This window comes from Rhodoferax sp. GW821-FHT07F03 (assembly GCF_059418745.1).
Map to the genome: position 1 here is coordinate 222478 of NZ_JBWKQM010000010.1, position 57158 is coordinate 279635.

The window sequence follows — 57158 nt, forward strand, 5'->3', positions numbered from 1 at the left end:
CGGCCTGGGCTTATTGCCCCGTGATGGCGCTGAGCATGGTTTTGGCCTGCCCGTTGATAAAGCGCAGCGTGGCTTCATAGCGGACCGAGTTGTCCACAAAGTTGGCCCGTTCGCGGTCCAAGTCCACCGTGTTGTTGTCCAGATTGGGTTGGCTTTGCACGCTATAGCCCAGTTTCTGGCCGCCTCCAATGGTGCTGTCGCTCAATTCCGGCATGTCCATATGCCTGGCGTTGGTCTTGTTGCCAGTAACCAGGCTGGAGCTGGATGTGGCTGCCTCCATGGCGTCTTTGAACTTGAAGTCGCGCGCTACATAGCCAGGGGTATCTACGTTGGCGATATTGCTGGCGATGGCGCGCTGGCGCTCAGCGCGCAGCACCAATGCCTTGCTCTGGAAATCAAGCCCACCCACCATTTTGTCCAACATGCGACACCTCGCGTTTTCGCTAAAGCGAGACATCCGGTGCCATCCCGGCTCTCGCGTTGGGCAAATTATGAGAAAACTTGAGTCTTTTGAGCCCTGGAAGAAGCGGGTGATTTCTGGCCAGTTCCCGGCTTTGTCTTTGAGTGTGTTTGCCTATAGTTCCGCAAGTTGCGGACCGAATCGGCGTGGTGTTCCGCGTGAAGCCAGTCGGGGCATGGAGGTGTTATGCAGTTTCTTTCTTCTCTGGTGGGCGTGCGCCGTGGCGTTGGCGCCGCTGTGGCGGCCTTGTTGTGGTCTGCAGGGGCCTACGCCCAGGTGGAGTCGGAGGTCCTGAGCGTGGGGCAGCGCTGGGCCGAGTCTGCCGTGGCCCAGGTGCCAAGCGATGTGTCCGGGAGCGGTACGTCGTTGCGCATGGAAGTGGTCGTGGGGGCGCTGGATACGCGCTTGCGTTTGGCTCCGTGCGCCAAGGTGGAACCTTACCTCCCAGCCGGTACCCGTCTATGGGGTAAAAGCCGCATAGGCTTGCGCTGTCTGGACGGGGTGACCCGTTGGAATGTTTTTTTGCCGGTGGCAGTGAAGGCTTTTGGCCCGGCCTGGATCGCAAAATCGAATGTCAATGCGGGTGCCGTGCTGACGATGGCCGACGCCATGGCTGCAGAGGTGGATTGGGCGGACGATGTTTCGCCGGTTGCGGCCCTGCCTGAGCAGTGGGTGGGTCAGATCGCAACGCGCTCTTGGGGTGCAGGGCAGGTAATACGCCAATCCATGCTGAAGCCGGCCCAGGTGTTCCAGGCAGGTACACAAATCCGGGTTTTGGCCCAAGGCGCGGGCTTTCAGGTGACTTCGGATGGCCAGGCCATGACAGCCGGTGTGGTGGGTCAGGTGGCCCGCGTGCGGATGGATAGTGGGCGGGTGATGTCTGGAATGGTGCTGGACGCCCGTACCGTCCGGATTGAAATGTAACAAGATCAGCTTTTTTACGCCGACTACTGTTTTTAGGGCTAAAGATAATGCGGATTCTGCCGAAACCATTGCTACGATGCTTCACGTTTGAGGCGGTTGGAGAGTGTGATGAAAATTGGAACAGGACAAGAGCTACCGGGAGCGGTTGGTTCTGCCAGCCTCAAAAAGGCCGAGCAGGACAAAAGCGCTGCGCCCGCCAGCATTGCGCAGCAGAGCGCCCAGACGGCGCCCTCGACAGGCGCATCCGTGTCCGTTTCCACCTTGGCTCGCACCCTGGAAACAGCCGACCGCGGCGTGAGTTCCGACTTCGACAGCAAGAAGGTGGCCGAATTGCGGGCTGCCATCAAGAACGGGACTTTCAAGGTCGATCCGGAGGCGATTGCAGACAAATTGCTCTCCAATGCCCAGGAAATGCTGAGCGTCACCTCCAAGTAAGCGCTTATTCGCTGTCTTTTCATCTGGGGCAATAACCATGTTTGCATCCCGTCTGGAAAACAGTTTGTCCCAGGTTGAACAATTGCTGGAAGATGTTTCGGCTGCCTTGCTGTCTGGCGAGCCTCTGGTTTTGGAGTCCACCAGTTCTGCATTGAGGCAGGCGGTGGTGGGGCTGTCAGGTTTGTTGCAAGGCCCTGCAGCTTCAGCCCGTCTGGATCAGGTGCTGCGTCAGCGGTTGGCGCGGGTTTCGCTCACGTTGTCCCAGCAGCGCACTAATTTATTGCGCCGGGCCGTGGTGGTGGACCGAGCTTTGGCTGCGGTGTTACCCCAGGCAGCACAAGCGCAGACCTATGGCAACGGCGCAAAGGCATCAACTTACCGAGGTGGTGCGGCCCGTATATATGCCGCCATGGCAACCTGAGTGCTCTTGCGCCCATTAAAAAAGCCGCCCCATCAGGAGCGGCTTTTTTAATGGGCCTAGATAGTCAAATCAGCGTTAGTGGCTGCGCATTTTTGCCCGTAGGCGGGCAATTGACTGGCTATGCAGTTGGCAGACGCGAGACTCCGTGATCTCCAGCACTGCGGCGATTTCCTTCAAATTCAGATCGCTTTCGTAATACATGCTCATGATGTATTGCTCGCGTTCGGGTAGGGTCTTGATGGCTTCTACCAGCGATTCGCGCAGTCGGTGATCGCGCAACAAGTGCAGCGGGTCGGCTGTTTCATCGGCTACATGGCGGTCCAGGAAGCTGGCTTCGTCATCACCCCCGCCGGTCATGTCCTCCAAATAGACGAGTTGGGTACCGCGTACCTTGCCCAGCAGGCTTTGGTATTCGGGCAGCGAGAGTTCGAGTTCGGCCGCAATTTCGGATTCCATGGGGCCGCGGCCCAGCTTTTGCTCCAGCTTTTGAACGGCCCGTTCTATGTCCTTCTGGCTTTTACGCGATCCACGCGACATCCAGTCGCTGTCGCGCAGTTCATCAATCATGGCTCCGCGTATGCGTTGCGTGGCGAAGGTCTCAAACTGCACGCCCTGGGCGACTTCGTAGCGGGTCAGGGCTTCAGACAGGCCGATCATGCCGACCTGTATAAGGTCGTCGAGCTCGATATTCGGCGGCAGCTTGGCAATCATGTGGTGCGCCAGTCGCCGAACCAGGGGCACGTACTGGCGAATCATGTGTTCGCGGTCCATGTGGCCTTTGGCGGTGTACATCAGCGTGCCCCCATGACGGAGATGTCTGAAGCCCATGGTTTGCTGTGCGCTGCCGTGGACAAACCTTGCACGACCGGGGCGGCATTGGCCATGAGACGCAGTACGAGGCTGTGCACATCGTCCCATACGGGTTTATGTTGCTGGAAGGAGCGCACCGTCATGAATTCGGTATTGCAGCCCAGATATATCTGGGCGCATTTTTGCAGTACCCGGCCCGTGGTTCTTGCCAGGTTTTCGGCGCGTTGTATAGGAGAGGTGATGACCGGCACAATAATGGGTAACAGCCGCGCTTGCAGCAACAGATTCTTGATATTTTTATAGGCTTCCAGCACGGATTCTCGCAGCGAAGTGACTGCCAGCAGGGGGCGCACCTCGCTATTTATCAGCAGCGCAGTCAGTAAGGGGGCCGCCCCATACAGTACGACGACGTCGCAGTTTCTAAACAAGTGGCCCAATGGCTGCAAAGGCATGGGGTGTTCCTGGCTGGCAAGCTGTGCCAGGCGACTCAACCCTAGCCGGGCTGGCACGATGTGCAGCGGCAAACTGGGAGCCGGTGCGTCCTCCAGCCAGTGTGCGCTATCCAACAGGTTCTGTAAACCAGGGTTGTCTTCCGATTCCTGGGTGGTGGCGTCCAGCACGGTTACGCGGTATTGCAACTCTTGCAAGGCGCCACAAACTTGCCACAGTAGCGGCAGTTCGGTGGACGCATCTCCCTGGCTGACCATGGCGATCACGCTCCAAGCGGCCTTGGGCGTCCATCGCCGCAAGCTTTCGCCCTGATCAGCGCAGGATTCAAGCATGTACCCGTTCCTTGCGGTCGGGTTCGGACTGGCCGGGCGAGAAGAAGAAGTTCAAGTCCAGTGCCTTGGGATCGAATGCCGATTTGCTTGACGAGCGCATGGATGCCCGCACCAGCTTTTTGGCGTCGGCTGCTTCCCAGTCTTCCGGCACGCGCTGGCCGTTGCACACTCCGCGCAACACCAATTGGTGGCGGATGATGGCGTCCAGTGCGGGGCCTAGTTTGGCGGCTTCGTCTACCTTGGACAGAATGGCTTGCTGTATGCCGCGCGTCTTGAAGGAGGTGAGTACCTCGTCCAGCGTATCGCCATGGCCGCCGGCATTTACCACCAGCAAGCGGTTGACTCCGGGCAGGTCCAGCACGTCCAGCATGTCGCGCTTGCGCGGGTCTCTGGGCGCCAATCCCGTGGTGTCGATAAGCACCATTTTTTTGTTGCTCAGCAAGCCCAGCAGATCCTGCAGTGCGGCGCGGTCATGGGCCAGGTGGGCGACTACTCCCAACATGCGTCCGTATGCCCGTAATTGCTCGTGGGCGGCGATGCGGTAGGTGTCGAGGGTAATCAGTCCAACGCTGTTGGTGCCGTACATACGTACGCATTGCGCGGCCAGCTTGGCTGCGGTGGTGGTTTTGCCCACACCGGTGGCGCCCACCAGTGCATACACGCCGCCTTCTTGCACCATGGATTGGCCGCTTGCGTCGGTGTGCAAATTGCGCTCCAGTACGTCCATCAGCCAGCGAACGGCTTCTGCGGCCGTGGCTTCTTCGGGCAGGCGCTCAATGACGGCTCGCGCCAGGGTGGGTGAGTAGCCAGCCCGGATGAGCTTCAGCATCAGGTTCGACTGGATTGGATCGCTGTTGGCCTTGCCCAACCAGGCCATGGTGTTGAAGCGCTCTTCAATCAGGTCTTTCATGGACTGCAGTTCGTCCACGATACCTTTGGAGTTGATGACGGCGGATGCCTGAGTTGCCTTCGGCTTGCTGAACGCAGGCGTCGACAGGGGGACTGCGTGGTTGGCCCGCGGTGCTGGTGCTGCCGCTGGCTTGGGCGGCTCCATTTGCGTGCGGTGGATTGATTTTGGAGGCAGGCCCTCGTCATTGGGGCCGCTGACGGTTTCATGCCGGCGGCGCAGCATGCGCTCGCGCACATAGTCTTGAAACGACAGTGTACTCATTGCCAGCTGCTCTGTGTCTTCCTGTACCGGGATTTGCGCCATGGCCTGTGTTGCGGCAGAGTTGGCCGCAGCTGGCAGGATTTGGGCGGGCCGACCTAAAGACTCAGCCACTTTGTCCAATCCAGACAAGGCGTCTTCGGCGGTTGCCACTACTTCCACGCCGTTGGGTGTGGGGCGGTTCGACAGTATCAGTGTGCCGTCCCCAAAGACTGCACGGGCCTTCGCCAATGCTTCGCGGGATGTTGCGGCGTGAAAGCGTTGGATGTTCATGTCAGTGCACCTTTAAGAATCGGGCCAATGCGGATGGTGTGTGTTTCGGGAATTTCGCTGTGTGCCAGCACCTGCAGGCGGGGGGCGACGCGGCGGACCAATCGGGAGATGGCATTGCGAATCTGGTCCGGGACCAGCAGGCAGGCGGGAACACCCAGCTCTTCTTGTTGCATGGCGACGTCTGCCACGTTACGGGTCAGCAAGTCGGCAACACCGGGGTCCAGCGCCGGGCCAGCTGCGTTGCCCAGGGCTTGCACCAGCATGCGCTCCAGGCCTGGTTCGATGGCGATGACATTGAGCTCGCGGGTAGGGCCGTAGATCTGTTGCACGATCGCTGGCGACAACGCAATGCGCACGCGGCGAGCCAAGTCCGCCGGGTCTTGTGTATTGCCGGCATGCTCGGCCAGGCATTCGACAATGGTGCGTATATCGCGGATGTGCACAGACTCTTCCAGCAGTAGCTGTAAGACTTTCTGGAACGTGGCGATAGACACCATTTTGGGAACCACCTCTTCGATCAATTTGGGAGCCAGTTTGCTGACATGTTCGACCAGCTGCTGCGTCTCTGTGCGGCTTAGCAACCGGGCCGCCTGCACTTGCATCAAGTGTGACAAATGTGTGGCCATCACGGTTTCCGAATCAACCACGGTAAAACCTGCCATTTGTGCGGCTTCCTTTTGCCGTTCGTCGATCCAGTGGGCGGGCAGTCCAAAGGCCGGATCGGTGGTGGCTGTGCCTATCAGCGGCGTAGTGATGCCGCCTGGGTTGATCGCCAGGTGCATGCCGGGGAAGGCTTCCCCTTCTCCCACCACCACGCCACGCAGAGTGATGCGGTAGGCGCTGGGTTTGAGCTCCAGGTTGTCGCGGACGTGTACGGGCGGTGGCAAGAAGCCCACTTCTTGGGCGAATTTGCGTCTGACCCCCTTGATGCGGGTCAGCAGGTCGCCGGGGCGGGTTTTATCTACCAGAGTGATGAGCCGATAGCCCAGCTCCAGACCCAGCAGGTCTACCGGCTGCAGGTCGTCCCAGGTGGCTTCGCCGTCCGTGGGGGGCGGGCCGACGATCAAGGTCGAGTCTTGCGGGACGGGGCGATGGGCAATGGCCCAGGCCATATAGCCCAGCACGGCCGCCATCGACAGGAAGACGGTGTGCGGCATATTGGGAATGATGCCCATGAACGCCAGAATGCCCGCAGTAATACCCAGTACGCGTGGCGAGTCGAATAGTTGTTGAATGATCTGCTTGCCGATGTCATCGTCCTTGCCCACCCGCGACACCACCATGGCTGCGGCAATGGAAATCAGCAGGCCAGGGATTTGCGCCACCAGCGCATCGCCAACGGCCAGCAAGATGTAGGTATCGGCTGCCTTGGAGGCGGTCAGTCCGTGCTGCAGCACGCCGATGGTGAAGCCGCCTACGATGTTGATCAGCAAGATCAAAATGCCGGCGATGGCATCGCCGCGCACAAACTTGGAGGCACCGTCCATGGAGCCGAAGAAGTCGGCTTCTTCGCCCACTTCGGCGCGGCGGCGCTTGGCTTCTTTTTCGTTGATCAAGCCTGCGTTCAGGTCGGCGTCAACGGCCATTTGCTTGCCGGGCATGGCGTCCAGGGTAAAGCGAGCTGACACTTCCGCAATACGCTCGGAGCCCTTGGTCACAACGACAAAGTTGATCACCACCAGGATGGCGAACACGATCAAGCCCACCGCAAAGTTGCCACCGATCAGAAAGTGCCCAAAGGCCTCGATCACCGCGCCGGCTGCGCCTGCGCCGGTGTGGCCTTCGAGCAGTACCACCCGGGTGGATGCCACGTTGAGCGACAGCCGCATCAAGGTGGTGAGCAGCAGCACCGAGGGGAATGCCGCAAAGTCCAATGGCCGCGTCATGTAGGCTGCAACCATCATCACCATCAGTGCCACGGCAATATTGATGGTAAAGAAGGTGTCCAACAGCCATGCGGGCATGGGCAGCACCATCATGGCAAGTATGGTTACCACCATGATGGGTGCAGAAACCCCTTGCACCAGGGATTTATTGGTGTTGAACCATTTCTGCAGTGACTGGAGTTGCGGGTTCACGTGGTCGCCTCAGCCAGAATGGTTTTGCTCAGCGGGTCCAGCTCAGGGGGAACATGGGGCTGGGTGAAACTGTCCGGCATTTGTCCTTCGCCACGCATGGCGGCCTTCACCCGGTACACGTAGGCCAGTACCTGGGCCACTGCGGTGTATAGGGTGGATGGAATTTCGCCGTCTATTTCTGCGTGTGCGTACAGGGCTCGTGCCAGCATGGGTGACTGCAGCACGGGAATGTCGTGGGCATTGGCTACGTCCCGTATCTTCATGGCCACCAGGTCCGCGCCCTTGGCGATGACCTGCGGTGCAGCCATGGTCTTTTCGTCGTATTTCAGGGCAACCGCAAAGTGGGTTGGGTTCATCACGACGAAATCAGCCTTGGGGACTGCACTGACGCTGCTGCGCTGGGCGATCTCCCGGGCACGGGCGCGCATTTTGCCCTTCATCTGCGGGTTACCGTCGGACTCTTTGTGTTCTTGTTTGACTTCCTGGTGCGACATCTTCAGCCGGGACTTCATCAGGAAGGTCTGTAGCGGCACGTCGATTACGGCTACAGCGAAAACGACCAGCAGCAGCATGCTCATACCTGAGCTAATCCAGCTGGCCAGCTGTTGTATGGACAGCCTGCTGGGTTGCAGCATCAGCTGTCCCACGGATTCCAGGCTGTCTTTCAGGTAAGTCCAGCTCACCGCAATCAAAATGGCGGTAATGACCAGCAGCTTCAGAATGTCGGTGACCTGTTCTTTGGAGAATAGGCGTCCCAGGCCGGAGATCGGATTGAGCCGATTGAAGTCGGGCATCAGGGGTTTCAGGCTGACGATCCATCCACCCGAGGCGATGGCGCTGCCTATGGCCGCAGCCATGACGATGGCGGCAAATGCGGCGCTGGCGGCCATACCTATCATGACCATGTCCTGCAAGCGGTCCACCATGCTGCCATTGTTGGCCAGGGTGCTGGCATTGAATGACAGTTGCTGGGCTATTGCGAGCTGCAAATGCTCCAGCAATGATGGGGCCAGCACCAGAACAGCGGCGGAACCTGTGCCCAGAACGGCCAGGTGCGACAAATCCTTGGAGCGCGACGCCTGTCCGTCCTTACGCGCTTGCTGCAGCTTGCGCTCTGTCGCCGGTAGGTTTTTGTCTTGACTGGATGAGTCCATGGCAATGGGGTTTTACGAAACCCCATTGTCGGCATCCGGTTTCCCACCTAAAGCCTGATAAGCGGGCTTTAGGTGGCTCAATTGCCCTTGGGCAGTTTGGCTGGCTTTAGAAGCCCAGGCTGGCCAACAGGTCGTCGACCTGGGATTGGTCTGTCACCACGTCGGTGCGTGCTTCGGGGTCCACCACCGGGCCTTGCAGTTTCTCGGGTGCTTTGGGTGTGATGACTGGTGCAGCATGGCTGGGGGCGGTTTGAATCAGCAATTCGATCAACTGCTTTTCAATCACTGCGGTCAAATTGACAACCCGGGCGATCACCTGGCCGGTCAGATCATGAAAGTCTTGGGCCATCATGATTTCGGTCAGGTGGCTGTCGATTTCTTTGCTGGCCTTGTCTACGTCGGCTACAAAGTTGTAGACCGCGCCAGTGGCTACTGCGGCAACCGGGTCTTTCACAATCAGAGCGCCCATACGGCTGGTTTCGGCTGCGATGAAGTCATGCTGAATCTTTGCCAGATCAACCCGGCTCAGTACTTTTTCCGCCGCTTCACCGGTCAGGCGGGCGATATAGGTCAGCCGACTTTGGGCGTCGGGCAGTTCCTCGACGCTGTCCTTCAGTTTGTCCGTGTAGCCGAGCTCATTGAGTGAGTCGTGCAATTGGCGTGTCAGTTGACCGATCTTCTGGTGCACTTCGGGCTGCATGGCTCCGCCGCCAGTAGATGGGGGCTCGTGCGCTGTCATGCTGGGATCAACCCATTCTTCTTGAGGATGTGCGTGAGCTTTTCCTCAAGGGTGGCTTTGGTGAACGGTTTTACGATATAGCCCGCCGCGCCACCTTGGGCCGCGGCCACGATGTCTTCCTTGCGTGCTTCGGCGGTCACCATCAGGACGGGAAGGTGCTTGAGCTTCTCGTCGCCTTTGATGGATGCCAGGAGCTCGAAGCCATTCATGTTGGGCATATTGATATCGCTCACCACGAAATCGAAGTGGATACCGCTGCGCAGTTTTTGCAGGGCGGCGAGGCCGTCTTCAGCCTCCTCCGCGTCAGCGTAGCCGCTCTCCTTCAGCAGGTTTCGCACGATGCGGCGCATGGTGGAGAAGTCATCAACAATAAGAAAACGCAGGTCAGTTGCCACGGGTGACCCTTTCTAGGTGGGGTTTTAAAAAAAGTCGCATGGTTGCAATTCTCGGCATTTTCATGGTTTCTGCACGCCTTGCGAGGGCTCTGGAGTGGATGTCATGTCTGTAACCTTCGGCGTTGCACTTGTTACGTCTGCGTCTATTGTCGCATTGCCCATCAGTCTTTCTTCGGCCTCGCGGGTCATGATCGTAATACTGATTCTGCGGTTAATGGGGGCTAACGGGTTTTTTGTATCGATAAGGCTGCTGGCAGCTAGTCCTACGACGCGGGCCATTTTTTCGTCGGGCATGCCAGCCGCCACCAGTTCGCGGCGGGATGCGTTGGCGCGGTCGGCGGAAAGCTCCCAATTGCTGTAACCGCGTTCGCCGTTGCCATAAGGGGTGCTGTCAGTGTGGCCGGCCAGGCTGATGCGGTTTTCTACGCCATTCAGTGCGGAGCCAATTTCCCGAAGGATTTCTCGCATATAGGGTTTGACCAGGGCGCTGCCGCTGTCGAACATGGGGCGATTCTGTTCGTCCACGATCTGGATCTGTAGGCCGTCAGGTGTGCTTTCCAGGCGAATCTGTGAGCGGTATTCGGATAGTTTGGGGTTGCTGGAAATCAGGGCGTCAATCTTGGCGCGCAACGTGGACATGCGTTTGGCGTCCTGTTTGGCGGCTTCGGCCTTGGCGGCTGTTTCGTCCATCTTCTTTTTCTTCGGGTCGTCGCCTGAGCCGCGTGCAGCTTGTCCTACTGTTTTGGTTAAGTCCGCACCTCCGCCGGGTAGAAGGCTGTTGCTGGCACCGGCGCCGCTACCACCCTGCATGGCTACCTTGAGGGGGGACGTGAAGTAGTCTGACAACCCTTTTTTGTCGCCCTCTGTGGTGGAGCCCAGCAGCCACATCAGCAGGAAGAACGCCATCATGGCGGTTACAAAGTCGGCGTAAGCAATCTTCCAGGCGCCGCCGTGCACAGCGTGGCCGCCTTTTTTGATCTTCTTGACGATGATCGGTTGAAGTTTTTTGCCCTCAGTCGCCATGCCGGTCTTTGCTCAGGTTATTTCTTGCCGCGCACATGGTTTTCCAGCTCGGAAAAGCTGGGTCTGTCAGGGGAGAACAGCACTTTGCGGCCAAATTCGATGGCTGTGGCGGGGTTGTAGCCCTGCATACTGGCCAGCAGCGTGGTTTTCATGCACTGCAATTCTTTGGCGCTGTCTTCGGATTTTTGCTCCAGCAGGCCGCCCAAGGGCTCTACCACCCCGTAGGCCAGCAGAATCCCCAGAAAGGTTCCGACCAGGGCGGACGCGATCATCCCACCCAATACAGCCGGTGGCTGGCCCACCGAGCCCATGGTGTTCACCACCCCCAGCACGGCGGCCACGATCCCGAAGGCGGGCAATGCGCCAGCCAAGCGCGCAATGGCAGCGACGGGGGCATGGGCTTCTGCGTGGTGGGTATCGATTTCGCTGTCCATCAGCGACTCGATTTCATGGGCATTCAGATTGCCTGACACCATCATGCGCAAATAGTCCGTCATGAACTCCACGACATGGTGGTCGCTGCCGACCGTCGGATATTTCTTGAAAAGCTCAGACTCGTGGGGGGATTCCACGTCGCCTTCAATGGCCATCAGCCCTTCCTTGCGTGCTTTTTGCAGGATGTCGTAGAGCAGGGACAGCAGCTCCATGTAGCGGGTCTTGGTGTACTTGGACCCTTTGAGTGCCTGGGGCAGTAAGGCGATGGTGGCCTTGAGCACTTTGGGTTGGTTGTTGACTGCGAAGGCGCCCAGTGCGCCACCAAAAATGGTGATCAACTCAAACGGCAGGGCATGCAGGATTACGCTGATATTGCCACCGTGGAAGACGTACACGCCGAAAATGCAACCCATGGAGACGGCGTAGCCGATGAGGACAATCATGTTTGGATGTTGGCAAGCGTTGTGGCGATAGGCTGGGCCGATAGTGCCGGTGCCAGCGGTTTGACCCTGTGTGTAAATGTATCGGATTTAAAGATGTTTGCACGGGAAGAAGGGGCGCAAAACGACGTCAAATCGGCCTTTGCATTCGCTCGGTGCTGGTTATTCTTCCAGGGTACGAATATCCCATAGGCCCTGTGCCCCAGGGCGGCACGACCATGACTCTCGCGACCACCGATACCGCAAGCCTGCCGCGCACGGACGATTCCGTGGCCGAGGGCTTGCTGGCGCAGGCCATGGATGCGCATCGCCGGATGGAGTATGCGCAGGCCGAAGCGGCTTACCGCGCCGTGCTGCAGGATGAGCCTCTCAACCCCGATGCCAACCACAATCTGGGGGTGCTGCTGGCCATACAGCTGCTGCGGCCCCTGGAGGCCTTGCCGTATTTCGAGGCAGCGCTGAATGTAGATGCCACCAGCACACAGTTCTGGTTCAGCTATATCGATGGGCTGATCCGCTGCCAGTATTTCGATATGGCGCGGCAGGTCTTGCCTTTGGCGCAAGCCCAGGGCCTGTCGCGTGCGATGTTCAATGCGTTGTCCGAGCGCCTGCCCGTACCGGCGGCAGACGAGGTCGTGAAGCCGCATGTGGCGCTGGAGCCCACCCCGGCAGAGCAAAAAGCCCTGGTGGTCTACTTCCAGCAGAAAAGCTATGTACAGGGTGAGGCTTATGCCCGGGCCTTGGTGGAGCGCTGCCCGGAAAGCGGTTTTGCCTGGAAGGCGCTGGGAGCCATGCTGCAGCCGCAAGGCAAAAAGGAAGAGGCCCTGGAGGTCAAGAAACGGGCTGTGCAACTGCTGCCGAATGATGCCGAGGGTCTTTGCAACCTGGGCCGCGCGCATTTCGAGTTGGGGCAGATTCCCGAGTCCATCGCCGTGTTTCGCGCCACTGTGGCGGTCAAACCAGATTACGCCGAGGCTTTCAACAACCTGGGCCTGGCCTTCAACGCGAACGGCCAGATCCATGATGCGCATGCCTGCTTTGAGCGGGCAATTGCCTTGCAGCCCGACTTTGCCGAGGCCTATAACAACCTGAGCGGCATTTTCAATGCCCACGGACAGGTGGACGAGGCCATAGACGCCCTGCAGCACGCGCTGGCCTCCAAGCCCGACCACCGTGTCGCGTTTGACAACCTGCTGTTCGTCGCCAACTACCATCCGGACAAGAGTGCGGAGGCGATCTACGAGATCTATGCGGACTTCGAGAGGCGCTTTGCAGCGCCACACCGCAGTGAGTGGCAAGCCCACAGCAATCCACCGGCCACAGGTCGGCGCTTGAAGGTCGGCTATGTTTCGCCCGACTTCAAGAACCACGCCTGCACCTTCTTTATGGAGCCCCTGCTGGCCCACCATGATGCCCGCGTGGTCGATGTCTATGCCTATGCGGAGCTTACCCAGGAGGACGGCGCCACCCAGCGCTACAAGGGCTACGTTGAGCACTGGGTTCCCACGCGTGGCATGAGCGATGCGGCCTTGGCGGCGCGTATTCGTGCGGATGGCATTGACATTCTGGTGGACCTGGCCGGCCACACAGCCGGCAACCGCCTGGGTGTGTTCGCCCGCAAACCGGCCCCGGTATCCATGAGCTGGATGGGCTACGGCTACACCACCGGCCTGAAGGCCATCGACTACTACCTCACTGACAAGGCCAGCGCGCCAGAGGGCTGCGAACACCTGTTTTCCGAGCAACCCTGGCGCCTGCCCGGTAGCTACACCGCCTACCGCCCGGCGACCACCACCGGTGAGCCCAGCCCTCTGCCAGCGTTGACACGTGGCTACATCACCCTGGGCACCCTGACCCGGGGCGTGCGCATCAACCACCGCACTATCCGTGTCTGGGCTGCCATACTGCAGCGCTTGCCCACGGCACATATCGTTATTGACAGTAGCTCCTTCAAAGATGCCAGCGTCCAGCAAGCGGCGGTGGATAAATTCACCGCCCATGGCATTGCCGCGGAGCGGTTGCATATCGGATTCAACAGCCCGCCGTGGGACGTGCTGCGCGGCATCGACATCGGGCTGGACTGCTTCCCGCACAACTCGGGTACCACCCTGTTTGAAACCCTGTACATGGGCCTGCCGTTTGTCACCCTGGCGGGCCGCCCCAGCGTGGGCCGCATTGGCAGCGCCATTCTTGAGGGCGTAGGCCACCCGGAATGGATCGCCCGGACGGAAGATGAGTACGTGGACAAAGTGGTGGCCCTGGCGGCGAACCTGCCGACTTTGGCGCATCAGCGTGCCACGCTACGCCAGCAGATGCGGGATAGCCGGCTGATGGACGAAGTGGGCTTTGCGCGGGACGTAGAAGCTGCGTACCAGGCCATGTTCGCCCAATGGGAGGCGGCGCCCAAGACCAGCAAGAAGCAGAGCCGCAAGGCGCTGGGTGCGCATCCCAGCATGGACGACATGAAGCTGCTGACCTCGTTCTTCGAGTCCCGCGACTTCGATGCCGGCGTCAAGGCCGCGCAGACCATGGTGCACAACTACCCGCAGCACGGCTTTGGCTGGAAGGCCCTGGGCGCGCTGTTGCAGGCTTCGGGGCGCGCGGTGGAGGCCCTGGATGCCAAACGCCAGGCCGCCAAGCTGCTGCCGCAGGACGCCGAGGCTGCCTGCAACCTAGGCCATTCGCTACAAGATTTAGAGCATTACTCGCAGGCGGAGATTGCGCTGAAGCGTGCTTTGCAGCTCAAACCAGCCTACGCCGAAGCCTTCAACAATCTGGCCATCACCTACCAAAAGATGGGTCGGCTGGAGGAGTCCGAGGCCAACTTCCGTTCTGCACTGGCGCTGACGCCCGAGCACAAATCGATTTTCGACAACCTGCTGTTCACGCTGAACTACCACGCCGGCCATACGGCCGAGCAGGTGTACGAGAGCTACCAGGACTATGAGCGCCGCTTTGGCGCACCGCAGCGTGCCACCTGGTTACCGCACACCAACAACCGCACGCCCGGGCGCCGCCTCAAGGTGGGCTATGTGTCGCCTGACTTCCGCAACCATTCCTGCACCTTCTTCATGGAGCCGCTGCTGGCCCACCATGACCCTGCGCAGGTGGAGGTGTGGGCCTATGCCGACCTGGGGCGAGAGGACGAAGTCAGCCAGCGCTACCAGAGCTATGTAGACCACTGGGTGCTGACCCGCCATCTGTCGGACCAGGCCCTGGCCGAGCGCATCCGTGCCGATGGCATCGACATCCTGGTCGATCTGGCTGGCCACACCGTGGGCAACCGCCTGGGTGTGTTTGCCCGCAAACCCGCTCCCATCTCCCTGAGTTGGATGGGCTACGGCTACACCACCGGCCTGCGCGCCATCGACTACTACCTGACCGATGCGGCCAGCGTGCCCGTGGGTAGCGAGCATTTGTTCTCCGAGGAGCCCTGGCGTCTGCCGGGCTGCTACGCCGCCTACCGTCCTGGTACCGGCATGGGCGAGGTGAATGCTCTGCCGGCGCTGGAGCGCGGCTACGTTACCCTGGGCACGCTGACCCGGGGCGTGCGCGTCAACCACCGCACTATCCGCGTCTGGGCGCGCATCCTGCAGCGCCTGCCCACGGCCCATATCGTGATCGACAGCCGCTCGTTTGGCGACGGTCCGGTGCAAGAGGCTGCTGTGCAGAAGTTCATCGCCCATGGCATTGACCGCGAGCGCCTGCACATCGGCTACAACAGCCCGCCCTGGGACGTGCTGCGCGGCATCGACATCGGACTAGACTGCTTTCCGCACAACTCCGGCACCACGCTGTTTGAAACCCTGTACATGGGCCTGCCCTACGTCACGTTGGCCGACCGGCCCAGCGTGGGCCGCATCGGCAGCGCCATCCTGCAGGGCCTGGGCCGGCCGGAGTGGATCGCCCAGAGCGAAGATGCGTATGTGGACAAGGTTGTGGCCCTGGCCTCCGACCTGCCGGCCCTGGCCCGCTTGCGTGCCACATTGCGTGCGGAGATGCAGGCCAGCCCCTTGATGGACGAGGCCGGCTTCACCCGTCAGGTCGAGCAGGCCTATGCGCAGATGTTCGCGCGCTGGCTGGCCGATGTGGCGCCGGGCACGGTAGAGGCCACGCCGCCTGTGGAAGCCATGGACGCACTGGTACGCAGCTTCAATGCGGGCCAATGGGAAGAGGGCGCCCAGGCTGCCCGCGCCCTGGTGGTCCGCTATCCAAGACATGGCTACAGCTGGAAGCTGCTGGGTTCTTTGCTGCAAAAACAGGAGCGACTGGAAGAGGCGCTGCAGGCCAAACGGCGTGCCGTCCAACTGTTGCCGGACGACACCGAGGCCTTGTTCAACCTGGCGCGGACCTACGAGCAGCAAGGGCTGATGGAGCAGGCGGAGCACTACTACCGCCAGGTCATCGCCTTGCAGCCGGACGACGCCGAAGCCCAGCACAACCTGGGCAACACTCTGTGCGGCCAGGGGCGCCGGGTCGAGGCGATACCTTGCTACCGCGAGGCCCTGCGCCTGAAGCCAGACTTCGTTTCCGCCCACCAGATTTTGGGCACCTTGCTGCAGGACGCCGGCAATTTTGTCGAGGCCGAGTCGGTCTGGCGCAGCCTGTTGCGCTGGACACCGGACGACGTGCAGATATCGCTGCACCTGAGCCGCGCGTTGCAGCGCCAGGGCAGGGGCGCCGAGGCCGAGGCCTGCATACGTGGTGCCGTGAAGGTCAAAGAGGGCGACTACGAAAGCTATTTCCACCGTGGCAACTTCCTGGGCGAGCTGGGCTTGCAAAGCCAGGCCGAGGCCGATTACCGCAGTGCCCTGGAGATCAAGCCCGATGCAGTGGCGGTGCTGTGCAACCTGGGCGCCAGCCTCAAGGAGCAGCGGCGCCTGACCGAGTCGGAGGAATACCTGGCCAAGGGCATCGCGCTGGACCCGGGCTTCATGCCGACCTGGTCCAACTACGCCGTCACGCTGCTCATGCAGGGGCGTTTGGCGGAATCCATCACCAGCTTTTACCGTGCCCTGGAGCTGTGCGACTACGCCGCCCCGGTGTATTCCAGCATGTTGTTCGCGCTGAACTACGACGCCGACAAGAGTGCCGAGGCCATCTACGAGGTCTATGCGGACTTCGAGCGACGGTATGGTGCACCGCACCGCAGTGAGTGGCCTGCCCACAGCAACCCACCGGCGGCCGGCCGTCGCCTGAAGGTCGGCTACGTCTCGCCCGACTTCAAGAACCACGCCTGCACCTTCTTCATGGAGCCCCTGCTGGCACACCACGACCCCAGCGTGGTGGACGTGTACGCCTACGCCGAACTCACCCAGGAAGACGGTGCCACCCAGCGCTACAAGCGCTATGTAGAGCACTGGGTGCCCACCAGAGGCATGAGCGATGCAGCCTTGGCTGCGCGTATCCGTGCCGACGGCATCGACATTCTGGTGGAGCTGGCTGGCCATACCGCAGGCAACCGTCTGGGGGTATTTGCCCGCAAACCGGCTCCTGTCTCCATGAGCTGGATGGGCTACGGCTACACCACCGGCCTGAAAGCCATCGACTACTACCTGACCGACAAGGCCAGCGCGCCAGAAGGCTGCGAACACCTGTTTTCTGAGCAACCCTGGCGCCTGCCCGGCAGCTACACCGCCTACCGCCCGGCCACCACCACCGGCGAGCCCAGCCCTCTGCCTGCGCTGACTCGCGGCTACATCACCCTGGGCACCCTGACTCGGGGCGTACGTATCAACCACCGCACCATCCGTGTCTGGTCCGCCATCTTGCAGCGCTTGCCTACGGCCCATATCGTCATCGACAGCAGCTCCTTTACCGACGCCAGCGTCCAGCAGGCGGCGGTCGACAAATTCACCGCCCACGGCATAGAGCCAGAGCGCCTGCACATTGGCTACCACAGCCCTCCGTGGGACGTGCTGCGTGGCATCGACATCGGGCTAGACTGTTTTCCGCACAACTCGGGTACGACGCTGTTCGAGACCCTGTACATGGGATTACCGTTTGTGACCCTGGCGGGCCGCCCCAGCGTGGGCCGCATCGGCAGCGCTATTCTTGAGGGCGTAGGCCACCCGGAATGGATTGCCCAGAGCGAAGACGAGTACGTGGACAAAGTGGTGGCCCTGGCGGCAGACCTGCCGGCTTTGGCGCACCAGCGTGCCACGCTACGCCAGCAGATGCGGGATAGCCGGCTGATGGACGAGGTGGGCTTTGCGCGCAACGTGGAGCAGGCCTATGCTCAGATGTTCCAGCGCTGGGAGAGGAGAGACATATGAAAGCAGTGATATTGGCCGGCGGCCTGGGTACCCGGATTTCCGAGGAAACCCACCTCCGTCCCAAGCCCATGATCGAGATCGGTGGCAAGCCCATCCTCTGGCACATCCTGAAGATGTATTCCGCCCACGGCGTGAACGACTTCGTGATCTGCTGTGGCTACAAGGGCTACATCATCAAGGAATACTTCGCCAACTACTTTCTGCATATGTCCGATGTGACCTTCGACATGGCGCAGAACCGCATGGAAGTGCACCACAAGCACGCCGAGCCCTGGAAGGTCACTCTGGTGGACACGGGCGACGACTCCATGACCGGCGGCCGCCTCAAGCGCGTGGCCGACTACGTGAAAAACGAGCCCGCCTTCTGCTTCACCTATGGCGACGGCGTGTCTGACGTGGACATCAGCGCCAGTATTGCCTTCCACCAGCAGCACGGCAAGCTGGCTACGGTCACCGCTGTGCAGCCCCCGGGCCGCTACGGCGCGCTGCGCATGGAGGGCGACGTGGTGCAGGGTTTCACCGAAAAACCGCGCGGCGACGGGGGGCTGATCAACGGCGGCTTCTTCGTGCTCTCGCCCCTGGTGCTGGACCGCATCGCCGGCGACAGTACCAGCTGGGAGGCCGAGCCGCTGGCGGGGCTGGCCCAGGAAGGCCAGTTGCGCGCCTACGAGCACACAGGCTTCTGGCAGCCCATGGATACGCTGCGTGAAAAGAATCTGCTGGAGGAGCTTTGGTCCTCTGGTAAAGCCCCTTGGAAGCGTTGGTAATGGCGGTCTGGCAAGGCACCCCGGTATTCCTCACAGGTCACACCGGTTTCAAGGGCGGCTGGTTGACCCTGGCCTTGCACGCCATGGGCGCCAAGGTCCATGGCTATGCGCTGGACCCGAATACCAGGCCCAGCCTGTTCGAGGTGGCGCGCGTGGCCGATGTCTTGGTCAGCGACACCCGGGCCGACCTGGCTGATCGGGTGGCGCTGCAGGCGGCCCTGGCCGCGGCCCAGCCCACGGTGGTGTTTCACCTGGCGGCCCAGCCCCTGGTGCGCGCCAGCTATGCCGACCCCTTGGGCACTTTTGCTACCAATGTGATGGGCACGGCCCATCTGCTGGAGGCCGTGCGCCAGGTACCCAGCGTGCGCGCCGTGGTGGTGGTGACCACCGACAAGGTCTACGACAACCGCGAATGGGTCTACCCCTACCGCGAAGCCGATGCCTTGGGCGGCCACGACCCCTACAGCGCCAGCAAGGGCGCGGCCGAGATCGTTGCCGCTAGCTACCGCGCCAGCTTTTTCCATGGCGCCGATGCGGCGCAGATCGCCACGGCGCGCGCGGGCAATGTGATCGGCGGCGGCGACTGGGCGGCGGACCGCCTGGTGCCCGACTGCCTGCAGGCCTTTGCCGCCGGCCAGCCGGTGCAGCTGCGCTATCCCGGCGCGGTGCGCCCCTGGCAGCATGTGCTGGAGCCCTTGTCTGGTTACGTCCGCTTGGCCGAGCATCTGCTGGCCCGCGCGCCGCAGGCCGCCAGCGCCTGGAATTTCGGCCCCGACGCGCGTGGCGACGCCAGTGTGGGCCAGTTGGCCCAACGTCTGGCCAGCCTGTGGGGGCAGGGCGCCCGCGTGGATATGCCCGACGGCGGCGACCATCCCCACGAGGCAGGCCTGCTGCGCCTGGACATCACCCGCGCCCGCGCCCAGCTGGACTGGCAGCCGCGCTGGAGCCTGGACCAGGCGCTGGAGCACACCGTGGCCTGGCACCGCGCCTGGCGCGCCGGTGAAGACATGGCCCAGCTCTGCCGTGGCCAGATGGAGGCCTATGGCCCGCTGTAATTTTTTTGCTCTGCTATTGATAGCTGCTTGCGCAGGTATTTCCTGCGCCGGAGGCACTTTTTATTCAAAGAAAGTGGCGCAACCATGAGCCGCTTTGAATTGCAGCCCACCCCGCTGGTCGGCCTGTGGGTGGTGCAGCGCCAGCGCCTGGGCGACGCCCGGGGCTTTCTGTCGCGCCTGTTCTGTGCCGACGAGCTGGCCGCGGCCGGCTGGGTTGGCCCCATTGCCCAGATCAACCACACCCAGACTGCCGAGCCCGGCACCGTGCGCGGCCTGCACTTCCAGCACCCGCCGCATGCCGAGATGAAGCTGGTCAGCTGCATACGCGGCGCTGTGTGGGACGTGGCGGTGGACCTGCGGCCCGATTCGCCCACCTATCTGCGCTGGCATGCCGAGCCCCTGTCGGCCGACAACCAGCGCGCACTGCTGATACCGCCCGGCTTTGCCCACGGCTTCCAGGCGCTGGAGGCCGATGTGGAAATGCTGTACTGCCATTCCCAGGCCTACGCGCCGCAAAGTGAAGCCGGCTTGCACCCGCAGGACCCGCGCCTGGGCATTGCCTGGCCGTTGCCTGTGCGCGGCCTGTCTGCCCGCGACGCCAGCCACCCTGCGCTGGGCGATGATTTTGAAGGAGTCCGTTTGTGAAATGCCGCCACTGTGGGGCCTTGCTGAGCCTGCCTTTTCTGGACCTGGGCAGCGCCCCGCCCAGCAACGCCTACCTGACCGACACCACGCTGAACGCGCCCGAGGTCTGGTACCCCCTGCGCGTGCTGGTTTGCCAGCACTGCTGGCTGGTGCAAACCGAGGACCACGCCGGGCGCGAGGCCCTGTTCACCGCCGACTACGCCTACTTCAGCAGCATCTCCAGCTCCTGGCTGGCCCATGCCCAGGCCTATGTGGCCGAGATGCAGCAGCGCTTCGCATTCGGCGCGCAGAGCCGGGTGGTCGAGGTGGCCTCCAACGACGGCTATCTGCTGCAGTATGTGCAGGCCGCCGGCGTGCCCTGCTACGGCATCGAGCCCACGGCCAGCACGGCGGCCGCCGCCAAGGCCAAGGGCATTGCGGTGGTGGAGCGCTTCTTTGGCGTGGCACTGGCGCAGGAGCTGGTGGCCCAGGGCCAGCAGGCCGACCTGACCGCCGCCAACAATGTGCTGGCCCATGTGCCCGACATCAACGACTTCGTGGCCGGCTTCGCCCTGCTGCTCAAGCCCCAGGGCGTGGCGACCTTCGAGTTCCCACACGTGCAGCAGATGGTGCAGCAGTGCCAGTTCGACACGGCCTACCACGAGCACTATTCCTATTTGTCGCTCACCGCCGTGCAGCGCATCTTTGCCGCCAACGGCCTGCAGGTGTTCGACGTGCAAGAGCTGCCCACCCATGGCGGCAGCCTGCGCGTGTTCGCCCAGCGCACGGACACTGGCACCCAGCCACTTACGCCCGCCGTGCAGCAGGTGCTGCTGGGCGAGGAAGCGGCCGGCATGCGCACCCCTGATTTCTATAGCCAATTTGGCGCCCAGAGCAGGCGGATAGCGCGTGAGCTGCTCTCATTTTTGGTGAGCGGCGCACATGCGGGCCACAGTGTTGCCGCCTACGGTGCGGCGGCCAAGGGCAATACCCTGCTGAACTTTGCCGGCGTGCGCCCGCACCTGCTGCCCTATGTGGTGGACCGGGCGCCCGCCAAGCAGGGCAAGTACATGCCGGGCAGCCGCATCCCCATCGTGGACGAAGCCTATTTGCGCACCCAGCAGCCGCGCTATGTGCTCATCCTGCCGTGGAACCTGCAGGCCGAGGTGATGGAGCAGCTGGCCTATATCCGCGACTGGGGTGGCCGCTTCGTTACCGCCGTGCCGGGGCTGGTCGTGTGGCCGTGAAGGTACTGCTCACCGGCGCCAGTGGCTACCTGGGCCGCTATGTGCTGGCCCACCTGCGCGCGCAAGGCTGGGAGGTGGCCGTGCTGGGGCGCAGCCTGCCAGCCGGGTTTGAAGATGTACCTCTGGTGCACTGCGATCTGCTGGACGGCGCGAACCTGGCCGAAGCCGTGCAGGCCGTCGGTGCCAGCCATTTGATGCACCTGGCCTGGACCACCGAATACGGCAAGTACTGGACATCTCCGCTCAACTTCCGCTGGGCCGACGCCACGCTGCGCCTGCTGCAGGCCTTTTGCGATGCCGGCGGCCAGCATGTGGCAATAGCCGGCAGCTGCGCCGAATACGACTGGGCCGCAGGCTATCTGCGCGAAGACGTGTCGCCTTACGCCCCCGCCACCCTGTACGGCGTGGCCAAGGACGCCACCCGGCGCATGGCTGCTGCCCTGTGCGCGGGCCGAGGCGTGTCCATGGCCTGGGGCCATATATTTTTCCCGTTCGGGCCGGGCGAGGCGCCTCAGCGCATGCTGCCTTCGCTGGTGCGGGTTTTCCGTGGTGAAGCCCCACCGTTTGGTGTGAACGTGGCGGCCTACCGGGGCATGCTGCCGGTGCCGGATGCGGCTGCAGCCCTGGCCACGGTCTTGCTGCAGGGCTGCAACGGCAACTTCAATATCTGCTCCGGCGAGCCCAACCGCATTGGCGATGTGGTGACCATCCTGGCACGCCTGTGCGGCGCCGACCCAGCCCCCGTGCTGGCCCTGGCCACGGCCCGCCCCGGCGACCCGCCCATGCTGGTGGGCGACAGCACCCGCCTGCGCGCCACCGGCTGGCGGCCCCAACTGACGCTGGAGCAAGGCCTGGCTGCCATGGTGGTGCCTGTGCCTACAACGACCAAGGTGACGCCATGACCGACAAAAACCATCTCACCGGCATGTTCTGGGGCGCCGCCAACAAGCCCGAGTTTCTGCGCGGCATCCAGCACAGTGTGAATAACCTGGACGTGCAGGTGGGCATCTACACCGGCGACAACCTGTTCACCTTCAACCGGAACCTGAGTTTTCTGGACGATGAGGCCTTCATGCGTTCCGTCGAGAAGAACGTCCATGAAGACGTGGAGCGGGCCATCCTGTGGCGCACCTCCATCCTGCTGTGGGGCGTGCGCAACGGCCTGAAGCTGGAGGGCGACTTCGTGGAGGGTGGTTGTTACAAAGGTACCAGCGTGCGCGTGGTCTGCGATACGGTGGACTTCGCCCGCTGCGACAAGCGCTACTACCTGTACGACCTGTTCGAACATGCCCCTGGCATGGCCCATCACGCCATGCCCGACCACGGCAACCAGCTCTACCAGGCGGTGGTAGACCGGTTTGCCGACATGCACAACGTGGTGGTCACCCAGGGCGCAGTGCCCGAGGTGCTGCACCAGGTGGCGCCCGAGAAAATTGCCTTCATGCACCTGGACATGAACAACGCGGCGGCCGAGGTGGGTGCGCTGGAGGTTCTGTTCGACCGCATGGTGCCCGGCGCCCTGCTGGTGCTGGACGACTACGGCTGGGCCGTCTACCGCGACCAGAAGCTGGCCGAAGACGCCTGGCTGGCCCAGCGCGGCTACCAGGTGATGGAGCTGCCCACCGGCCAGGGCCTGGTCATCAAACGCTAATTACATACGCCCATTCAAGAAACTAGGAGCACGACATGACCCCAGAACAACAATTTGCCGCCGAACGCCAGGAGCGCCTGGCCGCCTATGCCCAGGACACGGCCTTCAAAGACCTGTCGCGCCAGTGGCTGCAAGCTTCGATGGACAAGAAATATGTCTATAACTTCGACTGGCTGGGCCGACCCATCATCCAGTACCCGCAGGACATGGTGGGCATACAGGAGCTGGTGTGGCAGGTGCGTCCGGACCTGATCATCGAGACCGGTATCGCCCATGGCGGCTCGCTGGTGCTGAGCGCCTCCCTGCTGGCGATGCTGGACATGTGCGACGCCATCGAGAGCGGCAGTACCATCGACCCGCGCAAGTCTGCGCGCAAGGTGATTGGTATCGACATCGACATCCGCCCGCACAACCGTGCCGCCATCGAGGCCCACCCCATGGCCAGCCGCATCCAGATGGTGCAGGGCTCGTCCGTCGCGCCCGACGTGGTGGCCCAGGTGCATGCCGCTGCCCAGGGTTACAAGAAAGTGCTGGTGTTTCTGGATTCCATGCACACCCATGACCATGTGCTGGGCGAGCTCGACGCCTATGCGCCCCTGGTCACGCCGGGTAGCTACTGCGTGGTGTTCGACACCTTTGTGGAAGACATGCCGCCCAACTTCTTCCTGAACCGCCCCTGGGATGTGGGTAACAACCCCAAGACCGCCAGCCGCCAGTGGCTGAAAAGCCACCCCGAATTCGCCGTGGATAGCGCGTCCGAGTCGCGCCTGATGGTGACCGTGGCCCCCGAAGGCTTCCTGAAGCGTATCGCTTGAGGTTTTGTTGATGCTTCTGTTTTGATAGCTGTTGGCGCAGGTATTACCTGCGTCAACAGCATATTTCCCCATATATCTGCATGGAGAGGTCTTGGCGCTGCATGTGCCAGGGCCTTTTTTTGAATTTGAAACAATACGATCGTAATGTTAGAATTCAGCCATGGCAGAAGCTCACCACCGCAAAAAAGACCCGGACGCCGTACGCGCCAAGCTGTTGAACGCCACGGCCGAGTTGCTTGCAGCTGGCCAGGCCCTGTCCATCGGGGCGGTGGCCGAGCATGTCGGCGTGAGCAAGGGGGCTGTACAGCACCACTTTGGCACCCGCGAGCAACTGCTGGCGGCCATGGCGGATACCTTTCTCACAGCGTTCGATGTCGAGCTTGCGGGGCAGGTGGGCGTGGGGCCGGGCGCCGCTGCCCAGGCCTATGTGCGAGCGGCGGTGAGTGGCGGGGCTGACCCGGACGATCTGGCCCACTGGCGGGCGGTGCTGGTGGCGTCGGTGGTCGAGCGGTCGGTGGCGGCCCGCTGGGCGGACTGGGTTGCTGCTGATCGCCAGAAGGACCCGACCCCGGGCATCAACGAAACCATCATGCGCTTGGCAGCAGACGGCCTGTGGCTGTCTGATTTGCTGGGTATTTACAAATTGTCGCCGTCCGACCGCAGTGCAATCCAGGCCACGCTATTGGCTTTATCTGATAAGGAGAACCTTCCATGAACGCTTATCTGGCTTTGTCCGCCGCCATCGTGCTGGAGGTGATCTCCACCGCGATGCTCAAGGCATCTGACAGTTTTACCAAGCTGTGGCCCACGTTGGGTGCCCTGGTGGGTTTCGCCGCGGCTTTTTACTGCCTGACGGTGGTGCTGCGCACGGTTCCCACGGGCGTGGCTTATGCAATATGGTCCGGCGTGGGCATCGTGCTGACGGCCGTGGTGTCGTGGGTGGTGTTCAAACAGCGCCTGGATGCGCCAGCGCTGGGCGGCATGGCACTGATCATTGCCGGTGTGGTGGTCATGAACGTGTTCTCGAAATCCGCTGCGCATTGAGTCGGGGTTTGCTGCGCCCATGAAAAAAGGCCCCGAGGGGCCTTTTTTCATGCGGCTTACGCTGCTTATTGCTGCAGCAGGGTCAGCACGCCTTGCGGCAGCTTGTTGGCCTGGGCCACCATGGCGGTGCCGGCCTGCTGCAGGATCTGGGTGCGCGACAGGTTGGCGGTTTCCACCGCGAAGTCGGCGTCCACGATGCGGCCCTTGGCTGCGGCCAGGTTTTCCACCTGGATGCTGATGTTGCTCACCGCGCTCTCAAATCGGCTTTGCAAGGCGCCCAGGCCCGCCCGGGCCGAGTTGACCTGGTTGATGGCCGTGTCGATCTTCTTCAGTGCCACCCAGGCGTCGCGCTGGCTGGTGATGCTCAGCGTGTCGATGCCCAGGGCGTCGGTCGTGGTGTCGGTTGCGCTGATGTTGGAGCCCATCGAGGTCGCGGCTTCGCCAGTGGTCGCCAGGGAGAAGCCCGACAGCGTGACAGCTGCCGGATCGCCGTTGCTGTCCAGTTTGGACGACATCAGGTCGATGCGATAGGTCTGGTCGTCGTTTTGTGAAAGATAGGCGGTGACGCCGGTGTCGGAGGATTTACGGTTGATTGCCTCAATCACTTGGCCCATGCGCTCCGAGCCAGAGCTCGCGACTGCAATCGCACCCAGGTCCACGGCTGCCGTGGCACCAGCAATGGAGATGGTTAGGGTGTTGGATGGAATCGAGGTCAACGTGCTCACCGCGCTGGCATCCACCGCGCTTGCCGACTGGTCGTAGGCGTAGGCGATATCGGCCAAGCCCTTGGCTGTCGAGTTGGTCAGGGCACCCAAGGAGGCGACGTCGCCGGAATTTGCTCCAACTTGGAATACCGCGCCGGCAAATGAGCCGTCCAGAATTTTGGTACCGTTGAATGTGGTTTGTTTGGAGATGCGGTCGATTTCATCGGTCAGTTGGGTGACTTCGGCCTGCAAGGCCTTGCGGTCATCGGCACTGTTGGTGGCGTTACCGGCCTGCACGGCCAGTTCACGCATACGTTGTAGCATGTCGCCGACCTTGCCCAAGGCGCCTTCAGCCGTTTGCGCCAGCGAAATACCGTCGTTGGCATTGCGCGAGCCGACCGATAGGCCTCGTATCTGGGTGGCCATGCGCTCGGAGATCGCCAGGCCGGCAGCATCGTCCTTGGCGCTGTTGACGCGCAAACCCGAAGACAGGCGCTGCATGGAGGTAGCCAGCCCCATGGCATTGTTTGCCAGGTTGCGCTGGGCGTTGAGCGAATTGATGTTCGTGTTGATCGTGGCAGCCATTGCGAAGCTCCTTGAGAGATGAAAGTTGGCTAAAGCCGGTTCGGGTCAGCTCAGCTGGCCAACGACCATGAGCGGTAACTCAATTGTGTTTATTCGAGTCCGTGGCAGTCCTTGGATAAGCGGCAGAAATCACCGGCTATTTACATGTCCAGCCCTAAAGTTTTGCGATGGACACCCGAAAACATACTCAACGGGCCTTTTCAATGGTTCGTCATTGAACTCAACCTTTCAGGAGCTTTGAAATGTCCACAACTATCAACACGAACATCAATTCGCTGAATGCTCAGCGCAATCTGATGTCGTCCGCCGGCTCGTTGGCCACGTCTATGCAGCGCCTGTCTTCGGGTTTGCGCGTCAACAGCGCCAAGGACGATGCTGCCGGCCTGGCTATTGCCGAGCGCTTCAACAGCCAGATCAAGGGCCTGACGGTGGGTTCGCGTAACGCCAATGACGGTATTTCGCTGGCGCAAACGGCTGAAGGCGCCTTGGGCAAGGTCGGCGACATGCTGCAACGTATGCGCGAACTGGCCGTGCAGGCCGGTAACGCCACCAACAGTGCCGATGACCGCAAGGCCTTGCAGGCCGAAGTTTCCCAGCTGACGGACGAAGTGGACCGTATTGCCAAGCAAACCACCTTCAACGGCAAGAAATTGCTGGACGGCTCGTTTGCTGGTGCGGCTTTCCAAGTGGGTGCCAATGCTGGTGACACGATTACCGTGGGTAAGTTGACCAATTCGGCTGCCAATGGCCTGTCGCAGGTAGCGTACGGATTTGACTCGTCCGCCAGTGCCGTGGCGGCCAGCTCGGTGAGCACGCTGACTTCTATCAATAGCGGTACTTTGAGCATTTCTACCGCCAGTGCTACGGTGGCCGTGGATCTGGGTGTGATCGCCGCAGCCAGCTCCGGCGCAGAACGTATGGGTCAAGTGGTGGAGGCAATCAACCGTAAGACTTCGGATACGGGTGTGACGGCTTATCTGTCGCAGAACGATGATCAGACCTATCGTATCGATCTGATGTCGTCCAAGTTGACCACGGGTGGTGATGCGGAAGCTGTGACCTTGACCGGTTTCACGCTGGCAACCACTGGCGAGGCGGCTACATCGATTGCAAGTCAGTTGAGCGCCACCAGCACCAGCACGGATGCACTTGGTATTGATACCTTGACGATTGATACGCAGCGCAATGCCTGGGTGGCTGTGAAGAAGTTGGACTCCGCCATCAACCAGGTCAACAGTGCACGGGCCCAGTTGGGCGCTTTGCAAAGCCGGTTTGACAGTGCTACCGGCAACATCGCGATCAACGTGGAAAACCTTTCTGCATCTCGCGGCCGGATTGTGGACGCTGACTTCGCGGTGGAAACCGCCAACCTGTCGCGTACGCAGATTCTGCAGCAGGCAGGTACCGCGATGGTGGCGCAAGCCAACAAGTTGCCACAAAGCGTGTTGTCTCTGCTGCAATAAGGCTGACAGCACCGTGAATAGGTGCTAAAACGAAAAGGCGGATAAAGGCACCCCCTTTATCCGCCGTTTTGCGTTCCGAAATGCAGGTACAAATATGCCTGTTCGTTTCGTCGTAGCAAGCATCCGTCCTGGAGGTCATCATGGGCATTACATCAACTGGCATCGGCAGTGGTTTGGACGTTGAGTCCATCATCACCAAACTGGTGGCGTTGGAAAAGCAGCCCCTGACGACGCTGCAACTCAAGGCGGCGGTGATTCAGACTCAGATATCTGACTATTCGCAGGTTAAATCCCTCGTCTCCACCCTGTCGGATGCAGCTGCCAAGATCACACTGGACAGCGGTTGGAATAGCATCAAGGTGAGCTCTTCCAATAGCGCGGTAACTGCCTCTGTAACAGGTTTTGCCAGTGCCACCAGTTTCAGCGTAGGGGTATCCCAATTGGCGAAGGCCCAGTCCACCGCATCGACTGCCGTCACGGCGGGGGCGGCCTTTGGTGGTTCGGGTACGCTCACCCTGCAACTGGGAACTTGGCAGTCTGACAATTCTTTTGCTGCGGGCTCTGCATCAAGCGTGGCGGTTGCCGTCACCGCAACAGATACCATGGCTCAGATTGCGACCAAGATCAATAACTCTGGTGCGGGCCTGATTGCCACAGTTCTTACGGATGCTACGGGTGATCGATTGATGTTGCGCTCGTCCGCGACCGGTGAGGCGTCAGGCTTTCGTGTGCTGGCGGCAGATGACGATGGCACTAATACGGATAGTTCCGGTTTGTCCAAGCTGGGCTTTGATTTGTCTGCGACTACCGCCTATGGCATGACCGCAAATACCTATCAATCGGCCCAGAACGCCAAGGCGACGATCAACGGCATTTCAGTCAGTTCAGCCACAAATTCCTTTACCGGTGTGATTGCGGGTATGACGATCACCGCGTCAGCTGTGACAACGTCCGATGCGGAGGTGTCTAGTGCGGTGGACAAATCAGCGTTGACCACCAATATCCAGGCATTTGTGGATGCCTACAACGCGGTTAACAAGTACCTCGCTGATGCCACCGCATATGACGACACGACCAAGAAGGCGGGGGATTTGCAGGGTGACTCCACTGCCGTGGGTTTGCGTAATACCTTGCGCTCCATCATGGGCAGTGGCGCGGTGGCTGGCACATACTCCCACTTGTCTGAAATTGGCATTTCTCTGGGCCAGGACGGAAACTTTACGGTGGATGCGACGAAACTGGGAACGGCTTTGGATACGCCGGACAGCGTTAAGTCCTTGTTCGCTCAGAGCAATACGGATACATCCACCAACGGTATTGCCCGCAAGGTAAAGGCCTTTGCCACGGATTTACTCTCCTTTGACGGAGGGTTGAACAATAAGTCGGATGCTTTGGCAGCGTCAGTCAAGCGCAACACAACAGAGCAGGACAAAGTGACGGCGCGTGCGGCATCGGTGGAGAAGCGTCTGCGGGAAACTTACACCGCCCTGGATACCAAGATGGCAGGCTTGACGGCGTTGAATTCGTACATCACGCAGCAGGTCGATATTTGGAATGGCAGTAGCAAGTAAGTGGCGCTGTATTGCTTGGATCAGACGGTACTTTTTTTAACAATTTGACTTGAGTTTTTTTGTGCTGTGTCGATAACTAATACAACAAGCCCAACGGACACTATCACCATGTTTACTCCAGTCAGCGCGCGCGCAGCTTCTGCATATAAGCGAGTTGGTGCACAAACCAGCATTGAAGGCGCAAGCCCGCACCAAGTGATTTGCCTGTTGTTTGAAGCCCTGCTGCGCTCTTTGAACAGTGCACGCGGTGCCCTGGCCCGAGGCGATATCGAGACGAAGGGGGAGGCGATTGGCAAAGCTGTTCGCATCCTGGAAGAAGGGCTGAAGTCTGGCCTGGATATGGAAGCTGGAGGTGAGTTGGCCGTGAATTTGAACGGTGTATATAACTACAGTATTTTGCGACTGACCACTGCCAACCTCAAGAACGATGTTTCGTTGGTTGAGGAGGTGACCCAATTGATCGTGCCGGTGTTTGATGCCTGGAAAAGCATCAATGTGCCCTCGGTTGGCAACGTTTGAATTTAGACCTATTGCTGGATTTACACCATGTCGCAACTCTTGATTGACTATTACAAAGCCATCGAAGACAGCAGCCATAAGATGCTGCAGGCTGCCCAGGTTGAAGATTGGGACGAAGTGGTGCGTTATGAAGGCGCGTGTGCGGTGCTGATTGAGCAGTTGCGCCACCAGTCCTATGCCGAACAGCTAACCCCGGAAGACAAAACGGAAAAGGCCCGCATCATGCAACGTATCTTGCGTAATGACGCTGAAATCCGTTACCTGACCGAGCCTTGGATTCAACAATTTGAGCATCTGCTGGAGCGTCGGCCCCAGGTGGTTCACTGAAGAGGGGGAGGGGCACGGCGCCTGGCGCGTCCATGGACCCCGGTTGTGCAGGTGCTAGACCTGCATATTCATGATGTCGCTGTACGCTTGCACCATGCGGTTGCGTACATGCAGAGTCGCCTGAAAGCCAATTTGCGCTTTCTGGATCGCGACCATGGTTTCTTCCAGGCTTACATTGGGGTTCTCCATCTGAACCTCCTGCTGTAGCTGGGTTGCCGTATTTTGTGCATTGCTTACATCTTTCAGCGCGCCTTTGAGGGCGGTTGAAAAACCAGCGCTTTCCGCGCCGCCCACAGTCGGGGTGTTGGTGCGGATGGTTGATCCCGTGCGGGGGATCGGGGTGCTCGAAATGGGTGACAAGCGGAGATCCATAGCGATTTCTCCAGGGTAATGGTCCTATGCAGTGATCGTAGCCAGGCGGGCGCGGTAGCATTGGGCGAAATGGTGGCCAAAACACGGGCTTATCACGCTGCTGTTTTGGGGGGCTTGGCAGAATAATCACCCCAGTTCGTGGAGCAAGCTCGCGCCATACCGATCCGGAAAGCATGATGTCTGCAGTCGCTGAAATTCCCGTTAGCTCTTCGCCATTTGCTGAAAGATTGGCCAAGCTCGATCGCACCCAGCGTTTGCGTCTGGGGGCTGGATTGGCATTGCTGGTCTTGGTGGTTATTGCCGGGATTCTCATGAGCGGGCGGCAAGAGTACCGTGTTTTGTATACAAATCTGGCGGACAAAGATGGCGGTGCCATCGTGGCTCAATTGACCCAGATGAATGTGCCGTACAAGTACACGGAGGGCGGCGGCGCCATTCTGGTGCCGGCGGATCGTGTGCATGACACGCGCTTGCGCCTGGCTTCCTTGGGTTTGCCCAAAGCTTCGGTCTCCGGTTTTGAGATCATGGAAGCCAATCGGTTCGGTATGACGCAATTCCAGGAGCGGCTGGCCTTTCAGCGTGGCTTGGAGGGGGAATTGACGCGTTCTATCCAGGCCTTATCGTCGGTGTCCAGTGCCCGAGTACACCTGGCGCTACCCAATCAGAACGGGTTTTTCAGAGAGCAGCAAAAGCCATCCGCTTCCATCTTGGTGAGTCTGAATCCAGGCCAGACGCTGGACAGGACTCAGTTGGCGGGCATCGTGCATTTGGTGGCGTCCAGCGTGCCAGAAATGCAACCCAGTGCGGTCAGCGTGCTGGATGACACAGGCAAGCTGCTATCGCAGTCGCCTGACGGTGCGGCTGGTGCGGATGCAGAGCAGCTGCAATATGTGCAAAGAATTGAGCAGCAATACAGCCGCCGCATTCTGGATATGTTGGAGCCGATTGTCGGGCGGCAGAACGTCAAAGCGCAGGTGACTGCCGAGGTGGATTTTTCGCAAGTGGAATCCACGGCGGAAATGCACAAACCCAATTTGTCGCCGGATACTAGCGCGGTACGCAGTCAGCAAGTGGTTGAATCCGGTGCTGGTGCGGGCGCTGGAAATCCGGCAACGGGTATCCCGGGGGCGACGACCAACCAGCCGCCGGCTTCCTCGACGGCTCCCATCAACGGTGCGTCTTCGCCATTGACGGTGGCCGGTGGCGGTACTGCAGGTGCCAATATAACGCCAGCCAAACGCGAGTCGGTGACCAATTACGAGGTTGACAAGACCGTGCGGGTGGTGCGCGGGGGCTCTGGCTCTATCAAGCGGCTGAGTGCAGCGGTGGTGGTGAACCATATGGTGTCAGAGGACGACAAGGGCAAACCGATTTCCAAGGCATTGAGTGACCAGCAGATCGAGCAGATGACAGCCCTGGTGCGCGAGTCGATTGGTTTCAATAAGGACCGTGGTGACTCGGTAAATCTGATGAATGCGCCTTTCATGGTTGAAAGTGCCGTGGTGGATGACACCCCTCTGTGGAAGCAACCGCAGACATTGGAGGTGGCGCGCAGCCTGGCATGGCCTATTGGCACGGTGATTTTGGCGGCGCTGGTGCTTTTTGGCTTGATCCGGCCTGGTATGAAGACCATGATGGCACCCAAGGTGGAGCCTTTGGCTGTGGGTGCAGTGGGGCCGGATGGTTTGCCAGTTCTGGCTGGTCCAGGTGGACAGTTGGATGCAATGGTGGCGGATGATCCTCAACGCCCCATGTTGATGGGGCCAGGCGGGGTGCCCATGCTTGGGCCGACGGACCATCAAGTGCGGCTGGAGGATGCACGGCAGTTGGCTAGAACCAACTCCACTGCGGTTGCAAATATTGTCCGGGGGTGGATTAATGGGGAATCCAGCTCTTGAGCGCCATTTACTGAAAGACCACCATGGATGAACAAGGTCTCACCGATGCAGCTATTTTCCTGATGTCTTTGGGTGAAGAAGAGGCTGCGGAGGTTTTTAAGCATTTTTCCCCCAAGGAGGTTCAAAAGCTGGGGGAAACGATTGCCAAATCCAAGGCGGTAACGCGCGACAAGGTGGATGAGGTTCTTCTGCGTTTCACCAATGCGGCAGCTGCTCAAAGCTTGTTGGTGACCGATACTGGAGACTACGTCAAGGCCGTGCTGCGGCGAGCCTTGGGTGATGACAAGGCGTCTCTGTTGATTGACCGCATTTTGCTGGGTGGCGACGTATCCGGCATTGAAAGCCTGAAGTGGATGGACCCGCTGTCCGTGGCTGAGTTGTTGCGCAACGAGCACCCTCAAATTGTGGCGGCCATCCTGGTGCACCTGGATTACGAGCAGTCGGCCGCCATCTTGAAGCAACTGACCGAGCGGCAGCGCAACGAGGTACTGCTGCGGGTGGCTACTTTGGAGGGTATTCAGCCCACGGCGCTGAAGGACCTGAACGAGGTGCTGTTCAAGGTCCTGGCGGGCGGCGACAAAATTCGAAAGACATCCCTCGGCGGTGTCAAAACGGCAGCGGAAATCATCAACTTGCTGGGTGCCAACATTGAAGGTACGGTCATTGAGTCGATCAAGGGTTTTGACTCGGATCTGGCGCAGAAGATTGTGGACAAGATGTTCGTCTTTGACGACGTCATCAAACTCGACAACAAGTCCATCCAGTTGGTGCTGAAGGAAGTGGCATCCGAGACTTTGATCGTGGCATTGAAGGGGGCATCCCCCGAGTTGAAGGAAAAAATCCTGGCCAATATGTCGACTCGTGCGGCCGAAACCATGCGTGAGGATCTCGAGTCTCGTGGCCCCATGAGGCTGTCCGAGGTCGAGGCCCAGCAGAAGGATGTGCTCAAAATTGTGCGTCGTCTGGTGGACGAAGGTCAGGTTGTAATCGGATCGGGTGGCGATGACAGCTTTGTCTAAAAGCCGCTCCCATTCGCGCTTTATTCCCAGCGAGGAAATCGGCGCGGTTGCGGAATGGCAATTTGGTTCGGTAGGTGATCCTGTTCTGGTGATCGAGCAGTTGCCGGAGCCTGTACAAGCTGAGCCGGAGGAGCCAGAACAGGTTCGTCTTGACCGTGCCTGGGCCGAGGGCCATGACGCTGGGTTGGCCCAAGGCCATGCGGAGGCTACCCTCGAAGGTAACCAAAGACTGGATGATTTTGTGCAGAGCCAAGGTGTGGAAACCGCGCAGAAGCTGGCTGAGTTGTTCTCAGCCATGCAGGAGCGGCTCGCGCAGGTGGAGCAAGATATTGCCCGCCAGGTTCTGGATCTCGCTTGCAGCTTGGCACGGCAGGTGGTGCGTCGGGAGCTGAGTGTGGACCCTGTTGCATTGATTCCGGTGGTGCGTGAGGCCTTGGACATGCTGGTTATGGATGGCAAGAAGGCGGTGGTCAAGCTTCATCCCCAAGACTGGGTGGTGCTGGAGGCTCCTATGAAAGAGGCGCTTCCCTTGCCTGCGGTCACTTGGCTGACTGATCCATCTGTGGAGCGCGGCGGGTGCTTGGTGGAGTCTGGCGGCATGGTGATTGATGGCACTTTGTCGAAGCGCTGGGAGAGAGCCGTTGCCCAATTGGGTTTGGCATCTGCCTGGGTGGAGTCGGATGATGCCGCGTGAAGATGCGCTCGTCTGGAGCCGTTTCATGGACGATGCATTGCAGCGCGTCCAGGCCGGGACTATGTTGGAGGCGCGGGGCACGCTGACTCGATTGGCCGGTTTGGTACTGGAGGCTGTAGGTATTCGTGTTCCGGTGGGTTCGCAGTGCAATGTTGTGATGGATGGTGCGGCCCCGGTGTTGGTGGAGGTGGTGGGGTTTTCCAATGATCGGGCTTATTTGATGCCTGCGGGCGATGTGCACGGCTTGTGCAGTGGTGCGAGCGTGGTACCGGCTCCGCCTTATGTTTCTGTTCCCCGCTTGGGCGATACGTCGCGTGACGTGGTTGCCGCCGCGGCTGGTGTGCTTCGGTTGCCGCTAGGAGACGGTTTGTTGGGTCGCGTGGTCGATGCGCAGGGCGTGCCGTTGGATCACGCCGGGCCTATTCTGGATGTCGTTGCTGAACCGTTGGACCGCCAGCCTATCAATGCCATGGACCGAGATCCTGTGCGGGAACCGTTGGACACGGGTGTGCGTGCCATCAATGGCATGCTGACAGTGGGGCGCGGTCAACGTATCGGCTTGTTTGCAGGTTCTGGTGTAGGTAAGAGCGTTTTGCTGGGCATGATGGCGCGCTACACCAAGGCGGATGTGATTGTGGTGGGGCTGATTGGCGAGCGGGGTCGTGAAGTCAAGGAGTTCGTCGAGGACATCCTGGGGCCAGAAGGTCGAGCGCGCTCGGTGGTCGTCGCGGCACCTGCAGATGCGCCCCCCTTGCTGCGTCTGCAAGGGGCTGCTTATGCGACGGCAGTGGCGGAGCATTTTCGAGACAAAGGGCAGCATGTTTTGCTGCTGATGGATTCCTTGACCCGGTTCGCGATGGCCCAGCGGGAGATTGCCCTGGCGATCGGTGAGCCGCCTGCGACCAAGGGCTATCCACCTTCTTGTTTTGCAAAATTGCCACAGTTGGTCGAGCGCAGCGGGAATGGGCTCAATGGCGTGGGGTCGATTACCGCGTTCTATACCGTATTGTCAGAAGGTGATGACCAGCAGGACCCGATCGCCGATGCTGCCCGTGCCATTCTGGATGGGCATATTGTGCTGTCGCGATCGTTGGCCGAGGCCGGGCACTTCCCAGCGATTGACATAGAGCAGTCTGCTTCTCGCGTCATGCATAACGTGGTAACACCAGAGCACTTTGAGTTGGCAAGACGCTTCCGTATCATTAATTCACGTTACCAGAAGGGGCGGGATCTTCTGCAAATTGGTGCTTACGCCATGGGGTCGGATCCTGGTTTGGATGAGGCCATCCGTTTGAATGAGGGTATGACGGAATTCTTGCAGCAAGGCATGTATGTCTCCAGTACGCTGGAGCAAAGCGTACTGGGCATGGATCGCGCCATTGCGCGTCAGGCGGGCGCTAGATGACGTTGCTAAAGACCTTGGCGGTGGCGGTGAGCGTTGCCAGTAGTAAGCGTGATGCTGCAAGCCAGGCGGTGGGGCATGCGCAGCAGCGCTATATTGCGGCCCGCGATCAGCTGCATCAGCTGGAAAGCTACGCCAAAGAGACGGAAGACCGCTGGATGGTGCAGGCGCAAACTTGTGCTGTACCTGAGTTGATGCGCCACCACTACCAGTTCATGGAGCGACTGGAACAGGCCATGCAGATGCAGCGGGGCATGCTGGCTGAGGAAGCTCGGCGTGTTGATGCCGTAAAAAAGCAGTTGGCTGAAGCTGAAATACGTTTGGCGACACTGAAGCAGATATGCCGTAAAAAGCAGCAAGAGGTGGATCGTGCTCAGAGTCGTCGTGAGCAAAAGCAAACGGATGAGTTTGCCGCGCAGCGTTTTGGAAAATCGATGGATCAACAGTTTGGTGAGGTGACTTCATGAGCATTGAAAGTGTTTCAGCAATTCCGGTGCCCAGGGTTGCCGAGGCTGTGCCCAGCGCGGCAAAATCCACGATGCCTGAGAAGGAATCCAAAGGGTTCTCTGAGGTCATGAATGGGCTGGATGCTAGGCCCGATGAGGTGTCGTCGGATCACGCATCGCAGACCGAGGACTCAAAAGATGCGGACGCGGTCGGTGACAAAAAGGCCGCCAAGAAGTTGCCTGGCAAAAAGACTGTGGCAGACGGCGCCACCCCGGACGCGGCTATGGCGATGGCGGGCTTCATTCCACCGGCAGTGCCGCCCGCCAATGCGGCCCCTGCCGATGCGGCGGTAACGCAAGATGGCTTGGGTGCGGAGTCGGTTGCATTGGTTGCGAATCCGGGGGCTGGTGTGGCTACGGCTGCAGCAGATATGCGTTCGCAGGCTTCGGCCGCAGATGCGCGGGCCAACTCCGTAGGTATGGCTAACTATGCGTCGGTGTTCGAGCAGATCCAGAGTCGCATGACCAAGAAGGACTCTTCGGCTTTCGAATTGGCGCAGTCGGACACCGAGCTTGGCTTAAAAGGAGGCGCGAAACCCATGCTGGGCACTGCGGCGGATGCACGTGCAGACCGTTTGAGCAGTCTGGGTGGCGGTGCTTTCATGTTGCCTGTTGTTGAGCCTTCTGCAATGCAAGTTGTTACGGAGACTACCGAGGCACTTAAGCTTGCCTCGGTGGACACGAAGGTCGGCGAAGCGGGCAAGTCCTCCGAGGGTGGGCATGCTCTGCAGCATTTCACGCCGACCGTGCAGTTTGAGAGCGCGTCAAAATCCGTGGATTTGTCCCAGGCGAGTCCAGAGAGGGCTGTGGCGGACCAAGTCAGCTATTGGATTTCGCAAGGGGTGCAAAATGCTGAGTTGACGTTCAACGGGGGGGATTCTCAGCCTGTCGAGGTCCACATATCTTTGTCTGGCAACGAGGCTCACGTTGCCTTTCGTTCGGACCAGGCTGAAACCCGCGAGTTTTTGACTGGCGCGTCGGGGCACCTGAAGGATTTGTTGCAGAGCGAGGGAATGGTGCTTTCGGGTATGTCGGTCGGTTCATCCGGCGCGGAAAACGCAGGCGCCCGAGAGCGTAGAGCACCGTCAGAAACCGTGCAAAGCAATACCCGCCAGGCACGTGAAGAGGTTGTAACCCGACCTGTGGCCCTGCCCCGGGGTTCAGGGCGTGCTGTTGATTTGTTTGTATAGCGCAGGCTGATGGGCCGGTAGCCACACGATTGCAGCTGTTTTTCAGCGCTTATCTGGCTATCGCATCTTTCGTGTGGCTCAATAATGGGTCATACGATTGAACTGGTGTTGAGGGTCAATCGCTGTTGACCCTATCTGGAAGGAATTACTGTGTCTGCACCTGCTGCCGCTGATGCAACTGCGCCCAAGCCCAAGGGTAAAAAAATGATCGTCATTATTGTGGCGGTTGTGCTTATCTTGGTTTTGGCGGGTGGCGGTTGGTTTTTCTTTTTGCGCCACTCTGCGACTGCGGAAGATGGTGAGGAGGCTGCGCCGGCTGCGCACGCTGAGGCTAAGCATGGGACGCCACCCGTATTTCTTCCCATGGACAATATGGTTGTGAATTTAGCCGATCCAGGTGGTGAGAAATTTGCCCAGATTGGTGTCACCATCGGCGTGGATGATCAGCATGTGTCGGATGCTGTGAAAGCTTATTTGCCAAGTATACGTAGTGCAATTTTGCTACTTATTTCGCAGCGCACATCGGAAGAGTTGTTGAGCAAGGAAGGTAAAGAGAAGCTTGCGCACGACATATTGCGCGAAGTTTCTACCCCACTTGGTTATGAGGTCGAAGACGTGGATACGGAAGAGGCCGCAGCTGATGCCCCAAAGAAGAAGGCCACCAAAAAGAAGCGCGCTGCAGCGGCCAATCCCATCCAGAGCATTTTGTTTTCAAGTTTTATCATCCAATGATGGTTGACCACGGAGTCACTTCATGAGTGAATCATTCTTATCGCAAGAAGAGGTTGATGCCCTGCTGGAAGGGGTGACCGGCGAGAGTCAAAAAGCGGCTGAAGAGGTTTTTGAGACGGGGGAGATTCGTAACTACGATATCTCCAGTCAGGAGCGAATTGTCCGTGGTCGGATGCCCACCATGGAAGTGGTCAATGAGCGCTTTGCCCGCAACTTTCGCATCGGTTTGTTCAACTTCATCCGCAGAAGCCCCGAGGTATCCGTTGGTACCGTGTCGGTTCGGCGGTATAGCGCTTTTTTGCGTGAGCTGGCGGTGCCAACCAATTTCAACATTATGGCCATCCGCCCTCTGCGCGGCAGTGGCCTGATCGTATGCGAGCCATCCTTGGTGTTTGGTGTCATCGATACCTTGTATGGCGGCGTAGGCAAATTCCAGACCCGCATCGAAGGTCGTGAGTTTTCCATGACCGAGCAGCGCGTGATCAATCGATTGGTTGATGTGATTTGCGCCGAGTACAAGAAAGCCTGGCACGGTATATATCCGCTGGAGCTTGACTATCAGCGCTCGGAAATGCAGCCTCAGTTCGCCAATATTGCGACGCCTAGTGAGATTGTGGTGTCTACGGTGTTCCAGCTGGAAATTGGAGACATCGCTGGTGCCATTCATATTTGCATGCCGTATTCGACGTTGGAGCCAATACGCGATGTGCTGTATTCGTCTACTCAGGGTGATTCTGTCGAGGTGGACCGTCGTTGGATTACCTTGCTGAGTCGGGAGATCCAGGCCGCCGAAGTGACCCTGGTGGCCGAGCTGGCCCAGGCAGAAGCAACGGTGGAGCAACTGCTGAGCATGAAGCCGGGAGACTTCATCGAGCTGGAGCGGGAGCCGCGGATTCGAGCATCCATTGGTGGCGTGCCTATATTTGAGTGCCAGTATGGAACGCACAATTCAAAGTACGCGATCCGTATTGAAGAGTGCTTGCGTGGTAATGAAAGTAATGTCCCGGGAGAATTAAATGGCAACGGATGAAAAACCGGAAGATGACGATCCGATGGCCGCTTGGGCGGAGGCTCTGGAAGAGCAAAAAGTGTCGGATACGAAAGTAGAGGGCGATGACCAAGGCGGTCCTTTGTTCGGTGGTGGCGCGGCGGTAGGCAAGGATGGCACCTCTCAAGACATCAATATGGTCTTGGATATTCCGGTGACCCTGTCGGTGGAGTTGGGGCGCACCAAGGTGCCTATCAAATATATTTTGCAGTTGGCCCAGGGCTCTGTGGTTGAGCTGGATGCGCTTGCGGGGGAGCCCATGGATGTGTTGATCAACGGCTATTTGATTGCGCAAGGGGAGGTTGTGGTGGTCAACGATAAGTTTGGCATACGTTTGACGGACGTGGTCACGCCTTCTGAGCGTTTGAAGCGTTTGAGCAAGGGGTAATCCATATGATGGGTCAGACCTTGCTCGTGGTTGTGCTGTTTGTCGCCTTGTTATCGATGGTGCCATTGGCGGTCAAATGGATGCAGCGGCGTGTAGGTGGAGGGCTACCCATCAATGTGAGTGGTTCCCGCTTGGTGTCTGTCGTGGCTGTTGGCCCGCAGCAAAAGGTGGTTACTGTTGAGGTTGGACCGGACAATGCGCGGACTTGGCTGGTTCTGGGGGTTACTACTCAAAATATTACCTGTCTGCACAGTGCTCCTCTCGTGGCTTCGCAGCCAAGCTATGCCGCTGTAGCGTCTTCGTTGCATGATCAGGGCGTGAGTGGTGTCTAAGGTGCGCTTGTTTCGATTTTGGTTGTTCTGGGTTTGCCTTATCAGCGGCAGCCTGGTGTCGGGTCAGGCGTATGCGCAGGCGGGTACCTTGCCGTTGTTGATTGGGGCGCCGGGGCAGGGGGTAAGTTACTCTGTGCCGATCCAGACGTTACTGTTCTTTACGGCGCTGTCTTTTTTGCCCGCCATTTTGCTCATGATGACCGGCTTCACGCGGATCGTTATCGTGCTGTCTTTGTTGCGTCAGGCCTTGGGTACGCAATCCACCCCCCCCAATCAAATTGTGGTGGGCTTGTCTTTATTTTTGACATTCTTTGTCATGGGACCGACATTTGACCGCGTCTACCAAGACGCATACCTGCCGTACACCACCAACGCACTCACGTTTGAGCAAGCCTTGGATAAGGGCGAGGCGCCTGTGCGTCAGTTTATGTTGAAGCAAACACGACAGTCAGATTTTGCTTTGTTTGCCAAGCTGGCCCGGCTTGACTCAAGCGTTACCTCTGAAACTGCCCCGCTCCGTGTTTTGGTGCCTGCATTCGTTACAAGTGAGCTGAAGTCTGCATTCCAGATTGGCTTCATGATTTTCATCCCGTTCCTGGTGATAGATATTGTGGTGGCCAGTGTATTGATGTCATTGGGGATGATGATGCTGTCGCCAGTTTTGGTGGCATTGCCGTTCAAGTTGATGCTGTTTGTGCTGGCCGATGGGTGGAACTTGTTGATTGGCTCCTTGGCAGCCAGTTTCGTGCAGTAACCGAAGATTTCTATGAACTCTCAAATGGTGCTCACCATGGGGCAAGAGGCCTTGTGGCTGCTATTGTTGGTGTCATCGCCGGTTCTGGCTGTGGTTCTAGTCGTCGGCTTGGTGGTTAGTATCTTTCAGGCGATTACGCAGATCCATGAGGCAACCTTGTCGTTTGTCCCAAAGCTGATTGCTGCGATGTTGACCTTTGCGATTGCTGGGCCATGGATGTTGGCGACCTTGGTTGATTACATCCGCAGGACAATTGAGTCCATTCCGACGCTGGTTTTGTAAGCAAGGGCTGCTCCGGTGATTACGTTTACCGAGGCGCAGCTTGCGGCATGGCTATCGCCCATCGTGTGGCCCTTCTTGCGCGTCCTGGCTTTGTTCAGTGTGGCGCCGGTATTTTCAATTCGTTCCATTCCCCAGCGGGTAAAGATCGGCTTGGCTTTTTTTGTAGCCTTCGCCGCGCAAGCCGGATTGGCGGGCCAACCGTTGGTGAGCTTGAATAGTCCCCAGGCCTTGGGGGCTGTCGTGCAGCAGGTTGGCGTGGGCTTGTCAATTGGCTTTGCGGTGCGGTTAGTGTTTACTTCGGTAGAGTTGGCCGGGGAGTTGGTTGGCTTGCAAATGGGCTTGAACTTCGCTTCATTTTTTGACCCTTCCAGCAACGCCCAGGTCAGCGCTGTGTCCCGTTTCATGGGGCATATGTCGACTTTGTTGTTTGTGGTGATGAATGGACACTTGATCGTCTTGATGGCGGTGATCAAGAGTTTTGAGAGTTTCCCGGTGGATGGCAATTTTTTTGACACCCTGCAGAACATCAAGCTGTATGCCTTGGGATCCAGCTTGTTTTCTAGCGCTCTGTGGATTGCTCTGCCCATGATAGGCATGCTGCTGTTCGTTAACTTAGCCATGGGGGTTATTTCCCGCGTGGCGCCACAGATGAATATTTATTCCATAGGCTTTCCGGTCACGTTGACTATGGGGCTCGTGGGGGTCACTATTACTTTGCCCATGTTGGACCAGCCTGTGATGGCGTTGATGGAAAAGGCTATCGATCTGTTCACTGCCAAATGATGGTCAGATGGGGGTGCGGGGTACGACTAAACCAGGTTGTTGCGAATTGCGTAAACGGTGAGCTCGGCGTTGTTCGTCAGTTTGAGCTTTTCCAGTACGCGGGTCCTATACACACTGACAGTTTTGGGGCTCAGCAGCAATTCTTCTGCAATATCCGACAGTCGCTTACCTGAGGCGATTTTCACTAATGTCTGCATCTCCCGTTCGGAGAGGGCTGCGTGTGGCAGCTCCAGTAGGGGTTTGGACAGGCTGTCTATCAGCATCTGAGAAACTTCAGGTGTTACATATTTGCGGCCCATCATGACTGTCCGGACCGCCAATACTAGTTCCTCAGGGTCTCCGGCTTTGTTTAAATAGCCTTGCGCACCAGCTCGCAGGCAGCGAATGGCGTACTGGTCTTCGGGGAACATGGAAACTACCAATACCTTTATGGGCGAATCGGTTTCGCGCAGGCTGGCCAGCACCTCCATGCCTCCGCGCCCGGGCATATTCAAGTCGAGTACAAGTACATCACATGCTGTGCTGCGCAGCAGTTCACGTACTTCGGCGTAGCTTGCGGCCTCTCCCGTGACTTGGATGTCGACAGACTCCGACAGCATGTCGCGTATGCCGCGTCGGACCATAGCGTGGTCGTCACATAAAACTACATGGATCATGGGGGCTGCCCTACTCGCATCTCTGTCGTATCGTGAGGTAGGGGGACCGACAAAATAATTGAGGTGCCAACCCCTCCTCGATTGCTGATGTCCAGCCATCCCCCCACGGTTTTGGCTCTCTCATGCAGTCCCCGTAGGCCAAATGCCTTGGGTTTTTCCAGGAAGGATTTGTGCAGGCCCTTGCCATTGTCGGCGATCTCCAGCGTTAGTACGCCCTCTTCATCGGTCAGCTCTATGCTGACAGCGCTGCATTCTGCATGCTTGGATATATTGGTAAGGGCTTCCTGTGCCGTGCGGTAGGCGACAAGTTGAATGTCTTTGTTAACATGCATCTTGTCGCTGGTGGCATGTATTGATGTCGCTATACCTGTCCGTTTTTGAAAGCTGTGTGCCAGCCATTGGACTGCGGCTACCAATCCTTGGTCAAGAATGGGCGGGCGCAGATTCATCATGATGCGTTGGCTGGCGCCTAGAGCGTGTTGTAACATCTCCAGCGCCGAGCCAATATGTCCTCGGGATGCTGCGTCTTTGTGGTGTCTTGCCAGCCAAGCCAGGTCCATTTTTACTGCGGCTAAAGCTCCGCCAATGTCATCATGTACCTCTCGCGCAATAGCCGCGCGCTCTTGCTCGATGGACGATTGCAGATGCTCTGCAAGTTCGCCCAGTCTACGTTCCGATGCGGCCAATTCCACATCTGCCCGCTCCTTGGCTATACGCGTTTCTCGCACCTCAATGGCGCGGGCCATCACGTGCGCCAGCTTGTTGATGTCATCTTTCAAAAGGTAGTCACTAAACCCCAATCTGATGGCATCCACTGCGGCAGCCTCACCGATGGCACCCGATAGCAGGATAAAGGGAGGTGGTCCATGTTGCTGCTGAAGGTGGTCCCAGGCATCTATTGCAGTAAAGCCTGGTAACCTGTAGTCCGCCAGAATGACGTCAAATGTTGATGTTTGCGTTAACCTATCAAAGGCTTCGAGGGTTTCCACACGGGTGACCTCGCACGTCAAGCCTTGTCTACGCAACGCCATGACGACCAGTTCGTGGTCGACTATGGAGTCTTCTAGGTGAAGTACCTGAATTGGACGGGCGTCGGTGGTGTTTTGCATGCCGTGCGTTTACTGAAAATGATGTGAAAAATACGCGGAAGTAGCCACGCTAGATGGGCCGGTTCGATTGATTTTGCAGATTTTCGGTAACAGGATGTGAAATAGAATTACTATCCGTCTATAACGAGGCAATTTGTCCAAGGGCTTTCCTGCAGCGACGGAGAATACATGCAAACAGAGCCTTCCATATCTACAGGACCCGTAGTTAAGCTGCCGGTAATGCTGGTTGCTGAGCTGCAGGATTCTTTGATGGTGGTGATGCACGACCTCAGCCGGTTGGAAGGTCTGCTGAGCCACACGATGGATAACCTGATGACTCGCTTCAACAGCGTGAATTTGGGTCTGCAGTCTGTACCTTTGCCTGACACGCCTGAAGTAGAAGACGTTCGGAGCAATCTCCGTGCCGCAGTTACTGAGCTGCAGTTTCAGGACATGGCCTCGCAATTGATTGTGCACACCACTCTGATGCTGCAAGGCTGTGCCTTTCGTTTGGCGTCGGAAACCATGGGCCAAGAAGAAGGGGAGGAGGCCGCGCCGTTTGAGGCGTTGTCTCCAGATCGCCCTAACCCGGTAACTCAAAGCGAGATGGACGCTGGCTCTGTTGAGCTTTTTTAGTCGCCCAAACCCTGTATTTAACATCCACGAGCACTCTCTTCTTTAGCTGGAGTTTTTCATGTATTCGATTCTTGCCGTTGACGACTCACCCTCAATGCGAAAGATGGTGTCATTCACGTTGACCGGGGCTGGCTACCAAGTCATCGAGGCTGTCGACGGGCAAGATGCTTTCGAAAAGGCCCAGTCCCATACCATTGACTTGGTGCTTGCAGACCAAAACATGCCGCGGCTTGACGGAATAGGTCTGACCCGGCTCCTGCGAGAGCATCCCAAGTTCAAGACCATCCCTATTCTGATTTTGACTACGGAGTCTAGTGATCAGATGAAGCAGGCTGGCCGCAGTGCTGGCGCGACGGGGTGGCTTGTGAAACCTTTTGACCCCACACGACTGATCGAAGTAATTCAAAAAGTTATTCGCTGACCAACGGTGGTTTGGTAAGGCAACACAGGAGTTTGTATGGCTGAGATGCACCAAGAGAGTTCGGGCGCTGATTTTGATCTGACGCAGTTCTATCAAATATTCTTTGAAGAAGCTGGCGAAAATTTGGATCAAATGGAGCAGATGCTGCTGGATCTGGACCTGGCTAATACGGATGATGAAGAGCTCAATGGAATTTTTCGTTGCGCCCACTCCATCAAAGGCGGTGCGGCCACATTTGGATTTTCGGATGTAGCCGAGCTGACCCATCAAATGGAGTCTTTGCTCGACCGTTTGCGGCGGCATGAGTTGAAGTTGATTCCCCCCATGATTGATGCTTTGCTGGAGTCTGCAGACGCATCGCGTAGTTTGTTGGCGCGGCACCAAGCAGGAGGCGAGGGGACGGCGGTTTCTACGTCTGCTTTGGTCAAGCGAATCAGCATATTGGCTGCTGGTGAAGTCCCGCCTCCAGCAGTGGCCGCACCTGCTCCCGCTGTACCGGCTGTTGCGGTGGCCCCTATGGCCAGTAGCAAGCCAAGTGGAACCCGCTCCTTGGAGATTCGGATTGGTCCACTGGAACGTCCAGAGCAAGCTGATCCTGTGCAGGAGTTGTTCAGAGATATTCCAGGCCTGGGTTCCGTGACCAGTTTGCCGAGCGATCAATCTGACACCCGTGTTTTTGCGGTTGAAACGACGTCTTCAGATGCAGATTTGCTCGATTTGTTTGTATTTCATGTTGCCAAAGAAAAAGTATTGATTCGTGATCGAGCTGAAGCAGCAAATGCTGTTGTGGCAGAGGCCGCACCGCTGGTTGCAGAGGTTACTGCTGCAACAGTGTCCTCAGGAGAGGAGGAGTATGGTTTCTTTGTAGGGGCGCCAGGTCACCCAGAGGAGCGTGCTGTAGTCGTCTCTGCGGATGGACCCAAAGGGGGTAAGGCAGAGCCTAAAGCGGCCGCTCAGACGCCTCTTGAGGCCACCACTATTCGCGTTGATATTAAAAAGGTTGATCAACTGATCAACTTGGTGGGCGAGTTGGTTATCACCCAAGCCATGCTGGCCCAAAACAGCCAGGGACTGGATCCGGCCATGCACCAGCAATTGTTTGCAGGTCTGGCGGATCTGGACCGCAACACCCGGGACTTGCAAGAGTCTGTGATGTCTATTCGCATGATTCCGATGTCGATCGTTTTCAGCCGCTTTCCCCGCATGCTACGTGATTTGGCAAACCGCTTGGGCAAGAAGGTGGATTTTGTGACCCAGGGTGAAGCGACGGAGCTGGACAAAGGCCTGGTAGAGAAGATTACTGATCCATTGACCCATTTGGTTCGCAATAGCTGCGACCACGGTATTGAAATGCCGGAGGAGCGTCTTGCGGCTGGCAAGTCTGAAAATGGCACGATTACCTTGTCTGCCGCGCACCAAGGCGGTTCTATCGTGATTGAAGTCCGAGACGATGGCCGTGGTATGTCGCGCGAGAAAATTCTACGCAAGGCCCGAGAGCGTGGACTGGATGTCAGTGACAGCATGTCTGATTCAGAAGTGTGGCAGCTGATTTTCGCCCCAGGTTTTTCTACCGCCGATGTCGTAACCGATGTGTCCGGGCGTGGCGTCGGTATGGACGTGGTCAAGCGCAATATTGCTTCGCTCAACGGAACTGTTGATATTGATTCCAGTGAAGGTTTTGGCATGAAGGTGTCTGTACGCCTTCCGTTGACACTGGCCATCATGGATGGGATGTCAGTCAGTGTGGGGGATGAGGTCTACATACTGCCGCTGTCATCTGTAGTGGAGTCTTTCCAAGTCAATGATGAGTCGGTTAGTACGGTTGCACAGGGCTCGCAATTGGTGAAGGTTCGCGAGGAATATATGCCCGTGATCTCCCTGGAAAAGATCTTCCAGGTGCCAATTCTTGATGCTGATAAGGCCAACAACATCATGGTGGTCGTGGAGTCAGAAGGCAGCCGCGTGGCTTTGCTGGTGAACGAGTTGTTGGGGCAGCACCAGGTTGTGGTGAAGAACCTCGAGTCCAATTACCGCAAAGTCTCAAATGTTTCTGGAGCCACCATCATGGGTGACGGTAAAGTGGCTTTGATTCTGGATATTGGTGCGTTGGTGCGTCGTTCGCGCCATTGATGCTGCAGCGTAAGCGCAAACTGTTAGACCTTGAAGGAGAGAGATATGGGTGCAATGGAACGAGCAGGTGATTTGACTACTGCTGCACGGGAGTATTTGACTTTTAGGTTGAGCCAGGAAGAGTACGGCATCGACATTCTCAAGGTGCAGGAAATTCGTGGATACGAACCTCCTACGCGTATCGCCAATGCGCCAACCTTCATCAAAGGGGTGGTTAATTTGCGTGGCACCATCGTGCCTATTGTGGACATGCGGCTCAAGTTCAATTGTTCGGAGGCTGAATACAACAGCTTTACGGTGGTCATCATTTTGAATCTGCGTAGCCGTATTGTGGGTATCGTCGTGGATTCTGTCAGTGACGTGCTTGAGCTTGCGGCTGACAGCATCAAGTCTGCTCCGGATATCGAAAGCATCATCGACAACGGCTGCATATTGGGACTGGGCTCGGTCAATGAGCGGATGCTGATCTTGCTGGATATTGAGAGGCTGATGTCCGGCGCCGATATGGCCTTGTCTGCCGACTGAACCGCGCCCCTCCATGCTTCAGAGCTATTCACCTGCTGCAGCCAGTAACGGTCCTGTTGCAGAGGGCCGTGAGTTCATTTGGACGGACGCTGATTTTGAGCGCGTGCAGTCGCTGATATACAAGCATGCGGGTATCAAGCTGCATGATGGCAAGCATGCCATGGTGTACAGCCGTTTGTCGCGCAGATTGCGTGAAACGGGGCATGGCAGTTTTCATGAATACCTGGGGTGGCTGGAGCGTTCCGATGGTCCCGAGTGGCAGGAGTTTGTGAATGCCCTCACCACCAATCTCACCGCTTTTTTTCGAGAGCAGCACCATTTTGAAATGCTTGCTGCCTTGCTGAAGTCTCGACCTGCTGCAACGCCTTGGAATGTTTGGTGCAGTGCATCTTCTACGGGTGAAGAGCCGTATTCGATCGCCATGACCGCGATGGAGTCCCTGGGCGCTGGCGCTGCGTTCAAGTTGGCGGCCAGTGATATTGATTCCAAGGTGTTGGCATCGGCGGCTCAGGGCATTTATCGCCTGGACAATCTCAAGGGGTTGGACCAGGCTCGCATGCAAAAATTTTTACTGCGTGGTAAGGGTGAAAACGCTGGTCTGGTACGCATCAAGCCAGAACTGCGCCGCATGATTGATTTCCTTAGTATCAATTTGATTCGCAACGACTGGCCGTTTCGGGATCCGTTTGATGTTGTCTTTTGTCGCAACGTCATGATTTATTTTGATGCGGCAACCCAGCGTGCTGTGCTGGAGCGCATTCATCGTGTCATGAAGCCCGGTGGTATGTTGTTTGTGGGTCATGCGGAAAATTTCAGTGAGTCCCGGGACCTGTTCATCTTGCGTGGAAAGACGTGTTATGAACGCTGCTGAAGGTTTTTTGCCCCATGGCGGTTCATGGTTTGGTATGCAGGCGGTAGGCTCTATTGCGTTGGACGATTGACGACTATGGATATTCCTAGAACTGCGGGTCCTACTCTCGCCCAGCGCATGGCGGCGGGTGAGTTTCCCATTGGGCCGGATGCCGACCGTCGTCGTGCCGCACGTGTGGGGGCAACACCCGGTGGCAGGCCGTTGAGCGAACGTAACTGCACGCTGGAGCAGTTGAAGAGTCGTCCTCGCAAGCCGGGTGAAGCTTCTTTTTTCTATGCAGATCACCACTTCCAGTTCAATGCTGTCAAGGTACTTCCTGGTGAGTATTTTGTGTCGGATGAGAATCTGGTCATCATGACAGTGCTGGGATCCTGTATCGCGGCATGTCTGTGGGACAGTCGTGCTCAGGTCGGGGGTATGAACCATTTCATGCTGCCTGATGGCGATGATGGTTCAGGGGCGGGGCGCTATGGTTCATACGCCATGGAGCTGCTTATCAATGAGATGCTCAAGAGCGGAGCTCGCCGGGAAACCATGCAGGCCAAGATTTTTGGTGGCGGTCAGGTGATGTCCAACTTCACCACCATGAATGTGGGCGAGCGCAATACGCAGTTTGTAATTGATTACTTGCAGACGGAGCGTATTCCGCTGCTCTCGCAAGATGTGTTGGACATTTATCCGCGCAAAGTATGCTTTTTCCCTGTGACGGGTAAGGCCATGGTGAAGCGTTTGGCCCATGCGCATCCAGACCAGGCGGTGACCGAGCGGCGTGGCAACGTGGCTACGGTGGTGAAGTCCACTTCGGGTGGGTCGGTCGATTTGTTTTAGTCAGGTGGGGTGATGAAGAAGATCCGTGTGTTGGTGGTGGACGATTCGGCTTTGGTGCGCAGTTTGTTGACAGAAATCATCAACCGTCAAGCTGATATGGAGTGCGTGGGTGCGGCCAACGACCCTTTGATTGCGCGTGAAATGATCCGCAGCCTGGATCCCGATGTGATCACTTTGGACGTGGAAATGCCGCGCATGGACGGCATTGATTTCCTAGGGCGTTTGATGCGCCTGCGGCCCATGCCTGTGGTGATGATTTCCACCATGACGGCCCAGGGGGCTGAGGTCACTATGCGAGCCCTGGAGTTGGGGGCTGTAGATTTTGTGGCTAAACCTCGCATCGGTTTGGCGAACGGTTTGAAGGATCTGGCTGCAGAAATCGTGGACAAGGTGCGCGTTGCATCGGTGGCCCAGTTCCGCCGTCCTCCGGCGTTGGCATTGGGTGAGCAAATTGGTGCTCCACCTACGCCGGTAGCGCGCCCTGCTAATACCTTGATCGGGCGTTTGTCGACAGAGAAAATGATCTGTATAGGGGCATCCACCGGCGGCACTGAGGCGATTAAGGAAATTTTGGTGCGTATGCCTGCAGATGCACCCGCTATTGTGATCACCCAGCATATGCCACCTGGCTTCACCACCAGCTTTGCGGCCCGGCTTAACAGCTTGTGCCAGATCACGGTCAAGGAGGCGGTGCATGGTGAACGCATACTGCCAGGCCACGCCTATATTGCGCCGGGCGGCAAGCACTTCCGGGTGGGGCGCAGCGGAGCGAACTATGTGGCGGTTGTGGAGGATGGCGAGCCCGTTAACCGACACCGCCCATCGGTAGAGGTTTTGTTTCTCTCGTGCGCCGAGATGGTCGGACGGAATGCCTACGGCATCATGCTCACTGGTATGGGCAATGATGGCGCGCGCGCCATGCGTGAAATGCACGACAAAGGTAGCTACAACTACGTGCAAGACGAGGCCAGCTGCGTGGTGTTTGGCATGCCGCGCGAGGCCATTGCCCATGGCGCCGCGGATGAAGTTCTGCCGTTAGACAAAATTGCCCCTGCGTTGCTGGCCAAGCTGGGCGCTGGTGGCGACCGTTTGCACAACCGCATTTGATGGTGGCAAATGTCACGCTAGATGGCTAAAGAAATCGGCCGCTAGCGCAGGTTTTATCTGCGCATGCAGCTATCACTACCATAGCAATTAGCTGCTGAGCATTTCCCAGCGTTCTAGCGCAGTTAACAATAACTCGTCGATCTCTGCGTTGCGTTGCACCAGGGCCGTAGCCTTGGCGGCGTCCGTAGAGTAGATGCGGCCATCGGCCAACTCCGCGTTGATGGCGGCCTGCTCCTGTTCTAACTGGCTAATCTGTGCGGGCAAGCCGTCCAGTTCACGTTGTTCCTTGAAGCTGAGCTTGCGGGCCTTTCCCGTCGTGGGCGTCGTAGCTGTCGATTTTTGCTCTGTATTTGCTAGCGAAACCTGTTGATCTGACGCGCGCTGTGGCGTGTTTTTTCTATTGGTTTCTGTGATCATTTTGGCGCGTTTGCTCTGGATCAACCAGTCCTGCACGCTGCCTTCGTATTCACGCCAGAAGCCAGGGCGCTCCTCTGGTTCATGGGCAATGATGCTGGTAACCACGTTGTCTAGGAATGCCCTGTCATGGCTGACCAGGAAAACCGTGCCGTCGTAGTTCTGCAGCAGGTCTTCCAGCAGTTCCAGGGTGTCGATGTCCAGGTCGTTGGTCGGTTCGTCCAGCACCAGCACGTTCGCGGGTCGGGCGAACAAGCGGGCCAGCAATAAGCGGTTGCGTTCGCCGCCAGACAGGGAGCGGACCGGCGAATTGGCGCGCGCTGCTGAGAACAGGAAGTCGCTCAGATAGCTCTTGACGTGCTTGCGCTGGTTGCCAATCTCGATCCATTCGCTGCCGGGGCTGATGAAGTCCTCCAGTGTGGCATCCAGATCCAGTGCGTTGCGCATCTGGTCGAAGTAAGCGACCTGCAAATTCGCGCCCTGGCGCACCTTGCCGCTGTCTGGCTGGATTTCGCCCAGAATGAGCTTGAGCAAAGTGCTTTTGCCCGCCCCATTGGCTCCGAGCAGGCCGACCTTGTCACCACGCAAAATTACGTCGCTGAAGCCCTTGACGATGACCTTGTCGCCGAAGGACTTGCTGACATCGGTAAGCTCCGCCACGATCTTGCCACTTGACTGGCCAGACGCCACATCCAGATTGACGCTACCTTGTGCCTCTCGGCGCGCGGCACGGCTACTGCGCAGTGTTTCTAGGCGGCTGATGCGGCTTTGGCTGCGAGTGCGGCGCGCTTCCACACCCTTGCGTATCCAGATTTCCTCTTGTGCCAGTAGCTTGTCGGCCTTTGCGCTGATAACGGCCTCTTGTGCTAGCTGCTCTTCTTTCTGCAGTACATATTGTTCGAAGTTGCCAGGGTAGGAGCCGAGCTTGCCGCGGTCAAGTTCCACAATGCGGGTGGCGACGCGGTTCAGAAAGCTGCGGTCGTGGGTGATGGTAATCAGGCTCCCTTTGAAGTCGATCAGCAGATCTTCCAGCCACTCAATAGAGTCCAGGTCCAGGTGATTGGTCGGCTCGTCAAGTAGTAGCACGTCTGGCTTGGCAACCAACGCTTGCGCGAGTGCCACGCGCTTTTTGGTGCCCCCAGATAAAGTTCCGACGATGGCCTCGGGGTCTAGATGCAGGCGGTGCAGAGTTTCTTCCACGCGTTGCTCCCAATTCCACGCATCGAAGGCTTCAATTTGAGATTGCAATGCGTCCAGGTCTACCCCTTCGGCGCCGGAAAGATACAGATCCCGGGCTTCAATGACGGTGGCAAGTCCTACGCTGGCGGCTTTGAAGATGGTGACTTCTGGGTCTAGGGCTGGTTCTTGGGCCACGTAGGCAATGCGCAAGCCTTGCTGTACATGCATCGTGCCGTCATCAGGCTTTTCCAGCCCACCCAGAATCTTGAGCATGGATGACTTGCCAGCCCCGTTGCGGCCAATGAGGCCCACACGCTCCGTGGTTTCAAGTGAAAAAGCGGCTTTGTCGAGCAGTGCGACGTGACCAAAAGCCAGTTGGGCGTCGAGTAGGGTAATGAGTGCCATGTTGTGGCGATTATCCTGCCTCGTGGTTTGTGCCCGTGAATGACTGCTGGTGGAGAGTTTAGGATGCGCTGAACGGTAGGACCACGGCTCCGTGATTGAGCAACTAAATTTGCGATATAGGGGCGCGCCGCGCAAATCCGGTATATACTTTAAGGCTACCCTGACGAGGGCCACCAAGGTGGCCGGTAGTTGGTGGTAAGGAGAAGAATTTAGTCCTCATGCTCTAAAAGCATGCTAGAATACAAGGCTTCGCTGATCACAGTGAGTCAAGTTGGTTGATGTAAAAGTCGGCTTGCTGATCCTTAAAAATATACAGCCGATAAGCGTGGGCGTTTGAATGCGATTGCCAAGTTCTTCGGAACTAGTGCATGACACTACAAACGCTCATGAAGTAAATAGATGTGAAATTCACTTGTTGAGTTTTGCGTTGATTCCAATTTATGAGTGGCCTCTGGCGGTAAAAGTCAGGGGCAAAAAATTCAAGATCGAACTATAGAGTTTGATCCTGGCTCAGATTGAACGCTGGCGGCATGCCTTACACATGCAAGTCGAACGGTAACAGGTTAAGCTGACGAGTGGCGAACGGGTGAGTAATATATCGGAACGTGCCCAGTCGTGGGGGATAACGCAGCGAAAGCTGTGCTAATACCGCATACGATCTCTGGATGAAAGCGGGGGACCTTCGGGCCTCGCGCGATTGGAGCGGCCGATATCAGATTAGCTAGTTGGTGGGGTAAAAGCCCACCAAGGCGACGATCTGTAGCTGGTCTGAGAGGACGACCAGCCACACTGGAACTGAGACACGGTCCAGACTCCTACGGGAGGCAGCAGTGGGGAATTTTGGACAATGGGCGCAAGCCTGATCCAGCAATGCCGCGTGCAGGATGAAGGCCTTCGGGTTGTAAACTGCTTTTGTACGGAACGAAACGGTCTGCCCTAATACGGTAGGCTAATGACGGTACCGTAAGAATAAGCACCGGCTAACTACGTGCCAGCAGCCGCGGTAATACGTAGGGTGCGAGCGTTAATCGGAATTACTGGGCGTAAAGCGTGCGCAGGCGGTTATGTAAGACAGATGTGAAATCCCCGGGCTCAACCTGGGACCTGCATTTGTGACTGCATAGCTAGAGTACGGTAGAGGGGGATGGAATTCCGCGTGTAGCAGTGAAATGCGTAGATATGCGGAGGAACACCGATGGCGAAGGCAATCCCCTGGACCTGTACTGACGCTCATGCACGAAAGCGTGGGGAGCAAACAGGATTAGATACCCTGGTAGTCCACGCCCTAAACGATGTCAACTGGTTGTTGGGTCTTCACTGACTCAGTAACGAAGCTAACGCGTGAAGTTGACCGCCTGGGGAGTACGGCCGCAAGGTTGAAACTCAAAGGAATTGACGGGGACCCGCACAAGCGGTGGATGATGTGGTTTAATTCGATGCAACGCGAAAAACCTTACCCACCTTTGACATGTACGGAAGTCGCTAGAGATAGCTTCGTGCTCGAAAGAGAGCCGTAACACAGGTGCTGCATGGCTGTCGTCAGCTCGTGTCGTGAGATGTTGGGTTAAGTCCCGCAACGAGCGCAACCCTTGTCATTAGTTGCTACATTTAGTTGGGCACTCTAGTGAGACTGCCGGTGACAAACCGGAGGAAGGTGGGGATGACGTCAAGTCCTCATGGCCCTTATAGGTGGGGCTACACACGTCATACAATGGCTGGTACAAAGGGTTGCCAACCCGCGAGGGGGAGCTAATCCCATAAAACCAGTCGTAGTCCGGATCGCAGTCTGCAACTCGACTGCGTGAAGTCGGAATCGCTAGTAATCGTGGATCAGAATGTCACGGTGAATACGTTCCCGGGTCTTGTACACACCGCCCGTCACACCATGGGAGCGGGTTCTGCCAGAAGTAGTTAGCCTAACCGCAAGGAGGGCGATTACCACGGCAGGGTTCGTGACTGGGGTGAAGTCGTAACAAGGTAGCCGTATCGGAAGGTGCGGCTGGATCACCTCCTTTCTGGAAACTGCAATCAAATTTGAATGCCCACACTTATCGGTTGTTGGAAGGTTGTCGCTAAGACGATTTTTAAACGAAGTCCTTGATTTTGTTTGAGATGGATCTCGGAGCGACCGGCTTGGGTCTGTAGCTCAGTTGGTTAGAGCACCGTCTTGATAAGGCGGGGGTCGTTGGTTCGAAACCAACCAGACCCACCATCCATTCAACAACACTGCCGTTTTTGTGGGGGTGTAGCTCAGCTGGGAGAGCGGCTGCTTTGCAAGCAGTAGGTAGCGGGTTCGAGTCCTGTCACCTCCACCAATATTGTTGGTGCTTATCCATTCAACACCAAAGTGGCTTTTAACGAGGCTACTTTGTTGTTGATCAATATCTATTGATCGATATAAATTAACCGAAAGGTTAATCGGCTGTTCATTAAAAATTCATAGAGTTTAATCAGCGTTGCTAGCGGAAACTGCACATTCGTAAAGGTTTAGTGCAGACCGTGCCGCTAGCGACAAATTTTTGATTGCGTCAAAACGAATATTCAGACTTTGGTTTGAAATTCAAAATTAACGATGAAAGCTCGAAAGAGCTGTAGTTGTTTACGGCATAACGCGATTGGTGAAAGACCAATCAAACATTCCTTGAAGACAACGGCGGTGTTTCTGTAAAGAGACGTCAAAGTTATAGGGTCAAGTGAATAAGAGCATGTGGTGGATGCCTTGGCAATGATAGGCGACGAAAGACGTGATAGCCTGCGATAAGCTTCGGGGAGCTGGCAAATTAGCTTTGATCCGGAGATTTCTGAATGGGGAAACCCACCCTTAGGGGTATCGCATGATGAATACATAGTCATGCGAGGCGAACCGGGTGAACTGAAACATCTCAGTAGCTCGAGGAAAAGACATCAACCGAGATTCCGAAAGTAGTGGCGAGCGAAATCGGAAAAGCCTGTTAGTGATAGCGCGACTGTTAACGGAATAGCTTGGAAAGGCTAGCCATAGCGGGTGATAGCCCCGTACGTGAAAGCAGACGCGTGGTACTAAGTTAACGAAAAGTAGGGCGGGACACGAGAAATCCTGTCTGAATATGGGGGGACCATCCTCCAAGGCTAAATACTCATCATTGACCGATAGTGAACTAGTACCGTGAGGGAAAGGCGAAAAGAACCCCGGGAGGGGAGTGAAATAGATCCTGAAACCGCATGCTTACAAAAAGTAGGAGCCTCGAAAGGGGTGACTGCGTACCTTTTGTATAATGGGTCAGCGACTTACATTCAGTGGCAAGCTTAACCGAATAGGGAAGGCGTAGGGAAACCGAGTCCGAATAGGGCGATTCAGTCGCTGGGTGTAGACCCGAAACCAAGTGATCTATCCATGGCCAGGATGAAGGTGCGGTAACACGCACTGGAGGTCCGAACCGACTAGTGTTGCAAAACTAGCGGATGAGCTGTGGATAGGGGTGAAAGGCTAAACAAACTTGGAAATAGCTGGTTCTCTCCGAAAACTATTTAGGTAGTGCCTCAAGTATTACCGTCGGGGGTAGAGCACTGTTTTGGCTAGGGGGTCATGGCGACTTACCAAACCAATGCAAACTCCGAATACCGACGAGTACAGCTTGGGAGACAGAGCACCGGGTGCTAACGTCCGGACTCAAGAGGGAAACAACCCAGACCGCCAGCTAAGGTCCCTAAAATTGGCTAAGTGGGAAACGAAGTGGGAAGGCTAAAACAGTCAGGATGTTGGCTTAGAAGCAGCCATCATTTAAAGAAAGCGTAATAGCTCACTGATCGAGTCGTCCTGCGCGGAAGATGTAACGGGGCTAAGCCAGTTACCGAAGCTGCGGATTTGCAATTTATTGCAAGTGGTAGGAGAGCGTTCTGTAGGCCTGTGAAGGTGGCGGTGTAAACCCTGCTGGAGGTATCAGAAGTGCGAATGCTGACATGAGTAGCGTTAAAGGGGGTGAAAAGCCCCCTCGCCGTAAGCGCAAGGTTTTCTACGCAACGTTCATCGGCGTAGAGTGAGTCGGCCCCTAAGGCGAGGCAGAGATGCGTAGTTGATGGGAAACAGGTCAATATTCCTGTACCGATGTGTAGTGCGATGTGGGGACGGAGAAGGTTAGCTCAGCCAACTGTTGGATATGTTGGTTCAAGCCTGTAGTCGTGCCTGGTAGGTAAATCCGCCGGGCTTAGATGAGGGGTGATAACGAGGCTGCTTGCAGCCGAAGTGAGTGATACCCTGCTTCCAGGAAAAGCCACTAAGCTTCAGCTACACACGACCGTACCGCAAACCGACACTGGTGCGCGAGATGAGTATTCTAAGGCGCTTGAGAGAACTCAGGAGAAGGAACTCGGCAAATTGACACCGTAACTTCGGAAGAAGGTGTGCCTTTAGTAGGTGAAGTCCCTTGCGGATGGAGCCCAACGGGGTTGCAAAAAATCGGTGGCTGCGACTGTTTATTAAAAACACAGCACTCTGCAAACACGAAAGTGGACGTATAGGGTGTGACGCCTGCCCGGTGCTGGAAGATTAAATGATGGGGTGCAAGCTCTTGATTGAAGTCCCAGTAAACGGCGGCCGTAACTATAACGGTCCTAAGGTAGCGAAATTCCTTGTCGGGTAAGTTCCGACCTGCACGAATGGCGTAACGATGGCCACACTGTCTCCTCCTGAGACTCAGCGAAGTTGAAATGTTTGTGATGATGCAATCTCCCCGCGGAAAGACGGAAAGACCCCATGAACCTTTACTGTAGCTTTGTATTGGACTTTGAACAGATCTGTGTAGGATAGGTGGGAGGCTTTGAAGTGTGGTCGCTAGATCACATGGAGCCAACGTTGAAATACCACCCTGGTGTGTTTGAGGTTCTAACCTAGGTCCATTATCTGGATCGGGGACAGTGCATGGTAGGCAGTTTGACTGGGGCGGTCTCCTCCCAAAGCGTAACGGAGGAGTTCGAAGGTACGCTAGTTACGGTCGGACATCGTGATGATAGTGCAATGGCATAAGCGTGCTTAACTGCGAGACTGACAAGTCGAGCAGATGCGAAAGCAGGACATAGTGATCCGGTGGTTCTGTATGGAAGGGCCATCGCTCAACGGATAAAAGGTACTCTGGGGATAACAGGCTGATACCGCCCAAGAGTTCATATCGACGGCGGTGTTTGGCACCTCGATGTCGGCTCATCTCATCCTGGGGCTGTAGCCGGTCCCAAGGGTATGGCTGTTCGCCATTTAAAGAGGTACGTGAGCTGGGTTTAAAACGTCGTGAGACAGTTTGGTCCCTATCTTCCGTGGGCGCTGCAGATTTGAGGAAGCCTG

52 protein-coding genes, 2 tRNA genes and 2 rRNA genes (1 of these 56 running past the window's edge) are annotated in these 57158 nt (G+C 57.9%); 41 read left to right on the forward strand and 15 right to left on the reverse strand.

Going from position 1 to position 57158, the window contains the following annotated elements; all coding sequences use genetic code 11:
• Positions 1 to 10: 10 nt before the first annotated feature.
• The gene (flgB, locus tag AC07R0_RS17130) at positions 11 to 424 is read right to left on the reverse strand and encodes a flagellar basal body rod protein FlgB (RefSeq protein ID WP_495098500.1); all 414 of its coding nucleotides are present in this window, start codon (positions 422 to 424) and stop codon (positions 11 to 13) included.
• A 222-nt stretch (positions 425 to 646) separates the two neighbouring features.
• On the opposite strand from flgB, the gene flgA reads away from it, so the two are divergent.
• The 3 genes from flgA to AC07R0_RS17145 all read left to right on the forward strand — a co-directional run bounded on the left by flgA (position 647) and on the right by AC07R0_RS17145 (position 2240).
• Entirely contained in the window at positions 647 to 1384 is a 738-nt protein-coding gene (flgA, locus tag AC07R0_RS17135) for a flagellar basal body P-ring formation chaperone FlgA (protein WP_495105742.1), read from the forward strand.
• 108 nt (positions 1385 to 1492) lie between these two features.
• Complete coding sequence (gene flgM / locus AC07R0_RS17140; RefSeq protein WP_495098498.1) at positions 1493 to 1819, forward strand: flagellar biosynthesis anti-sigma factor FlgM; 327 nt, start codon at positions 1493 to 1495, stop codon at positions 1817 to 1819.
• Positions 1820 to 1856: 37 nt separating this feature from the next.
• Positions 1857 to 2240: a hypothetical protein gene (locus AC07R0_RS17145; RefSeq protein ID WP_495105743.1), complete on the forward strand. Its 384-nt coding sequence runs from the start codon at positions 1857 to 1859 to the stop codon at positions 2238 to 2240.
• 75 nt (positions 2241 to 2315) lie between these two features.
• On the opposite strand, the gene AC07R0_RS17150 is transcribed toward AC07R0_RS17145, so the two are convergent.
• The 9 genes from AC07R0_RS17150 to motA all read right to left on the reverse strand — a co-directional run bounded on the left by AC07R0_RS17150 (position 2316) and on the right by motA (position 11540).
• Positions 2316 to 3032, reverse strand: a complete 717-nt coding sequence (locus tag AC07R0_RS17150; RefSeq protein WP_495105744.1) for an RNA polymerase sigma factor FliA — start codon at positions 3030 to 3032, stop codon at positions 2316 to 2318.
• Positions 3032 to 3832, reverse strand: coding sequence for a P-loop NTPase family protein (locus AC07R0_RS17155; RefSeq protein ID WP_495105745.1), 801 nt, complete (start codon positions 3830 to 3832; stop codon positions 3032 to 3034). The genes AC07R0_RS17150 and AC07R0_RS17155 overlap by 1 nt, the downstream gene beginning before the upstream one ends.
• Positions 3825 to 5273, reverse strand: a complete 1449-nt coding sequence (flhF, locus tag AC07R0_RS17160) for a flagellar biosynthesis GTPase FlhF (protein ID WP_495098494.1) — start codon at positions 5271 to 5273, stop codon at positions 3825 to 3827. Before flhF ends, AC07R0_RS17155 begins: the two co-directional genes overlap by 8 nt.
• Complete coding sequence (gene flhA / locus AC07R0_RS17165) at positions 5270 to 7351, reverse strand: flagellar biosynthesis protein FlhA (protein WP_495098493.1); 2082 nt, start codon at positions 7349 to 7351, stop codon at positions 5270 to 5272. The genes flhF and flhA overlap by 4 nt, the downstream gene beginning before the upstream one ends.
• Positions 7348 to 8505, reverse strand: coding sequence for an EscU/YscU/HrcU family type III secretion system export apparatus switch protein (locus AC07R0_RS17170; protein ID WP_495105746.1), 1158 nt, complete (start codon positions 8503 to 8505; stop codon positions 7348 to 7350). Before AC07R0_RS17170 ends, flhA begins: the two co-directional genes overlap by 4 nt.
• Before the next feature lie 106 nt (positions 8506 to 8611).
• Positions 8612 to 9244 (reverse strand): protein phosphatase CheZ, encoded by a 633-nt coding sequence (locus AC07R0_RS17175; protein ID WP_495098491.1) that lies wholly within the window; start codon positions 9242 to 9244, stop codon positions 8612 to 8614.
• A complete protein-coding gene (cheY, locus tag AC07R0_RS17180) occupies positions 9241 to 9639 on the reverse strand; it encodes a chemotaxis response regulator CheY (protein WP_495098490.1) in 399 nt (132 codons plus the stop codon). The genes AC07R0_RS17175 and cheY overlap by 4 nt, the downstream gene beginning before the upstream one ends.
• A 60-nt stretch (positions 9640 to 9699) precedes the next feature.
• Positions 9700 to 10662, reverse strand: a complete 963-nt coding sequence (motB, locus tag AC07R0_RS17185; protein ID WP_495098489.1) for a flagellar motor protein MotB — start codon at positions 10660 to 10662, stop codon at positions 9700 to 9702.
• Positions 10663 to 10679: 17 nt separating this feature from the next.
• The gene (gene motA, locus AC07R0_RS17190; protein WP_495098488.1) at positions 10680 to 11540 is read right to left on the reverse strand and encodes a flagellar motor stator protein MotA; all 861 of its coding nucleotides are present in this window, start codon (positions 11538 to 11540) and stop codon (positions 10680 to 10682) included.
• Positions 11541 to 11755: 215 nt separating this feature from the next.
• Here motA and AC07R0_RS17195 point away from each other — a divergent pair, with 215 nt between their 5' ends.
• The 10 genes from AC07R0_RS17195 to AC07R0_RS17240 all read left to right on the forward strand — a co-directional run bounded on the left by AC07R0_RS17195 (position 11756) and on the right by AC07R0_RS17240 (position 25015).
• Complete coding sequence (locus AC07R0_RS17195; RefSeq protein ID WP_495105747.1) at positions 11756 to 17812, forward strand: tetratricopeptide repeat protein; 6057 nt, start codon at positions 11756 to 11758, stop codon at positions 17810 to 17812.
• The gene (gene rfbF / locus AC07R0_RS17200) at positions 17809 to 18579 is read left to right on the forward strand and encodes a glucose-1-phosphate cytidylyltransferase (RefSeq protein WP_495105748.1); all 771 of its coding nucleotides are present in this window, start codon (positions 17809 to 17811) and stop codon (positions 18577 to 18579) included. Before AC07R0_RS17195 ends, rfbF begins: the two co-directional genes overlap by 4 nt.
• On the forward strand, positions 18579 to 19634 hold the full coding sequence (gene rfbG, locus AC07R0_RS17205; protein ID WP_495105749.1) for a CDP-glucose 4,6-dehydratase: 1056 nt from the start codon (positions 18579 to 18581) through the stop codon (positions 19632 to 19634). Before rfbF ends, rfbG begins: the two co-directional genes overlap by 1 nt.
• Before the next feature lie 84 nt (positions 19635 to 19718).
• On the forward strand, positions 19719 to 20279 hold the full coding sequence (locus tag AC07R0_RS17210) for a dTDP-4-dehydrorhamnose 3,5-epimerase family protein (RefSeq protein WP_495105750.1): 561 nt from the start codon (positions 19719 to 19721) through the stop codon (positions 20277 to 20279).
• On the forward strand, positions 20276 to 21505 hold the full coding sequence (locus tag AC07R0_RS17215) for a methyltransferase domain-containing protein (protein ID WP_495105751.1): 1230 nt from the start codon (positions 20276 to 20278) through the stop codon (positions 21503 to 21505). Before AC07R0_RS17210 ends, AC07R0_RS17215 begins: the two co-directional genes overlap by 4 nt.
• Positions 21502 to 22407: an NAD-dependent epimerase/dehydratase family protein gene (locus AC07R0_RS17220; RefSeq protein WP_495105752.1), complete on the forward strand. Its 906-nt coding sequence runs from the start codon at positions 21502 to 21504 to the stop codon at positions 22405 to 22407. Before AC07R0_RS17215 ends, AC07R0_RS17220 begins: the two co-directional genes overlap by 4 nt.
• On the forward strand, positions 22404 to 23156 hold the full coding sequence (locus tag AC07R0_RS17225; RefSeq protein WP_495105753.1) for a class I SAM-dependent methyltransferase: 753 nt from the start codon (positions 22404 to 22406) through the stop codon (positions 23154 to 23156). The genes AC07R0_RS17220 and AC07R0_RS17225 overlap by 4 nt, the downstream gene beginning before the upstream one ends.
• A 35-nt stretch (positions 23157 to 23191) precedes the next feature.
• The gene (locus tag AC07R0_RS17230) at positions 23192 to 23971 is read left to right on the forward strand and encodes a cephalosporin hydroxylase family protein (RefSeq protein WP_495098480.1); all 780 of its coding nucleotides are present in this window, start codon (positions 23192 to 23194) and stop codon (positions 23969 to 23971) included.
• Between the two features lie 160 nt (positions 23972 to 24131).
• Positions 24132 to 24686: a TetR/AcrR family transcriptional regulator gene (locus tag AC07R0_RS17235; protein WP_495105754.1), complete on the forward strand. Its 555-nt coding sequence runs from the start codon at positions 24132 to 24134 to the stop codon at positions 24684 to 24686.
• Positions 24683 to 25015 (forward strand): SMR family transporter, encoded by a 333-nt coding sequence (locus tag AC07R0_RS17240; protein ID WP_495105755.1) that lies wholly within the window; start codon positions 24683 to 24685, stop codon positions 25013 to 25015. Before AC07R0_RS17235 ends, AC07R0_RS17240 begins: the two co-directional genes overlap by 4 nt.
• Positions 25016 to 25080: 65 nt before the next feature.
• Here AC07R0_RS17240 and AC07R0_RS17245 read toward each other — a convergent pair whose 3' ends face one another.
• Complete coding sequence (locus AC07R0_RS17245; protein WP_495098477.1) at positions 25081 to 26304, reverse strand: flagellin N-terminal helical domain-containing protein; 1224 nt, start codon at positions 26302 to 26304, stop codon at positions 25081 to 25083.
• 242 nt (positions 26305 to 26546) lie between these two features.
• On the opposite strand from AC07R0_RS17245, the gene AC07R0_RS17250 reads away from it, so the two are divergent.
• The 4 genes from AC07R0_RS17250 (at position 26547) to AC07R0_RS17265 (ending at position 30184) form a co-directional block, all read left to right on the forward strand.
• Positions 26547 to 27767: a flagellin N-terminal helical domain-containing protein gene (locus tag AC07R0_RS17250; RefSeq protein WP_495098476.1), complete on the forward strand. Its 1221-nt coding sequence runs from the start codon at positions 26547 to 26549 to the stop codon at positions 27765 to 27767.
• Between the two features lie 140 nt (positions 27768 to 27907).
• Positions 27908 to 29338 (forward strand): flagellar filament capping protein FliD, encoded by a 1431-nt coding sequence (gene fliD, locus AC07R0_RS17255; protein ID WP_495105756.1) that lies wholly within the window; start codon positions 27908 to 27910, stop codon positions 29336 to 29338.
• Positions 29339 to 29446: 108 nt separating this feature from the next.
• Positions 29447 to 29857, forward strand: coding sequence for a flagellar export chaperone FliS (gene fliS / locus AC07R0_RS17260; protein WP_495105757.1), 411 nt, complete (start codon positions 29447 to 29449; stop codon positions 29855 to 29857).
• Positions 29858 to 29884: 27 nt separating this feature from the next.
• The gene (locus AC07R0_RS17265) at positions 29885 to 30184 is read left to right on the forward strand and encodes a flagellar protein FliT (protein WP_490591192.1); all 300 of its coding nucleotides are present in this window, start codon (positions 29885 to 29887) and stop codon (positions 30182 to 30184) included.
• A 54-nt stretch (positions 30185 to 30238) separates the two neighbouring features.
• Here AC07R0_RS17265 and fliE read toward each other — a convergent pair whose 3' ends face one another.
• Positions 30239 to 30556, reverse strand: coding sequence for a flagellar hook-basal body complex protein FliE (fliE, locus tag AC07R0_RS17270; protein WP_495098473.1), 318 nt, complete (start codon positions 30554 to 30556; stop codon positions 30239 to 30241).
• Between the two features lie 176 nt (positions 30557 to 30732).
• Here fliE and fliF point away from each other — a divergent pair, with 176 nt between their 5' ends.
• From fliF to fliR, 13 genes are all read left to right on the forward strand, one after another.
• A complete protein-coding gene (gene fliF / locus AC07R0_RS17275) occupies positions 30733 to 32454 on the forward strand; it encodes a flagellar basal-body MS-ring/collar protein FliF (RefSeq protein WP_495105758.1) in 1722 nt (573 codons plus the stop codon).
• Between the two features lie 23 nt (positions 32455 to 32477).
• Positions 32478 to 33473, forward strand: coding sequence for a flagellar motor switch protein FliG (gene fliG / locus AC07R0_RS17280; RefSeq protein WP_495098471.1), 996 nt, complete (start codon positions 32478 to 32480; stop codon positions 33471 to 33473).
• Positions 33457 to 34167 (forward strand): FliH/SctL family protein, encoded by a 711-nt coding sequence (locus AC07R0_RS17285; protein WP_495105759.1) that lies wholly within the window; start codon positions 33457 to 33459, stop codon positions 34165 to 34167. The genes fliG and AC07R0_RS17285 overlap by 17 nt, the downstream gene beginning before the upstream one ends.
• On the forward strand, positions 34157 to 35572 hold the full coding sequence (fliI, locus tag AC07R0_RS17290; protein WP_495105760.1) for a flagellar protein export ATPase FliI: 1416 nt from the start codon (positions 34157 to 34159) through the stop codon (positions 35570 to 35572). Before AC07R0_RS17285 ends, fliI begins: the two co-directional genes overlap by 11 nt.
• Positions 35569 to 36036, forward strand: a complete 468-nt coding sequence (gene fliJ / locus AC07R0_RS17295) for a flagellar export protein FliJ (protein WP_495098468.1) — start codon at positions 35569 to 35571, stop codon at positions 36034 to 36036. The genes fliI and fliJ overlap by 4 nt, the downstream gene beginning before the upstream one ends.
• Positions 36033 to 37265 (forward strand): flagellar hook-length control protein FliK, encoded by a 1233-nt coding sequence (locus tag AC07R0_RS17300; protein ID WP_495105761.1) that lies wholly within the window; start codon positions 36033 to 36035, stop codon positions 37263 to 37265. The genes fliJ and AC07R0_RS17300 overlap by 4 nt, the downstream gene beginning before the upstream one ends.
• Positions 37266 to 37415: 150 nt before the next feature.
• Positions 37416 to 37997, forward strand: coding sequence for a flagellar basal body-associated FliL family protein (locus tag AC07R0_RS17305; protein ID WP_495105762.1), 582 nt, complete (start codon positions 37416 to 37418; stop codon positions 37995 to 37997).
• A gap of 22 nt (positions 37998 to 38019) precedes the next feature.
• Complete coding sequence (gene fliM / locus AC07R0_RS17310) at positions 38020 to 39027, forward strand: flagellar motor switch protein FliM (protein ID WP_490591184.1); 1008 nt, start codon at positions 38020 to 38022, stop codon at positions 39025 to 39027.
• Entirely contained in the window at positions 39014 to 39433 is a 420-nt protein-coding gene (fliN, locus tag AC07R0_RS17315; protein WP_490591183.1) for a flagellar motor switch protein FliN, read from the forward strand. Before fliM ends, fliN begins: the two co-directional genes overlap by 14 nt.
• Positions 39434 to 39438: 5 nt before the next feature.
• Complete coding sequence (locus AC07R0_RS17320; protein WP_495105763.1) at positions 39439 to 39765, forward strand: flagellar biosynthetic protein FliO; 327 nt, start codon at positions 39439 to 39441, stop codon at positions 39763 to 39765.
• Between the two features lie 22 nt (positions 39766 to 39787).
• A complete protein-coding gene (gene fliP / locus AC07R0_RS17325) occupies positions 39788 to 40519 on the forward strand; it encodes a flagellar type III secretion system pore protein FliP (protein WP_495098584.1) in 732 nt (243 codons plus the stop codon).
• A 12-nt stretch (positions 40520 to 40531) separates the two neighbouring features.
• The gene (fliQ, locus tag AC07R0_RS17330) at positions 40532 to 40801 is read left to right on the forward strand and encodes a flagellar biosynthesis protein FliQ (protein ID WP_495098464.1); all 270 of its coding nucleotides are present in this window, start codon (positions 40532 to 40534) and stop codon (positions 40799 to 40801) included.
• Positions 40802 to 40816: 15 nt separating this feature from the next.
• Positions 40817 to 41584 carry a flagellar biosynthetic protein FliR gene (fliR, locus tag AC07R0_RS17335; RefSeq protein ID WP_495098463.1) on the forward strand — a complete coding sequence of 256 codons (768 nt, stop codon included), beginning with the start codon at positions 40817 to 40819 and terminating at the stop codon, positions 41582 to 41584.
• A 26-nt stretch (positions 41585 to 41610) separates the two neighbouring features.
• Here the strand turns inward: fliR and AC07R0_RS17340 are convergent, their stop codons facing one another.
• Both AC07R0_RS17340 and AC07R0_RS17345 read right to left on the reverse strand, forming a co-directional pair.
• On the reverse strand, positions 41611 to 42240 hold the full coding sequence (locus AC07R0_RS17340) for a response regulator (RefSeq protein ID WP_495105764.1): 630 nt from the start codon (positions 42238 to 42240) through the stop codon (positions 41611 to 41613).
• Complete coding sequence (locus AC07R0_RS17345; protein ID WP_495105765.1) at positions 42237 to 43349, reverse strand: hybrid sensor histidine kinase/response regulator; 1113 nt, start codon at positions 43347 to 43349, stop codon at positions 42237 to 42239. The genes AC07R0_RS17340 and AC07R0_RS17345 overlap by 4 nt, the downstream gene beginning before the upstream one ends.
• A gap of 168 nt (positions 43350 to 43517) precedes the next feature.
• Here AC07R0_RS17345 and AC07R0_RS17350 point away from each other — a divergent pair, with 168 nt between their 5' ends.
• From AC07R0_RS17350 to AC07R0_RS17380, 7 genes are all read left to right on the forward strand, one after another.
• A complete protein-coding gene (locus AC07R0_RS17350; protein WP_495098460.1) occupies positions 43518 to 43964 on the forward strand; it encodes a hypothetical protein in 447 nt (148 codons plus the stop codon).
• Between the two features lie 58 nt (positions 43965 to 44022).
• The gene (locus AC07R0_RS17355; RefSeq protein ID WP_490591175.1) at positions 44023 to 44385 is read left to right on the forward strand and encodes a response regulator; all 363 of its coding nucleotides are present in this window, start codon (positions 44023 to 44025) and stop codon (positions 44383 to 44385) included.
• A gap of 36 nt (positions 44386 to 44421) precedes the next feature.
• A complete protein-coding gene (locus AC07R0_RS17360) occupies positions 44422 to 46515 on the forward strand; it encodes a chemotaxis protein CheW (RefSeq protein WP_495105766.1) in 2094 nt (697 codons plus the stop codon).
• Between the two features lie 45 nt (positions 46516 to 46560).
• On the forward strand, positions 46561 to 47040 hold the full coding sequence (locus tag AC07R0_RS17365; RefSeq protein ID WP_495098458.1) for a chemotaxis protein CheW: 480 nt from the start codon (positions 46561 to 46563) through the stop codon (positions 47038 to 47040).
• 13 nt (positions 47041 to 47053) lie between these two features.
• Positions 47054 to 47911: a CheR family methyltransferase gene (locus AC07R0_RS17370; protein WP_495098457.1), complete on the forward strand. Its 858-nt coding sequence runs from the start codon at positions 47054 to 47056 to the stop codon at positions 47909 to 47911.
• 117 nt (positions 47912 to 48028) lie between these two features.
• Complete coding sequence (cheD, locus tag AC07R0_RS17375) at positions 48029 to 48739, forward strand: chemoreceptor glutamine deamidase CheD (protein ID WP_495098583.1); 711 nt, start codon at positions 48029 to 48031, stop codon at positions 48737 to 48739.
• A 9-nt stretch (positions 48740 to 48748) separates the two neighbouring features.
• Positions 48749 to 49846: a protein-glutamate methylesterase/protein-glutamine glutaminase gene (locus AC07R0_RS17380; protein ID WP_495098456.1), complete on the forward strand. Its 1098-nt coding sequence runs from the start codon at positions 48749 to 48751 to the stop codon at positions 49844 to 49846.
• A gap of 87 nt (positions 49847 to 49933) precedes the next feature.
• Here the strand turns inward: AC07R0_RS17380 and AC07R0_RS17385 are convergent, their stop codons facing one another.
• Positions 49934 to 51844, reverse strand: a complete 1911-nt coding sequence (locus tag AC07R0_RS17385) for an ATP-binding cassette domain-containing protein (RefSeq protein WP_495105767.1) — start codon at positions 51842 to 51844, stop codon at positions 49934 to 49936.
• A 487-nt stretch (positions 51845 to 52331) separates the two neighbouring features.
• Here AC07R0_RS17385 and AC07R0_RS17390 point away from each other — a divergent pair.
• The 4 genes from AC07R0_RS17390 to AC07R0_RS17405 all read left to right on the forward strand — a co-directional run.
• Positions 52332 to 53859: ribosomal RNA gene (locus AC07R0_RS17390) — 16S ribosomal RNA — on the forward strand.
• A 120-nt stretch (positions 53860 to 53979) separates the two neighbouring features.
• Positions 53980 to 54056, forward strand: a tRNA-Ile gene (locus AC07R0_RS17395).
• Positions 54057 to 54083: 27 nt separating this feature from the next.
• Positions 54084 to 54159, forward strand: a tRNA-Ala gene (locus AC07R0_RS17400).
• A 372-nt stretch (positions 54160 to 54531) separates the two neighbouring features.
• A 23S ribosomal RNA gene (locus tag AC07R0_RS17405) occupies positions 54532 to 57158 on the forward strand; it runs 255 nt beyond the window's last position.
• The 16S and 23S rRNA genes sit together here with 2 tRNA genes alongside, the layout of an rRNA operon.

Coding starts and splice junctions, on each gene's coding strand:
- flgB (WP_495098500.1), bottom strand. CDS start 424: ATGTTGGACAAAATGGTGGGTGGGCTTGATTTCCAGAGCAAGGCATTG.
- flgA (WP_495105742.1), top strand. CDS start 647: ATGCAGTTTCTTTCTTCTCTGGTGGGCGTGCGCCGTGGCGTTGGCGCC.
- flgM (WP_495098498.1), top strand. CDS start 1,493: ATGAAAATTGGAACAGGACAAGAGCTACCGGGAGCGGTTGGTTCTGCC.
- AC07R0_RS17145 (WP_495105743.1), top strand. CDS start 1,857: ATGTTTGCATCCCGTCTGGAAAACAGTTTGTCCCAGGTTGAACAATTG.
- AC07R0_RS17150 (WP_495105744.1), bottom strand. CDS start 3,032: ATGTACACCGCCAAAGGCCACATGGACCGCGAACACATGATTCGCCAG.
- AC07R0_RS17155 (WP_495105745.1), bottom strand. CDS start 3,832: ATGCTTGAATCCTGCGCTGATCAGGGCGAAAGCTTGCGGCGATGGACG.
- flhF (WP_495098494.1), bottom strand. CDS start 5,273: ATGAACATCCAACGCTTTCACGCCGCAACATCCCGCGAAGCATTGGCG.
- AC07R0_RS17170 (WP_495105746.1), bottom strand. CDS start 8,505: ATGGACTCATCCAGTCAAGACAAAAACCTACCGGCGACAGAGCGCAAG.
- AC07R0_RS17175 (WP_495098491.1), bottom strand. CDS start 9,244: ATGACAGCGCACGAGCCCCCATCTACTGGCGGCGGAGCCATGCAGCCC.
- motB (WP_495098489.1), bottom strand. CDS start 10,662: ATGGCGACTGAGGGCAAAAAACTTCAACCGATCATCGTCAAGAAGATC.
- motA (WP_495098488.1), bottom strand. CDS start 11,540: ATGATTGTCCTCATCGGCTACGCCGTCTCCATGGGTTGCATTTTCGGC.
- AC07R0_RS17195 (WP_495105747.1), top strand. CDS start 11,756: ATGACTCTCGCGACCACCGATACCGCAAGCCTGCCGCGCACGGACGAT.
- rfbF (WP_495105748.1), top strand. CDS start 17,809: ATGAAAGCAGTGATATTGGCCGGCGGCCTGGGTACCCGGATTTCCGAG.
- rfbG (WP_495105749.1), top strand. CDS start 18,579: ATGGCGGTCTGGCAAGGCACCCCGGTATTCCTCACAGGTCACACCGGT.
- AC07R0_RS17210 (WP_495105750.1), top strand. CDS start 19,719: ATGAGCCGCTTTGAATTGCAGCCCACCCCGCTGGTCGGCCTGTGGGTG.
- AC07R0_RS17225 (WP_495105753.1), top strand. CDS start 22,404: ATGACCGACAAAAACCATCTCACCGGCATGTTCTGGGGCGCCGCCAAC.
- AC07R0_RS17230 (WP_495098480.1), top strand. CDS start 23,192: ATGACCCCAGAACAACAATTTGCCGCCGAACGCCAGGAGCGCCTGGCC.
- AC07R0_RS17235 (WP_495105754.1), top strand. CDS start 24,132: ATGGCAGAAGCTCACCACCGCAAAAAAGACCCGGACGCCGTACGCGCC.
- AC07R0_RS17240 (WP_495105755.1), top strand. CDS start 24,683: ATGAACGCTTATCTGGCTTTGTCCGCCGCCATCGTGCTGGAGGTGATC.
- AC07R0_RS17245 (WP_495098477.1), bottom strand. CDS start 26,304: ATGGCTGCCACGATCAACACGAACATCAATTCGCTCAACGCCCAGCGC.
- AC07R0_RS17250 (WP_495098476.1), top strand. CDS start 26,547: ATGTCCACAACTATCAACACGAACATCAATTCGCTGAATGCTCAGCGC.
- fliD (WP_495105756.1), top strand. CDS start 27,908: ATGGGCATTACATCAACTGGCATCGGCAGTGGTTTGGACGTTGAGTCC.
- fliS (WP_495105757.1), top strand. CDS start 29,447: ATGTTTACTCCAGTCAGCGCGCGCGCAGCTTCTGCATATAAGCGAGTT.
- AC07R0_RS17265 (WP_490591192.1), top strand. CDS start 29,885: ATGTCGCAACTCTTGATTGACTATTACAAAGCCATCGAAGACAGCAGC.
- fliE (WP_495098473.1), bottom strand. CDS start 30,556: ATGGATCTCCGCTTGTCACCCATTTCGAGCACCCCGATCCCCCGCACG.
- fliF (WP_495105758.1), top strand. CDS start 30,733: ATGTCTGCAGTCGCTGAAATTCCCGTTAGCTCTTCGCCATTTGCTGAA.
- fliG (WP_495098471.1), top strand. CDS start 32,478: ATGGATGAACAAGGTCTCACCGATGCAGCTATTTTCCTGATGTCTTTG.
- AC07R0_RS17285 (WP_495105759.1), top strand. CDS start 33,457: ATGACAGCTTTGTCTAAAAGCCGCTCCCATTCGCGCTTTATTCCCAGC.
- fliI (WP_495105760.1), top strand. CDS start 34,157: ATGCCGCGTGAAGATGCGCTCGTCTGGAGCCGTTTCATGGACGATGCA.
- fliJ (WP_495098468.1), top strand. CDS start 35,569: ATGACGTTGCTAAAGACCTTGGCGGTGGCGGTGAGCGTTGCCAGTAGT.
- AC07R0_RS17300 (WP_495105761.1), top strand. CDS start 36,033: ATGAGCATTGAAAGTGTTTCAGCAATTCCGGTGCCCAGGGTTGCCGAG.
- fliM (WP_490591184.1), top strand. CDS start 38,020: ATGAGTGAATCATTCTTATCGCAAGAAGAGGTTGATGCCCTGCTGGAA.
- fliN (WP_490591183.1), top strand. CDS start 39,014: ATGGCAACGGATGAAAAACCGGAAGATGACGATCCGATGGCCGCTTGG.
- AC07R0_RS17320 (WP_495105763.1), top strand. CDS start 39,439: ATGATGGGTCAGACCTTGCTCGTGGTTGTGCTGTTTGTCGCCTTGTTA.
- fliQ (WP_495098464.1), top strand. CDS start 40,532: ATGAACTCTCAAATGGTGCTCACCATGGGGCAAGAGGCCTTGTGGCTG.
- AC07R0_RS17340 (WP_495105764.1), bottom strand. CDS start 42,240: ATGATCCATGTAGTTTTATGTGACGACCACGCTATGGTCCGACGCGGC.
- AC07R0_RS17345 (WP_495105765.1), bottom strand. CDS start 43,349: ATGCAAAACACCACCGACGCCCGTCCAATTCAGGTACTTCACCTAGAA.
- AC07R0_RS17350 (WP_495098460.1), top strand. CDS start 43,518: ATGCAAACAGAGCCTTCCATATCTACAGGACCCGTAGTTAAGCTGCCG.
- AC07R0_RS17355 (WP_490591175.1), top strand. CDS start 44,023: ATGTATTCGATTCTTGCCGTTGACGACTCACCCTCAATGCGAAAGATG.
- AC07R0_RS17360 (WP_495105766.1), top strand. CDS start 44,422: ATGGCTGAGATGCACCAAGAGAGTTCGGGCGCTGATTTTGATCTGACG.
- AC07R0_RS17365 (WP_495098458.1), top strand. CDS start 46,561: ATGGGTGCAATGGAACGAGCAGGTGATTTGACTACTGCTGCACGGGAG.
- AC07R0_RS17370 (WP_495098457.1), top strand. CDS start 47,054: ATGCTTCAGAGCTATTCACCTGCTGCAGCCAGTAACGGTCCTGTTGCA.
- cheD (WP_495098583.1), top strand. CDS start 48,029: ATGGCGGCGGGTGAGTTTCCCATTGGGCCGGATGCCGACCGTCGTCGT.
- AC07R0_RS17385 (WP_495105767.1), bottom strand. CDS start 51,844: ATGGCACTCATTACCCTACTCGACGCCCAACTGGCTTTTGGTCACGTC.